Below are 57,671 nucleotides of genomic sequence, written 5' to 3'. Positions count from 1 at the left end.
AAGGGCGAACCCTTAGTGAAAGGTAAACAGGTGACTGGTTTCACGAACGGCGAGGAGGAAGAGGTTCAGCTGACCAAGGTCGTCGCATTCCTCGCCGAAGATGAGTTGCTAAGGCTTGGTGCGATCTTCGAAAAGAAGAAGAACTGGGAGCCCTTCACAATCGCCGATGGCCGACTGATCACTGGTCAAAATCCCGCTTCATCGACACTGACAGCTTAAGCATTGTTCAAACTCGATACCACAAATAGCTCATGGAACATCATTGGCATTGCTCGCGATACGCGCACCTTTGAACTTCGCGGTACAATGACCGAACCGATGATTTACCTTCCCGTGGCCCAGCTCACAGAGGACAGGGGACACGGGATAGTTTTGCCGCCACAATCCTCGTCCGCACTGCGGGTGATCCGGCAATGACCACGCAGGCCGTACGCGGCGCATCGCACTCAATCGACCCTAACCTGCCTATCCTGAACGTCTACACCATGCAGGAACACCTGAATTCGTTCACCAGCAGCGAGACACTCATCTCTCGCCTGACTTACACCTTTGCAATGCTTGCCGTATTGCTCTGCGATCGGTCTTTATGATGTGATGAGCTTCAGCGTGGCTCGCCGCACTAACGAGATTGGCATTAGTATGGCCCTGGGCGCCAGAAATGGCGGTGTGCAGTGGTTGGTACTACGTGAATCGTTATCTCTGTTGGTGATTGGCCTGGCGATAGGCCTGCCTGCCACGCTGGTGGCGACACGACTGTTACGGTCTCAGCTCTATCAGATGAGCCCGTCCGATCCAATCGTGTTTATTGCGGCAACGTTGGGCATCGCCATCATCACCTTACTTTCGGCATGGATTCCGTCACGTCGCGCCGCATCCATCGATCCCATGGTAGCTCTGCGTTACGACTGAGCGCTTTCGGACGGTGTGGCGGGCTGTGCTGGCTGTCTTCTTGGGCAACTTGATGACGGCGTTGTTGGCCAATCGTGTTGGCGTTTGTTAAAGGATGATGCTCTCTCGCGCCCCTCGCGAGCTACCAGTAGGCGGTCCGAGCTTAGGAACGCTTACTGATGCGCAGGCTCTGCCAGCTTCCGTCGGCAGTCCAGCCACCATCAATTGCCAACGCCTGACCGTTGATGAAGCCGCTTTGTGCCGGGTCGCCAAGGAAAAGGATGGTGCGAGCGATGTCGTCCGGGCTGGCGAAACGACCCATGGGGACGCGGCCTGTGATGTCGTCGTCCGTATAGCCACCGCCGGCTTGGTCTGCAACATCCATCTCTGTTTTCACCCAGCCAGGGCACACAGCGTTGACTCGAATGCCGCGACCTCCCCATTCTGCAGCAAGAGTACGCGTCAGCCCGATCAGGCCGTGCTTCGAAGCGTTATAGGCGGTGCGGTCGCTGATACCGACCAAACCGGCGATGGATGCAACATTGACAATACTGCCTTCTCGCTGCTCGAGCATGATGGAGCCGAAGGCACGCGAGAGAAGAAAAGGTGCGACGAGATTTACCTCAAGCACGCGTCGAAAGGCAGAGGCTTCAATCGTCTCAGCAGGAGCGATGAAGCTAATACCTGCATTGTTGACGAGGACGTCGACCCTGCCCCAACGTTCCATAACAACCGAGACGGCCGATGCGATGAACGCTTCGTCGGTTATGTCACCGACGAGTGCTTCAACCTCAGAGCCCGCCGCGCGCAGTGCGGCTAGCAGGCCTTCGCAGGGCTGCAGATCGAGCAGCAAAAGGGCATAACCAGACTGCGCTAGAAACTCGGAAGTCCTGCGCCCTATTCCTTGCGCCGCTCCGGTGACGATGGCAACTCGCACACTTTTACTTTACCCGAGTGGACCGCCAGCGTGTTCTCTTGCGGCCCGCTTTGTTGAGGCGAGACGGATTACCGGTTCGGACCACATAGCTAGGCGAACGCAGAGAACACGACTCCGGGTCCGAACAGCACGAGCGTGAGATTCGCAGGGCTTGAGGACAGCAGCCCTGTGGTTGCTGTTTCCGCCTCTCGATGCAACCCAGCAGCACCAACGTGAGCGTCGTTGTCTCAATTGGGTACGTGACGTAAGCATCGGAGCTGCGCGTGGAAACGGGGCGCTCTCCACGGTGAGAAGAATGATTGCGACCGTCTCCATGGATGGATCTTACGGAGTACCGCTGTGACTTCGACTCCGTCCATGTTCAGCATATGGAGATCCAGCAGCAGGGCGTCCGGGTGAATAGACCGTGCGCAAGCAATGCCTTCCGTTCCGCCGAATTCCGTGTAAATTTCAAAGCCTTGACGTGTAAGCAACTCTGTCAGTCCCTGGCAACGGTTACGGTTGTCGTCGAAAACAAGGACGCTGGAGGCCTCATGAGACCTCGAGTTTACAAAATCGTTTTCCGGGTTCCTATCCCACCTGTGGAGCCCTGTGAGAGTAAGACCGAGATCGTTCGCGCATATGATGAACGGTGCAATGACTATGACGAGAGTTTGGATTGCGTTTGTTGTGGCAGTAATCGCGACGGCCGGCGGCGCGCGGGGACAGTCCTGCGAGGCGCTGTCGACCACAGGTTCGTCCACAACCAGAATTTCAACCGCGAAACTCGTTCCAGCGGGATCCACTCTCCCGGAACTTCATGCGGCTGCAGCAACGACGTTGCCAGCGTTCTGTCGAGTGATTGCATCGCTTCATCCCACTGCTGACTCGGACATCGGGGTTGAGGTCTGGTTGCCAATCGTCGGCTGGAACGGAAAGTTCATGGCGGTTGGCTCCGGCGGGTGGGGCGGATCAATTGCGTATGACGCGCTTGCGGAAGGTATTCGACGTGGGTACGCTGTGAGCGCGACAGACGATGGGCATCGAGGTTCAAGTGCGCAGTTCTTGTTGGGTCATCCTCAAAAGTTCATCGACTTTGCATATCGCTCAGAACACGAAATGACGGTGGTCGCAAAGTCGCTAGTGCGTGCCTTTTATGGCGAGGCTCCAAAGTATTCGTATTGGAACGGGTGTTCCGGTGGTGGTCGCGAAGGACTTATTCAGGCAGCGCGCTACCCGGAGGAATTTGATGGCATCATCGCAGGTGATCCTGCGGATATGCGCCGCAATGCTTGGGCACTTTGGATTGCCAATGAGACGTTCAAGGATCCACAGGCATACATCCCGGCGACCAAATACGCCATGCTACATCAAGCCGTGCTGAACGCCTGCGATACGAATGACGGCTTGAAGGACGGGCTCATCGAGAGTCCCGAGACATGCAAAGTGGATTTCAAGAAGCTCGAATGCAAGGGTGAGGATCGTCTTGATTGCTTGACTGCAAAGCAGGTTCACAGTGCCGAGATCATGATCAGTCCCGTTAAGGATAGAAAGGGTGCAATCTACTTTCCACGCCTCGAACCTGGAACGGAAATGCGATGGTCACGGTTGTCAGATGGCAAAGAACCTGCGGAATTGTTTTGGGACCAGTTTCGGTATGTGGTCTACCAGGACCCGTCGTGGGATTGGAAGAGCTTCAATCTCACACGTGATGCAGCAAAAGCAAACATGGCCAACAAAGGGATAGACGCATTGGACCCTGATCTGCGCGCGTTCGCGAAACGTAACGGCAAACTCCTGCTGTATCACGGCTGGGCGGACCAGCAAGTGGCCCCTATGTCGACGGTCGAGTTCTATCAAGCGACGCTGGCCGCAAATGGAGATGACGGCAAACATCAGGACTGGGCCAGGTTGTTTATGGCGCCCGGTATGGCTCACTGTTCCGGGGGAGAGGGGCCGGATCGTTTCGACAAGATTGAATTGATGGAGCTTTGGGTCGAGAAAGGAAAGGTTCCGTCAGAAGTTCTCTCTTCTCACCAAACGAACGGGCAAGTCGATCGAACTCGGCCCCTCTGCGTTTATCCGCTGATCGCGAAATACAAAGGCCACGGAAGCATAGATGCCGCATCGAACTTTGCTTGCATGCCGTAATAGGGTAGCGACAAACTCGAGGTTGAGTGGCGAAGAGAATCGAACAAACGCCTCTATAAGACCACATCAGGCGTGTGTTGCCGATTCGGCTAAGACTTTCCTAAAGTCGTGATCCGCGACGGATAAATGTCCGTCAAACAGTGGTAGCGAGCCCAGCCTGCGATGCGAGAACGCCTTCATCCTCTCACGGAAACATGATGACGGGCAGCGAGTAGAAACGAGCTTGGCCAAACTCAGGGGCGATTTCGAGATTGTTTTAGGGGGACTTCGTGAATTTCTTGCCGGTATCGATTCCTATCCCAATAAAGGGAGAGGAGGTATCGTTTGTCGCGGCGAGGACGATAGACCAAAGCTGGCCGGAAGCATACTAGGCAACGGCCACCTTTTTTTCTCACGCTGGGATAGAGGATCCCGTTGGATTTCTCCTTCATTAGTGCTTGAGCGAGCTTCTGTGGCTCCGCATAGCATGCAGGAACAGGTTCCGGTACCAGGCAAGTGGCATAGTTCGTCGCGGGTTCTAACGAATGGAACTCGCCGTGAAAGTCCGCGAGCCAGTCGTCGTAGGTCGATGATTCGGATTCTGGGACGCCAGCTACGGATTCGGGAACAATGATGTCGGCGAGTCGTTTGGCCTTGTGATAGCTGACTTCAGCGAAGGATGTTTCCAATTTGTCACCGGCATACCACGCACCCCGAGTTGGACCACTGAAACGCGCTCCCGTTGGGCTGGGGTGAAGAAAAGCTGCGCGAACAATGTGAGCGTTGGCTATGCCATAGATCAGTTCATACGTGCTGATACCCGGGAGTCCAAATTGTTCACCCTGAATACGATCATTCGTTGCCCCGTCCAGACGAATCAATTTCTCAAGCATCTCTTCGTCCTCAGCGAGATCATCGAGAACCGTTCCTGTTTCGCTATAACGAGACGGAAGCAAACGGTGCATGCCGCTCCGCTCTACCTTGCGAAGAGGCGGCGTCACTGCCCACCTCGCCAGGCATCCAGCATGCGTCGCACTTCAATCATGCCGGGCTGTCCCCGTTGAATCATGTAAGCCAACGGAGTGCGCCCCATGAAGACCGGCCCGCGATTCGCAAGACTAATCCAACGGTCTGCCCAGGGCTTCCCAAAATAGATGTTCAAAGCCTTATAGATGCCGATGAGGAGCGAGATACGTGTGAGGGTGTCCTGGTCGAGCGAGCGTTTGGGGTTCGTCTTCCACGCATGGAATGTTGACGAAGCCACTCCCCCGAGAAGCGAGCGGGACTCCTCTTCGTTCAAATCCCACTTCTTCTTGAGATTCAGAAACGCTTTGATGGCTGCAGAGGAGAGCACTGCGCGCTCGGCAGGATTGCCGAGATCAGCACCAGTCTCGAAGTCGTATCCGGCGATTCTGGGCAGGGCGAGGGGGGAAGCGGTGGCCATGAGCGTATCTCGCTTTCGAGATTAATTATTCTCGGAATCGTGGTCCGCTGCAAGTGGGAAGTGTACTCTGTCAATGACCTGTTGGTTGCCGCGTGCCGAATTGCCCGCAGCATTGGTCTCTACGGCCTCTCAACAACGGTGGCAGCAGCACTGGAATTACATCTATGTCGGATCCCGTCCCAGCTTCATCGAAGACCGCCCGTCTCGTGTTGGTTGCGACCATTCTCGGTTCGAGCATGGCATTTCTCGATGGAACCGTCGTCAATCTCGCGCTTCCAACTCTGCAGGACTTCTTTCGCGCAAATGTTCTGGATGCGCAATGGGTTGTTGAAAGTTATGCCCTTACACTCGCGTCGCTATTGCTTGTGGGGGGCTCGATGGGAGATCGCTATGGCCGCCGAAGGATCTATGTCTATGGCGTGGTCCTGTTTGCACTATCCTCCGTGGCTTGCGGTGTAGCCACCAACATTGGCTGGCTGATTGGCGCGAGAGCGCTACAAGGTGTTGGAGCGGCACTCCTGGTTCCAGGCAGCCTTGCCTTGATTACAGCTACGTTTCCAGAGAACGAACGCGGTCGGGCAATCGGAACTTGGTCGGGATTCTCTGCCATCACGGCGGCTATCGGTCCTGTAGTTGGCGGATGGCTGATCCAACACTTGAGCTGGCGCTGGGTATTTTTTCTGAATATCCCTTTTGCGATCGCGGTCGTTGCTCTCTGCGTGAATATCCCGGAATCGCGTGACCAGAAAGTTGACGGTCATCTTGACTGGTTCGGCGCACTCTTAACGACGTTCGGACTCGGCGCTGTTGTTTACGCCTTGATTGAATGGCCATCGGGAGGACACCGGGCCAGGCTCATTACGCTTGCGGTCGCTGGAGTGTTGGCATTGATTGCGTTTGTCTATGTCGAAGAACGTGCTCACGCGCCGATGCTTCCATTTCGGCTCTTCCGTTCGCGCAATTTTGCCGGCGCCAACCTTCTAACTCTCTTTGTCTATGCACCACTCGGAACGCTCCTCTTTTTCACGCCTCTGGATCTCATCCAGATCCAGCATTACTCGACAACACAGGCAGGTGGAGCGTTCTCGCCCTTCATTGTCACAATGTTGGTGCTTTCGCGCTGGGCGGGGCGTCTTGTGGATCGTTACGGGCCTCGACTCCCACTTACGGTCGGGCCATTCATTACGTGCATCGGTTTCATGCTGTTTGCGTTAGTGCCACAAAATGGATCTTATTGGACATCGTTTTTACCCGCTGTGTTGGTGATGTCGTTGGGGATGGTGATTACCGTCGCTCCACTGACTACGACGGTAATGAATGCTGTCCCGAAATCAAATGCAGGAGTCGCCTCAGGTATCAATAACGCTGTCTCCCGGTTGGCTTCGCTTATCTCCATCGCCGCGTTCGGGGCCCTTGTGGTGGCACTCTTTACTGTCACGCTCGATCGCGAGCTTGCATCGCTCTCATTGCCGGACCACATCCTGGCTCAGATCGAGGCGAATCGTCTGCAGTTGGCTGCCATCCATGTGTCCGACAGTCGCGCGATGCACGCCGTCGCAGTTGCTTTCATTCATGCCTATCGAAGTGTGCTTTGGGTCGGTGCAGCATCCCTTTTCCTTGGTGCTTGCGTTGGTTGGCTGGTGATCGTGCCGGACAAAAATAAGTGAGGTGGCATGCAGTCTCTCACCTGTCACCTAATGGCCCGCGAGCGTTGCCACATTCCCATTGAGAAAAGTAATAGCAGATATCGACATTTTCGACTTTCCTCAATCGCTTCTGCCTGCGTAGAATCCGCCTGCCTTCTGATGCAGGCGTTTTCAGGGACTGAACAAGAGATGATGGGGATTGTGGAACGATGACGCTTCGAACGATTTCATGTGCCTTACTGCTACTTTGCGCGGCGCATACAGCAACTGCTCAGTCAATCAACACGCTGAGTCCTGAGGAAAAGAAGGACGGTTGGACGCTCCTGTTTGACGGCAGGGATTTGTCTCAATGGCGCGGTGCGTATATGGAAAACCTTCCCACCCACGGTTGGGCGATCCACGAGGGAGAGTTACGTGGCGAGTTTACTCAAGGCATGGAAGCGGGCGATGGTGGAGACATTGTCACGCGGAAGACCTATAGAAACTTTGAGATGGTCTTTGACTGGAAACTTGGCAAGGATGGCAACAGTGGCGTGAAGTACTTTGTGGAAGAGCGTCAGCCCAAGCCGGTAGGATCGCAGCCCGGCTATGAATATCAGATCATCGACGATGCCAACTATATCTACATGGGCAAACCGCTGGATGCGAAGAAGAAAACTGCAGCAATCTATGACGTTGTTGCGCCTAACAAGGGTGATACGGCAGTTGGGATGTGGCACAGTTCCAGAATCCGCGTGCGTGGCAATCATATTGAGCACTGGCTGGATGGGAAGAAGGTTATCGATGTGGAACGCACATCCGCTCTCTTCCAGCAGGGTGTGAAAGATAGCAAATTTCACGCCTATCCCAACTTCGGATCCATCTCTACAGGTCACATCCTTCTGCAGGATCACGGGCACAACGTGGCCTTCCGTAACTTGAAACTAAAGCAGCTGCCTTAGGAGAGCGGAATGGATCGTCGAGAGTTTCTCATTCGGTCGGCTGCATGCGCGGCCTCTGCAGCAATTGTTCCTTCACGAGTGCTTGGTGCGAATGCGCCCAGCGGCCGTATCAATGTGGGTTTCATTGGTACGGGCAGGCAGGCGTTTGGCTCCAACTTGCCCCAGATGCTGGCCGTACCGGGCGTACAAGTTGTTACGGTATGTGACACCGACCGCTGGCGAATGGCTGAGGCGCAGAAGTTCGTTAACGAGTTCTACGCCAAACGCGATGGGAAAAGTGGTTACAACGGATGCACTCAGACCGCAGATTTTCGTGATGTTATCCACCACCGCGATATCGATGCGCTGATGATCTCAGTGCCCGACCACTGGCACACAACCATGGGTACGATGGCGGCGAAGGCAAAGAAGCATTTCGCACTGGAAAAGCCACTTAGTCTTAGTGTGAAGCAGGGGCGTGCACTTGCGGATGTCGTGAAGGCTTCTGGTGTTACCGCACGTACCGATAGCGAATTCCGAAGTGTGCGTAAGCAAAACCACGCTGTGGAGCTGATCCGCAATGGACACATCGGTAGGCTGCAACGGGTGGAAATTACATTTCCATCCGATCCAACTCCAGTAGTGGATGCTCCGGATATGTCGGTTCCAGAGGAGCTTGACTACCAGATGTGGCTCGGTCCAGCTCCGGTTGTTCCTTACACAGAAAAGCGGGTGCACGATCGGAAGCAGACGAAGATGCGTCCCAACTGGATGCGCGTCAGCACCTATGCGCAAGGCATGATCAGCAATTGGGGAGCGCACTACTTCGATATGGTGCAGTGGGCCAATCGCTCAGAGAACTCCGGCCCGGTCGAGATCGAAGGGCACGGAGAGTTTCCGAATGCTTTATGGGACACCATGATCAATTTCAAAGTGACGTATCGCTACGAGAACGGCCTTGAGATGACATGTGAGCAAACGCCAACCAGCATCCCGACGATTACCTATCACGGCAGCGAGGCATGGCTGAAGATTGAGAACTATCCCGGTGTAATGACGAGCAGCAAGCCGGAGCTGGTGACGCTGGAACCAGAAAAGGGTGAGGAAGACTTCTCTCATAATCTCTGGGACAAGAACGATTTCATCGCCGCAATCCAGGAGCGGAGGCCCACCATGATTCCAATCGAGACCGGCCATCGCGATATCAGCATTTCGCAGATCGGCCTGATTGCCTGCCAAACGGGAGAGAAATTGCGTTGGGATCCGAAGGCGGAGCTATTCCTGGATAGCAATCGTGCCAACAGTCTTTTAGCTGCACCGATTCCACGCGGGGAGTGGGCAAATGTCTAGAATCAATCGTCGTGACGCTCTGAAGCTGGGCTGCCTCGCGGCAGGCGGCATGCTGACCTCGCAGATGGTCGCGGCTCCAGCAACGCCCACTATACGTCTCGGTGTGTGCAGTTATGGCTTCCGTAAATTTGGACCAGATCAGGTGATTGGTTTCATGCATCAGCTGAAGTGTCCTTCACTGAATGTGAAGGACATTCATCTGCCCATGACACCGCTGGCAGATGTGCCACGGCTTGCAAAAGCGTATCGAGATGCGGGCGTGCAGCTTACCTGCGCAGGAGCCATCTACTTTCGTACCGATAGCGACGAGGATGTGCGCGCGAAGTTTGAGTATCTGAAAGCAGCGGGTGTCAGGCGTTTTGTCGGCGCACCAACGCATGCCGTCCTTCCTCGCGTCGAGCGATTCGTGAAGGAATACGACATTTGCATGGGGTTGCATAATCACGGTCCGCATGACACGGAGTGGCCTTCGCCGTTTGATGTTCAGAAGGCGATCGAGCCGCTCGATCACCGTATTGGATATTGCATTGATGTCGGACATACGTTACGCATTGGTGTCGATCCGGTAGCGGCAATCCGTATGGCCGGAAGCCGTCTCTATGATTTGCATGTTCGCGATCTGGCTGCGGCAAACGAAACTGCAGAAGCGCTCCCGATGGGCGACGGGGTCATGCCTACACGTGAAATATTTCGCGTTCTGGCTGCGATCAACTATCCCTACTACGTTGATCTGGAGTTGGAGACCCACGAAAACGATCCGATGCCAGACACGCTGAAAAGCTTCGCCTACATGCGTAAGTTGATCGCGGAACTTGGATACCGTGAAGGCTGATGGTCACACTGGACCCGCGAGCACAACGAGAGAGTCGTACTGTGATTGAAATCGCGGCTCCCAGGGAGTCACAGAAGAGCCGTTATCGTTGGCTCGTTGTCGCCCTGTTGTTTCTGGCCACCGGCATTAACTATATGGACCGCTCCGCGCTTGGCATCCTGGCGCATACGCTTGATCTTGAGTTCAAGTGGAGCGAAGACAGCTACGGAAACATCGTCATCGGGTTTACGCTTGCCTATGGTGTTGGCTACATCATCGCTGGGCGCATCGTGGACTGGCTCGGCACGCGTATTGGCTATGCTGTGTTCGTGTTCTTGTGGACGCTGGCTGCAATATCCCATGCGTTTGCCAGCAGCGTGATGGGTTTTTTCTTCGCACGCCTTTGTCTTGGCTTTGCAGAGAGTGGCAATTTTCCTGCGGCAATCCGAGCAATCTCCGAATGGTTTGCACCCGAGGAGCGAGCCTTTGCAACGGGCATCTTCAACTCGGGCTCCAACCTCGCTGCACTGGTTGCTCCTGGCTTTATCGCGTTTATATTGGCGCGTTATCATTCCTGGCGAGCTGCGTTTGTTGGTGTCGGTGTACTCGGGTTCGTGTGGTTGATTCTGTGGCTGTTCTTCCCTTATCAACGCTTGCTTTCCGGAGAAGCGAAGCGCCGAGTTCAGCCTGTAGCTACCGGAGCCACACAAGGCACGCGTTGGATTGACTTGTTGCGTCTTCGCGTTATGTGGGCATTTGTTTTCGTCAAGGCCATGACGGATCCGGTTTGGTGGCTATATCTCTTCTGGTTGCCGAAGTTCCTGCAACAGCGGTTCCATCTCTCCGTGGCACAAATTGGTATTCCCCTTGCAATCATCTATTGTGCCTCGTCGCTCGGCGCAGTAGTTGGCGGTTGGAGTGCGGGTTATCTCATTCGACGTGGATGGAAGATATTGAGTGCGCGCAAAGCTGTACTTGCGGTCAGCGCAGCGTGCGCTTTGCTTTTGATGCTGGCAACAAGGCTTGACTCTCTGACAGAGATGATTGCGTTATTCAGCGTCCTTACAGCTGCACACCAAGCGTGGGCCGCCAATTTATTCGCGGCCAATGCGGATTGCTTCCCCGCCGCAACTCTGTCCTCGTCTGTAGGAATTGCAGGTGCTGCAGGAGCATTTGGGGGAGTTGTCTTTCAGAAATTCACTGGCTTGGTGCTTCAGGTGTCGCATGGCGACTATACCCTGGTCTTTCTCGTCGCGGGTGTGGCCTACGCCGCTGCGCTGATCGTGTTCCACATTCTCACCAAAAACGCGATAGAGTATCCCGCGTGACCGATCTACATCATCTCCGAGTATTCCAGGCAGTTGCCGTTACCGGCTCGTTTACTGAAGCGGGACGATCGCTTTTTCTGTCACAATCCACGATTTCGCTGCATGTGAAGCAATTGGAGAGTGAACTCGGATGCGTCTTATTCGTCCGCGGCCCACGCCGAGTTGCCTTGTCGCCCGCAGGCAAAACCTTGCTGGCATACGCTGAGCGCATTCTTGCCGACGTGAAGAATGCTGAACTCGCGGTGCGCGAGTACTCCACAACGCAGCGAGGAACAATTCGCTTTGGAGTTGGTGCATCAACACTGATCTATCTTTTGCCAAAGGTGTTGCGCGACTATCGTGCGAAATATAACCAGATTGAGATTCAGGTGAGTACCGCAACAACGGAGGTGTTGTTGCAAGGGCTACTGGACCAGACGCTTGATCTTGCAATTGTCATGAGCCCCTCCGCTGCACTCGCACAAGTAGAAACGGTTCCGCTTGTACAGGAACGATTGCTTGTTGTCCTTCCCGAGACACATCCACTGAGCACGAAACGGATACTGGTGCCACAAGATCTGGATGGTCTACCGTTGATCTCCCACCTGCCAGGTACTGCAATGCGCACGGTCCAACGAAACTACTTCGAGCAACTGGGAATCACCCCACGCATCGCCATGGAAATGGAGAACATGGAGGCGATCAAGAGTGTTGTGCTTGCGGGGATGGGGATGGCACTACTCCCGGACTGCTCAGTCACTGGTGCTGCGGGGAAGGGACTGTCCGCAAAGCAAGTGAGAGGATTTCCGCTGCATCGCGAACTTCTGATCGCGTGTCTTCGATGGGAGGCGCAGCCACCAGCGACGAGGCGATTGGCACAGCGTATTCAACGCGCATGTTCCGTGAGCACCAACCCCTAGGCCTTTCCATCGTTTTTCTCAATGTCAAATATCGAAATTATCTGGTTTTCTCGATAGCGCTATCTATCTAGGCTAACTACGTGACCCACTCTCGTTACATCTTTCGCGACTCTTCCAATACTGCTGGACCAAGGCTTGCGCTGGCCCAATCGTATTGGGCCTTGCAGAACCGCGAAATCTCGATAGAGGATGCGTTGGCTCGCTCGTGTGAGGAAGGCTTCGAGTATCTCGAAGCGGGACTCCGAGAGGACAGAATGATGCCGCTAAAAGCAATCCTGCGGACACTCCCTCTCAAGTTCATCGCGCAGGGGTGGGCTTCCACGATTGGCGAAGCGATCCCTTTTTTCGAACGTGCTATCGAATTGAACGCGACTGCGATGAATCTTCATCTTGGACATGCCTACCTTCACGATGTCGATAAAGAGCGCCTTGTGGATGAGGCATACGCGTTGGCTGAGAAATATGATCTACCCCTGATGTTAGAAACGCATCGTGGAAGGATCACGCAGGACCTCCATGCGACATGCGCGTTGGTACGACGGCGTCCCGAGACGCGCATCGCGCTGGACGTATCTCACTATCTGGTCGCGGGGGAAGGCGTTGGAGGAGACATAACAAGATTCAACGTGTCGCTTGGGCCTTTGTTCGAGGCAACGGAGCTGATTCATGGGCGCATATCGAACGGCCAACAGATCCAGGTCTCTGTTGCGGATACGCAGTCTGTCGCGCTGACACAGTCTATTTGGGAAAGCGCGATGGAGATATGGCTAGCCAATGCTCCAAGCAACGCCGTGTTTGTGTTTGAGCCGGAACTGGGGCCACCGCCATACGCCTATCTTGTCCGCGGAGTGGAGACATATTCGCGCACGGCGGAAACTGACAGTCTTGTGAGTCTTGCGCGTGAGGCGTGGGATAGAGCAGGGAAGAGTGTGGCAGTATGAGCTCTACGATCTCGTCGCCGAAACTGCATCTCGATTACAGTCTCACGGGCGTGAACTCAAAGCTGGCGATTGAGAAAGGGTTGGCGGAGGCCGATTGGTATCAAAGCCCGGTATCGCGCGAGGCGATGCGACAACTGCTGGAGCGGCGTGACGGCCCTGCAATACGCGACACCCTGCTGTGGTTTGCATTGATCGGTTTTTGTGCGTATCTCACGTGGCGTTTGTGGGGTTCATGGTGGGCCATTCTCCCGTACCTTGCATATGCCGCCTTGTATGGAGGTTCTTCAGACTCACGATGGCATGAATCTGGGCATGGCACGGCGTTCCGCACGGATTGGATGAATACTGTCTTGTATGAAGTGTCATCTTTCATGGTGCTTCGCGAAGCTACGGTATGGCGCTGGAGCCATACGCGTCACCACAGTGACACGATTATTGTTGGCCGCGATCCGGAGATCAGTATTCCGAGGCCCCCTGACCTGGTTGCCATCGTCAAGAAATTTGTCTCACTTGGTGCGTACCCGAAATATGTGGTGTCGATTGTGCGGCACTCATTCGGGATCATGTCCAGCGATGAGAAAACGTTCATCCCGCAATTCGCGTTTTCAACCGTGTACTGGAAAGCCAGGGTTCATCTTGCGGCCTACATCGCGGTGTTGACACTCGCTGTGGTTGAACATTCATTCCTGCCAATTCTCATGGTTGGTCTGGCTAACCTTTTTGGTGCATGGCTGATGGTGATCTACAGCGTCACACAGCACGCTGGACTAGCAGAAAATGTGTTGGATCACCGTTTGAACTGCAGAACGGTATACATGAATCCAATCAATCGCTTTCTGTACTGGAACATGAATTACCACATTGAGCACCACATGTATCCGCTGGTGCCGTTCCACAATCTTCCACGTCTGCATGCGCTCATCAAAGACGATTGCCCTGCGCCCTACCCCAGTCTCTATGCGGCGTGGAAAGAGATTGTCCCGGCAGTGTGGAAGCAGATTGGCGACCCCACATTCCATGTAAAACGTGTGCTGCCGCAAGCGGCCTCGCGCAGTGTACTGGCGGGCGCATGTCCTGAACCTGAGACAACGAGTGACGGATGGGTCATCGCGTGTACGTCCGCGGATGTTCTACCCAATGATGTCGTTCGCTTTGATCACGGTCGAAAGACATTCGCGGTGTGTCGCGATGAATCGGGCGCAGTACATGTTCTTGACGGCATCTGCTCGCATGGGAATGTCCATCTCTCCGGTGGCTTGGTTAAAGGAAACATCCTTGAATGTCCCAAACATAATGGGCGGTTTTATCTTGCAGACGGTTCACCTGCTCGCACACCCGTCTGCCGTGGAGTCGCTACATATGAAGCGGAAGAGCGCGAGGGGTTAGTTCATATCAACCTTCACGCGAATAAAGTCGTTGGAACGCATAATTCCAAGACGTTCCGCCTGCGCGTGGTAAGCAACGACAATGTCGCGACGTTTATCAAGGAGCTTGTCCTTGAGCCCGATGCACCTTGGAGACCAGCAGAATTTTCTCCCGGCGACTATCTGCAAATTGAAATTCCGGGGTATGACGAAGTACGGTTTTCTGACTTCACCATACCGGAGCCTTTTGCGGCCGTCTGGCATGCGCAACACGTGTTTGACCACGTTGTGTCAAACCGTGATGGAGAGTCGCGTTGGAATAACTATTCGATTGCCAGCAATCTTGCGATGGACAAATTCCTACGATTCAACGTGCGCATTGCTACTCCACCTCCCGGGCAGGCGTGCCCTCCAGGAGTCGGATCCAGCTACCTCTTTCACCTCAAGCCAGGCGATCACGTGACGGCGTCAGGGCCGTTCGGAGATTTCCATATCAGGCCGACGTTGCGTGAGATGGTGTACATCGGTGGTGGAGCAGGAATGGCTCCGATTCATGCTCACATCTCGCATCTTCTGGAGACAGAACAATCATCGCGTCGCGTTAGCTTTTGGTACGGCGCGCGATCCGGCCAGGAATTGTTTTACGACGACTATTTCCGGAAGCTCGAAGAGGAACACCCGAACTTCACCTTCCAGCCCGCGCTCTCGGCCTTGATGGAAGGGGAGCAATGGGACGGGCATCGCGGCTTTATCCATGACGTTGTTCGAGAACAGCTTTTGCAGTCTCATGTGAACCCGGCAGCCGCTGAGTATTATCTTTGTGGCCCTCCCATGATGATGAAGGCGACCACACGGATGTTGTCTGAGTTCGGAGTTCCCGCCACGCAGATTACCTTTGACGAATTCTGATTCTCACTCTCGCTGAGAGGTCGGGCCCTTTGGAACCGCTGCGATCGAACCCGTTCGTTCGATGGCGGTAAGCGCTCCGTAGCGGGCTTAGGCATCAGGTAACGGGCTTCGTCTGCTGACAAATCGCCGATGAGTTGAGTCTCCGAAGGCTTGAATTTCCGAAACGATCTTGCGAACTCGCATTCTTCCGTTATCTGGTTAACCCCTTTATCATCAGAAGAATGGAGTGCGGTTGCCTCTAAGGCATGGATTCACGATTGACGTTTCGTACAAAACTGTTCAATATCATCAGGTTCGGGCATAGGCTTTCTTCGTGACACGAAAGTTTTACCTATTTGCCCGTAGGTAACCACCTGTAGAATAAGCACTAATGGCTAGTAGACTTCGGAAGACAATCCCGCGTCCTCGAACGGAGCGCAACTGGTTTACGACCGTCCACCCGCTAAGGGGTTCTATGCTTCAACGCAGTGCATCGCTTAAGAACACAACTTATTCAAATATGCGTGAACTGGCTCTCGGTCCCGATAACCACTCGACTGAGTCCTTTGAGTATGACCATGTAGTCCCGTTAAACCTCATTCGTTCTGCGAACGTCAAAACTTCCTCTTTTGCATACAGAGTTGTGAAGCGGGCTTTCGACATTTGCGGTTGTCTCCTGCTCATGCCGGTAGTCCTGCCTGTCTTTCTGGCAGTAGCTCTCTTAGTTCGACTGAGCTCCCCCGGACCGTTGTTTTATCGCGAAGTCAGGCGCGGGAGAAACGGGCGCGAGTTTACAATTTTCAAATTTCGCTCGATGCATACCAAGGAACATCTTCGCGAGGTGCTTCTTTATAACGAATGCGAGATGGCGCAAATGAAGCGCCGACAGGAAGAGAAGCACACTGGGGATCCACGCGTAACACCTGTAGGTCGGTATCTTCGTAAGTTCAGCCTCGATGAATTGCCGCAACTGATTAATGTGCTGCGTGGAGAGATGTCACTTGTGGGCCCCCGCCCGGTGGTATCGGCTGAACTTGAGCGCTATGGTGTCAACGCTCATTTTTACAAGCTGCTGGTTCCTGGAATCACCGGTCTGTGGCAAGTTTCAGGGCGAAATGACGTGAGCTATGACCAGCGAGTACAGTTCGATGTCCAGTACTGCAGCGAGTGGAGCGCATGGCTCGACATATCGATCGTTCTTCGTACAATCCCGGCTGTCCTCAAAGGTAAGGGCGCTTACTAAATCTAGAGTCGAATTGGCCGGTGATGATGGCTGTGATATCACAGAATTCAAGGTGCAGCTCGCGGTGCAGTTGATCGCAAGAAAAATGTGAGGGGGCGGCTATCAAAGCCGCCCCTTTGCTTTCGGAAGAATTTAGAAAAGTATCTTTGCCCCCAGTTGCACAATGCGTGCGGACAACGCAGAAGTGATGGTGCCAAAGGTCGCGCTGGTGTTGGCGCCCCCTTCCGCCGTTGGATTGTTTGGATCAGCTGGTGCACCGGCTACAAACGTGGTGTTTGGCTGGCCAAGCTGTGTGTGATTCAGAGCGTTATAGGCTTCAATGCGAAACTCAAGACGCGCGCCGTGTGTGATGGGCGTCGTTTTGAAGATGGACATGTCAAAGTTTGTCTGCGAAGGCCCACGCGCGTGTGAATAGGCACGCGACATATTGCCGAAGCTGTAGTCTGCCGGATTGACGAATGCCGCTGTGTTGAACCACTTGGCGATGGTGGGATGATCCAGCTTCACCTTTGCACCAGGGAGCAGATTGGGACGCGTTGCAATGCCCTGATTGTTTGCTCCAGAGATCACCAGCGGTCGTCCACCTTCAAAGGTAAAGATGGTGTTGAATTGCCATCCGCCCACAAAATAATTGAGCGGTCCACCGCCGGAAAGAAACTTCCGTCCTTTGCCGAAGGGCAGGTCGTACAAGCCTGAGATTGTTCCGCGATGCGTAACGTCTTGCACGTCCACGCTGTAGTCGCCGGATGGGTCTCGCCAGTTCTGTGGACCGTTCACGGAATTGGTTCCTGCTCCCGGTGAGTTCAACAGCAGATCGAAGATAGGGACGTCCAGGAGTTTGCCGTAGGTATAAGAACCGATGATCTGCAGACCGTTTGTGGCACGGCGCGTTGCGGTGAGATATAGAAAGTTGCCATTGTAGGACTGTGTGCGTGCATAGCTCTGATAAACGCCACTGTAATACGGGAATGGCTTGAGCAGGTTTGCCCGCGTGATGGTGGATGCGCCGAGCGCTCCCGGCACCATGCCAGCATATGGATTCGTTACGCTGGTGTTCAGGTAGCTCGTCCCCAGGCTGAAATACTTCGGATCAAGCGTGTTCTGGTTAATGGTGTAACTGTATGGAAAGTGCCGTCCCGCATTGCCCAGGTAGGTCGCTTCGAGAACGGTGTCAAATGGAAGCTCACGCGATACGGAAAGCGTGTACTGCTGCGACGAGGGGTCTTTTGCAGTGGGCTGCACCACGTACACTGCATTGCCCAGGAACGCTGTCTGGCCACCGGCCGCACCGAGCACCTGGTTTGGTGCGTAGGGTAGACCACCAGAAAGCTGGAACGCAGGCCCCGTCTTCGTCGCGGCGCTGTACGAAGTGGCCTGGCTGGCGAATCCATTGATGTTACCTGCTGCTTCTGTGTAGTCCAGACCCGCATTCGGCGTGTAGTAGATGGCAGCACCACCCCGCAGCACTGTCTTGTTATCGTTCGTCAGCAGCAGCACGAAGCCAAGACGCGGTCCCCAGTCGTTGAAGTTTTCATTCGCGAAATTCGTGCCGTAACCGTGGCCCGCATATTCCACCAATCCCATAAGCGCAGAGTTGGAACCATTTGGCTTAGTGATGTCCACATTGCTCAGGCCGTTCTTTTTTTCCTTTGCCTGCGGTCCAAAGTCATAACGAAGACCAGCGTTGATGGTGAGTCTGCGGCCTGCTTTCCAATCGTCCTGCACATAGCCCGCATAGTTGATCTTGCGCATCGCAATACCCGCGGCTGAATTGTCTGAAGCTGTGGATACAGCGCCCGCAAGAAAGCTGGCGAAGGCACTGCCGGTGCCAGTGGTTGTTGTGGTGTTATTGCCTGCAGCGGTTTGCGTGGCGGTGAATGTGAATGAATCCCCACCGTTCAACTGATAGTTGAATGCCTCTGTCCAGCGGAAGCTCACGCCCAGATGGAACACGTGGTTTCCGCGAATCAACGTAACGTCATCCACTAAATCCAGTCCCGTATTCGTTCGGAATCCGTACGTGGTGTTGAATGTTGCCAGGCCATTGCTCATCACAGGCCCAATCAGTGGGGTGGGGTCTGGCAAGCCAATCTTGCCTGAGATGTTCTGTCCCGCCGTTGCAGATTGGAAAGGAAATCCATTGCGGATAATGCCGATCCGCGCTTCATTGATCAGATTCGAAGAAAACACATGTGTTTCTGTCAGCAACGCATTCTGTGTTTGCGATTCGTCATTGCGATTGAAGTAAGAGCTGTAGCCCCCGGGATTATTGCCAGTGTTGTCATACAGGGCATAGCGAGCGACCATATTGTCTTTGTCGCTTATCTGGTAGTCCAGACGACCCAGGATCAGTTTTTCGGTGCTCACACCGCGCGGCCTGTTGATGTAGTTGTTCGCGTGCGTGCAGGAGTCGTAGGTGCCGCTTGTATTGTTTGCCTGCGGGTAAAACATTTTGGAGAACGCAACGGCAACAGGATCAAGGTTAGTGACTTTGTTACCGGGGTACTGTCTGCGCGACCCTGTCGTGGTTGCCGTGTTCGGATCGTAAATCGGCACCGTGGTGCATGCGCTGCTGGAGTTACGCACTCCCAAATCGCTGAAGTCGCCGTTGTATTCCTGCGCTGTCGGTACTGATGTGTACGCAGGTGTTTCGCTTATGTAGTGGTAGGCTTCCAGGTTTGTGAAGAAGAACAGTTTTTGTTTGATGATAGGTCCGCCTACGGTACCGCCGTAGTTGTTGAACCGTACCTTAGGCTTGCCGAAGGGGGAACGGGGGAATGCAACGTTTGCATCGAGTGCATCGTTGCGGAAGAACTCATACAGGCTGCCGTGAAACTGGTTACCACCGGAGCGTGTCACTACGTTGATCACACCGCCGGACGTGTAGCCAAACTGGGCGGGAATCACGCCAGCCATAATGCGGAATTCCTGAATCGCGTCAGACTTCACATTCACGCCAATCTCGCTGGTGTGTGAGTTGACGTTGTTAATGCCATCCAACAGGTTGCTGTTCTGCCCCGTGACTCCGCCAGAAATGCGAATAGCTGAGACTGACGTTCCACGATTTGCAAAGCCTTCGCTCACTGCGCCCAAATTAGAGACGACGCCGGGCACCAGCGTGGCCAATGCTAGAGCGCTGCGTCCGTTCACTGGTAACTGTTGTGACGCACGGCTGTCGATCGTATTGCCGATCGTTGCATCTGTCGTATTCAGAGCAGGTGGCAATGCGGAGACGGTGACGGTTTCAGTGGTTGCTCCAACCGTCAAAGCTGCATCCTGCGTGACATGTGCTGCAGCATCCAGAACAATATCGCTGCTTATGAGTGTGGAGAAGCCATCCTTGGAAACTTCCACCTTGTAGTGCCCTGCCTCCAGAGGGCTAGAGGTGTAAGACCCGTTATCGCTTGTGATTATGTCCTGTCCAATGCCATTGCTCTGGTTGGTGATGTGAACCTTTGCCCCTGCAATGCGTGATCCGGCAGAATCGGTGACGGTGCCAGCGATGGTCCCGCGTACCAACTGTGCGTCTGCGGCATACGGCATACTTACGGCGGCTAACGCCAGAAGCGACATAGCGGTCTTATGCGACCTGAAAGTGTTCATTGCGTCTGTTCTCCTTTTGCCCATGTCTGTGGGCCAAATATGTATCGCGTCGTGCGTCCTCTTACGGGCGCTACGACTGCTTCGGTGTGCCGGCATCCATCGCAGTCAGTGCAGTCTGCAGCGCCTTACCCATGACCGCTTGCTTTGCATGCACGGTGTCCAACACGGAGAGTGCTTTGCGGCGGGCTGCTACGGGATTCGCAAGGATGCCCTGCAACACGCGCCACAGCTCGTCAGCGCTTGTCTTGTCCGCTTCGAACTGCCATGCTCCCGCACCAAGATCGGGATACATCTGCCCCTTACATGTGTCTGTTGGCTGCCGGATGTAGAACGCCGGTGTGCCCTGAACCAACGCGATGATGGGTGAGTGGCATTCAAATCCAACGACGGCTGATGCCTGCGCATAGATAGCAGCGGCCTCGTCCGGCATCCAGAACGTGTCCCGAAATACCAACTTGTCTTTTAGCTCTGCTGGAAACCGGTCAACTAGATATTCCTTGCCCAAGGCAATCTGATAGGTCATCTCCGCGCATACCAGCACCTTGTTTCCGGTGGCCCGAACGTAACGAACGATGACATCCAGCAACATCTCCATGTCGTGCTGAACATGCTCAGAATTGATCTTTGCTCTTACTTCGTTGGGTGCCTGTCCTGTTTTGGGGTTGATGGTGTAACGGAGCCGTGGGATGGCGCATATGAACTTATGTGGCTGCAGTCCATTTGCCTTCATATATGCGTCGCCACGGGCGGTATCTTTCAATGTCATGCCGAACTGCGTGTCCGGGCCCATCTCCAGTAGGGGCGGATGGACTCCCTGCGCTCTCAGGTATCCGAGCGAGATGGTGTCGCGTGTGAACATGAACTTGCTCTGTTCAATCACCTGGCGGAAGTCCTGGGCGATAGACCCAGGTGGATAGGAGAGGCTGGCGGCGCGTGACTCGGACAATGTGCCGCCCTCAAGCCATGGCCCGGGAACACCCTGTGGGCTTGGGTCCGTGCTCACCGGAAACACGCCATATGGCTTGCCGGTGCCCCTGCTCCAGGCCTGTACGTCACGCCACGCCGGGAAACCTGATCCTGAACTGTGCAGCAGGAATCCAGACTCCTGCCACGCTGCCGCTAGTTCAGGAGTATCTGGCTTACCGTCGTGGACGGAGCCTTCAACGATGCGCAGGGAAGGAAAGTTACGCCTCAAGAAATCGCCCGCTCCAAGGTCCAGACCTCCCCGACTCGGCCACAGAATGATGGGCCGTCCCGGACAGTAACGTTGCACGATCTCAATGGCGCCCGGCGTGTGGCCAATGTCGCCTATGTTTACCGCCTGCCATCCGCTGCGCAGCAGTAAAGGGCGCATTGTGGAGGCTTGCGCCATCAAGTTTGCAGCACGCATGGCCACGGCAGCAGCAGCGGCAGTTTTCAAGAATTTTCTTCGTTGCATCCGGGGTCGGTCCTCGTTGGTTCCACTCTTGGTGGGTGGAATGAGAGACAGTCTTCCGGTGTGTCGCTTGCATGAACAAGACAATTAACCGTATAAAGTTGTCCATTCACGTGAACGATTTGCGTAGGGCGTGGAAAATCGGCGGTTTTTAAAGATGCAGACGGAAGCTATCGACGTCGAGGAGGAAGCGGCACGCCGTCTGGCAGACGATGCCCGGTGGCAACTGGTGCAACGCATCGTGCGCAGCCGCACCATGCGGCGTGCCACGCATCTGCAAAAAATCCTTCTCTTCGTCACAGAAACCAGTCTGCTGGACCCTGATTCTGTCATCCGCGAGCAGGATATTGCGCAGCGAGTGTTGGGCCGCAAAGATGACTTTGATCCCGCGTACGACACTATCGTCCGTGTGCAGATGGGGCATCTTCGGCAAAAGCTGCAGAGCTACTTTGAGGGGGAGGGTGCCTCCGAACCTCTACGGCTGACCCTGCCGCGCGGCAGTTACCGGACGGTTTTTGAAGAAGCCGCCACAGCCGAAGAAGAGCTTCTACCTTCTTTGGTCACACCACCCCTTGCGGAATCGGTACTTGCCGAAGCGCCTTCAGCGACTCCTGAACGCCGTCGTGTTTCATGGCGTTGGGGTACCGTTATCGCACTTGTGTTGTGTGTCGTTGCTACGTCTTTATTCTGGTTGCGATCACGACGAACTATGGCGGCTGCGGACTCCTCGATTGTGGTCAGGATGTTTCCGTATCTTGCCAAGGGAGGCAAAGTATCGGTCGTCCTGCCTGATACGTCGCTCTTGCTGATTCAAAAAACGTTCTACACAGAAATTCCAGTGGAGACCTACACCCAAAGCACGAGCCGTGACGACCTGGCATTGCAAGCCGGGGATGATCAGTTCCGTCAGCTTCTTACGCTTCTGGGGCGTGTCCGCACCACCACACTTGATGAGGCGTCGGTCGGTAGCGACTTTCTGCAAGCATTGACCCGCGCTGGTTTGCAGGGAGAACTGCGTTATGCTCGCGACCTCCACATCCGCGACTTTGGGCAGGGAAGCTACATCCTTATCGGTAATCAGCGCAGCGATCCATGGGTCTCACTCTTCGCCGCCAGGAGCAACTTTCAATACACAGGTAGGCCCGCCGGGAAAAACTATGCATTCCACAACGTAAATCCGGCGAAGGGTGAACTGACGGACTATGCACCGGTGGAAGGAGAGGTCGAGAGCACCAACTATGCGGACGTGACGCTGACCCCAAACTTCACTGATAGTGGTTATGTACTTACTATCGTTGGTTCTGACGTCCCGGCGAATGAGGCAGCGGCACGTTTTCTAATGGGGGACGAACTGCCTCAGGAATTGCAGGTCATCGTGAAGAAACAAAACCTTCGTAGCTTTGAACTGCTGCTCCGTGGCCACCATCTCCACGGTGAATCCAACGACAAGTTGGCAATTGTTGCATACCGCGTTACCAATCGCTGAAGGGCGAGTTGAACGATCTCTTTGGACGACAGAGCTGCACTGGCTTCCGCTTCTATACGGAAGCCAGTTGCTTGTTGACGGCCTATGCGTGTTTTGCTGAGTCCGCGCGTCCATAGGCCAGATAAAAACCAGCAGGCACCAGGAAAATCGTTAGCAATACGGAGAGTGTCAATCCTCCGATGAGCGCCTGAGCGAGCGGTGCATAGGATTCGCTGCCTTCGCCCAGCTTCAGCGCCATGGGTAGAAGTCCAATAAGCGTGGCGAGAGACGTCATCAGAATGGGACGAAGACGCACCCGGCAGGAGAGCGTGATGGCTTTTTTGACTTGCATCCCCTGCGAACGTAAGTGATGTGCAAATTCCACGATCAGAATGCTGTTCGAGAGTGCGATACCAGCAAGCATAACGACGCCCATCAACGACATGACATTCAGCGTGGTACCCCAGAGCAGCAGAGCCAGAATGACACCCGTGATTCCCGGAGGCAATGCTAGCAGGATGATGAAGGGATCAAGGAACGACCGGAACTGCGCAACGAGAATCAGATAGAGCAGAATAACAGAAAGCGTTAGACCGATGGCAAAGCTGCGGAAGGACGCATTCATCGATGTCACGCTACCTGCAAGCGTCACGTTAATTCCGCGAGGAGGATTCGCCTCGTCAACGATCTTCTGAATTGCGGCCGTGATCTTCCCAAGGTCTTCTTCTTGCGGGCGTACATAGATGTCCAGATTGCGACGAATCTGTGTGTGATCCATCTCTGTGGGAGCGTTGAACTGCTCAATTTTGGCGACCATATCAAGGCGCGTGGGTTGAGTGATGTTGGTGCCATGTAGAGGAATGGCTTTCAGATCTTCCAGCGATTTGATCTGGCCTTCCTTGTACATGACGGTTAGGAAGTAGTTGTTGCCGCTGTTGGGATCAATCCAGATAGAGGGTGCGATCATCTGGTTCGACGTGAGCGCAGTAATGATGTTGGAGACAACCTCCTTCTCCGTCAGGCCAAGCTGGCTGGCTCGTGTGCGATCCACAGAGATACGGAGTGAGGGATAGTCGATGTCCTGCGGGATATATACGTCGGCAACGCCGTGCACCCGACGAATCTGTGATGCGAGTTTCTGCGCGACTCCAAAATCTGCGGTTACATCGTTACCGGTAATGCGGACGTCGATGGGCGCAGGAGATCCCATATTCAGCACACCATCCACCAGGCTTCCCGAAGAATAGAACGTCTGAACTTCGGGGATTTCCTTGGCAACGGCTGCCTTCACTTCGTCGATATAGCGGAAGCTGCTGACTTTGTGGCTGTCAGCAAGAGCGACTTGCGTGAAGCCCGTATGCATGGCCGCGTTGGGAGAGAAGAGAGCAGAAAAGCCAGGGTCGACACCTATGTTGGTGACGACCATACCGAGATCATGTTTCGACACAATACGTCGAACGATTGCCTCGATTCGCGCCGCTTCTTCTTCAGTCGCTTCCAGTTTCGTGCCGGAAGGTGCCTTAAAGCTAATGACGAACTGGCCTGCATCCGTGCGCGGGAAGAATGAGAGTCCCATGAGCGGGAAGAGGCAGAGAGATACAACCAGCAAGAGGCCGGCAGCTCCCATGATTTGCCATGGACGTTGCAGAACACGTTCGACAAGCCGATCATATCCATGCAAAAGGGAATCGAATCCACGCGCAAAAGCAGCATTGAAGCGTGCCCACAGACCGTGATGCGTGCTCTTTTCATCGGGGGTAATTTCCGCTTCGAACTCTGATGATTCGTGAACAACCTCACCATGCGGGCTCTTGATGAAGCGTGCACAAAAGAGAGGAACCACGGTCAACGCTACGAAATAGGAAGCAAAAAGTGAGATGACAACTGCAAGAGCCAGCGCAGAGAAGAGAAACCTGCTGACACCGTACAGCATGGTGACAGGGAAGAAGACGACGACCGTGGTGAGCGTTCCGGCTAGCACGGGAAGAGCAACTTCCTTGCCGCCATTCTCCGCAGCAACTTCAGGTAATTCACCTTCTTCAAGATGGCGGAAGATATTTTCCAGAACGACAACAGAGTTATCAATCAGCCGTGAGAGAGCAAGCGCAAGGCCGCCAAGCACCATGCTATTGATGGAGCTTCCAGTCATCTTCAACACAAAGAAGGTTGTCAGCAATGACAGTGGAATTGAGAAGAAGACGGCGATGGTTGCCCGAAGACTTCCAAGAAAGATGAGAATCATCAAGCAGGTAAGGAACAGTCCGACCCCGCCTTCGTGAACCAGCGTTTCGATCGCCGTTTTCACAAAGCGAGACTGATCAAACTCAACATCTGTCTTCAGAGAAGCAGGAACATCGACGAGCTTCTTCAGCGTGTCGTTCACGCCGTTGACGATGGCAATCGTGTTGGAGTCGCCACCTTGCTTGAAGATGGGAAGATAGACGCCGCGCTGCCCATTTACGCGAACGATGTTGTATTGCAAGCCGAAGGAATCCTGTGGCGTTGCCACATCGCCTACGCGAACAGGTGCTTGCCCCACCATCTTCAGCGGAACCTGGGCGATGTCTGATGCGCCCTTCAGCATGGAGTTGGTGTAGATGTTGTAGTCGTAGCGTCCGATTTGTACATCGCCAGCGGGGAGAATGACGTTGGATTCGTTAACAGACCGAACTACATCCATTGGGCTGAGCTGATTTGCTTCCAATTTGTATGGATCGGCATACAGCATGATCTGCCGCCAACGTCCGCCAAATGGCTGCGTAACAGACGCGCCGGCAACGCTCGCCAACTGGTTACGGACAAAGTTCTGTCCGACGTCTTTGAGCTTGCTCTCATTCAGTCCGGAGCCGCTGAGCGTAACCAACGCAACAGGTGTGCTGGCGGCATCCTGCTTTAACACGATAGGGGGATATGTGCCCGGAGGCATGTCACGAAGATCGCTGCTGGCAAGTGAGGAGATGCTGGCTGCGTCAGCGTCGGGATCTGTGCCTGCACGGAAGTACACCTTAATGAGAGACACGCCGGGAAGGGAACGCGACTCCATGTGGTCGATGCCTGAAGCAAGTGTGAACTGACGTTCAAGGTGATAGGTAATGTTCGCTTCAATCTGCTGCGGTGGCATGCCGGAATAAAAGGTAGCCACAGCCACTACTGGCAGATTGACAGCTGGAAACATGTCCACAGGCATGTCGCCAATGCTGACGGCGCCAAGGATCATCATCACAAGACACAGCACTACGATGAGGTACGGATTGCGAATGGAAAAGGATGACATCGGCTTTCGTTCGCCTCTCTTTTAGCTGCCCTTGGTTTCGTAAGCAGCGGGCTGTGCGTCCACGCGCTGACCATCGGAAATGCCTGTGTGCCGTCCTACGATGACTTTGTCGCCTTTATCGAGTCCGGAAAGGATCTCCACACGATTGGCCGTCTGCAATCCAACTTGAACCACGACGAGATGCACGATACCGTCGCGAACAACGTAAGCCTGTTGCACGCTGGTTCCTAATCCATCCACCGCATCCAGTGGCACACTTAATGCAGCCGGACGGTTTGCCAGATGAAGATGAACCTCTGCATACATGCCTGGAACTAAGGAACCATCGGCGTTGGGTACATCCACTTCGGTATCCATGGTTCGTGTGGCTGTCTGTACCGAGTCCGCGTAGCGAGTGACTTTCCCTTGCAACTTGCGGCCCGTGCTTGTGACTTCGACGTCTACCGTCTGCCCGTTCCGAATCTCTGAAACGGCATTGACAGGAACGGGAAGAACGAGCCGCAGCAGATTGTTTTGTGCAAGCCGAACAACAGGCATGGCCTGCGTCTGTGAAGAGATACCGGCCTGAATCATGGAGCCAGTATTGGCGTAGCGCTTGGTAACAACTCCCGCGAAGGGGGCACGAATGGTCGCGTATTGCAGCATGGCTTGCGCTCGCGAATATTCTGAGTGCGCTTGTGCCTTGCTTTGTTCTGCTGCTTTCAAGCTGGAGTTTGCGCTGGCAAGTTGCGCCGCGGCCTCAAGCTGTTTCGCCTGCGCTACGTCGATCTCCTGCCTCGGTACCAAGCCTTGGTCGCGCTTGGCAACATCACTGATGCGTTTGAAGGACAACGTTGCGAGATTTGAGTTTGCCTCCGCGCGTTGCACCGCTGCTTGCGCAGTGATGATGTTTGCGTCGGCTGCAGATACACCTGCCTTTGCCTTAGCAACGTCATCCTGAATTTCAGGCACTTCCAGCGTGGCAAGGACGGCGTTCTGCGCAACATGGCTTCCTATATCAACGTTGATCGCTCTTACGTAACCCGCGATCTTGGCCATCACATCCACTTCCTGAAACGGGCGAAACTCTGCGGAGAGGACGAGGTTGTTTTCCAGGCTGGCGGGAGCAGCGATGGCCACCGGAACTGTTGGCGTTACTGCTGCCGGTGCAGGTGCCGATTTACAACCCTGCACTGTTGCGAGCGTGGTTAAGGCAGCCACAATCAAGCCAGTTTTGTTTCTCACGATAGTCGCCCTCTTAGTTCAGGAGTCCCGCTGCGAAATCAAGTTCGGCATGCCGCGACAGATAGGTATAGGTCGCATCGGCGGCACTGATTTCAGCGGAAGTCTCATTCAGTTGTGCTTCGTTCAACTCGACGATGCTGCCCAGTCCCGCGTCATATCGGTCCTGCGCCAGCCGCAATGCTTCCTTGCTCTGCTGAACAAGGCGGGCTGTTACATCGAGGCTGCGATAGGCTTCGTCGGCGCGATACCACGCATCCTGCACCTGTTCATTCACCTGTAGTCGCAATGCCTCTGCATCACGAGCACGAGCGGTGGCTTCTAGTTGAGCTTCGGCATGTCGAGCTGCGAAGAGACCACCATTGAAGACAGGAATATTGAGGTTGAAGCCAGCTGCAGCATAACTGTCATGCAATGTGTGGTCGTGATAGGGAACTTGTCCTGCGGCTCCCAGGACATTCAGAGTTGGATAGCTGAGCCGCTTTTCTGATTGCGCGAATTGCTCCGCCGCGAGCTGCTCCGCGTGTGCCGCGCTCAGATCTGCGCGTTGTGCTGTGGCCTGTTGCAGCAAGTCTTCTGGTGCTCCGGGGAGAGCATCTGGAGCAGTTGGTTCGCTTAGCGAAGCACTAACTGTCTGAGGTTCTCCCATGGCAGTCGCCAGGCGGGAACGTTCTTGAGAAACCGTGCTTTGGGCACGAACTACAGCCAGTTCTGCTTCGCTCTCCAATACCTTCGCAAAGTTCACGTCCAGTGTGGAACGAAGTTCACTCTGTGCGAGTGCTTCTAGTTGCCGAGAGATAAGGTGCCGGTTCTGCTGTGCGGCCTGAGCGGCTCGAAGCACAGCCTCCGCACCGAGCACGCCATAGTAAGCCTCGCGAACGTTGAGTCGGACCTGTGCACGCGTCAAGGTTGCCAGGTCACCCTGCGCCGCAGATTGATAGCGCGTCGAACGGACCAATGCGCTCGTCCGGCCAAAATCGGTGACGAGTTGAGAAAGACTTCCGCCGTATGCAAAGCGGTCTGATACCGCGGACGTGGTGATATTGCCAACCGCAATGGAACTCCCAGTGTCTGCAACCAGTGCTCCGGTCGCACTGAAAGCAACCGTAGGCAGAAGCCCGGAGTGGGCCTCACGGATGCGCTGCGAGGCAGCCCGTGCGCGGAGTTGCGCGGCAAGCAGGCGAGGCTGATTGGCTACCGCGATGCTTTCTGCCTTCGCGAGGCTCAACGTGCTCTGTGAGGAGGGCGTAGCTGTAGTTTGTGCCCATATGGGGATTGGCAGAAAAATGAGGCAACTCGTTGCGAGTAAATTTCGGAAGGACATCTGTCGTTACCAGCCTCCGCGAGATGCAAATAGGACGGCGACCACTCCGGGCGGGTGGAGAACCAAAGTCGTGGAGATTTGGCGCATGGACGCGTACGCTCCGGAGCAGATGTGCTCAACCGGAGTGGACCACTATCTACCCTTACAAAGCCTGACAACTTTCTGACATTTCAAAATGGCACTTGTGTCCCTGTTCCCCGTTGCGAAATGATGTGGGAGTGGGGGCTGGGAATGACGCAGACATCTTCAAAAATCCTGATTATTGAAGACGATCGGAAGATGTCAGACGCCCTTGTAACGGGTATTCAAGCGGCTGGCTATGAGGTCATTGCAGCTGGGTCTGCAGAGGAAGGGTTTTTCCTTGTCCATAGCGAGCATCCGGATTTGCTTCTTCTGGACCTGACGCTACCGCAACGTAACGGCTTGGACATCTTGCGTCAACTACGCAAAGATGGAATCGACCTGCGAGTCTTAATCCTGACATCGCATAATACCGTTGAGGATCGCGTAGCTGGTTTGAATACTGGCGCAGACGATTATCTTGGAAAGCCATTTTCTTTTCCAGAACTACTCGCGCGTATTGATGCTTTACTGCGACGGTTTCTTCCATCTAAAGAGACCTCTACTCTTTCCGTAGGAGATCTTTGCCTGGATCGCAAAGCTAGGACTGCATCGCGTGGCGGAGACGTGCTTGATCTCACTGCGCGAGAATTCGATCTATTGCTATATCTCGCGGAGAACCGAGGACGCACGGTGTCGCGGGAAATGCTCGCCCGGGATGTATGGAGAGAGATGTCACGCTTTACACCAATCGATAACGTGATCGATGTGCAGATTGCGCGGTTGCGCCGTAAAGTGGACGATCCATTTTCCATTAAGCTTCTGCAGACAATTCGTGGACTGGGATTCAGCCTTCGGGAGCCGTTGCCCTGATGCGATGGTCGCCATCTAACCTTCGAACCAGGCTGACGTTCTGGTATGTCGGTGTTCTGGCAGTGCTCCTCGTTGTATACGCAGCGCTTGTCTTTGCCTTTCAATACGCTGTTCTCACCAAGCAAATTGTCCATGATGAAATTCAGGACGTTGTAACTGCCGAAGGTCTTCTCTACTTCGATCAAGCTGGTGCGTTACAACTCCGTCAGGATTACTATTCGCGGCCTCAGTCGCGCTTACTGGTGGATCGACTGATGGAGGTCCGCGATAGTAGCGGAAAGGTGCTGTATCGCAGCCCCACGCTTGGAAGCATGAGCCTGGGAGGGGCTGCTCGTCCTGGAGAAGGCGATACTGATTTCAATGAACGTCTGCTTCGTCTTGAAGATGGTACGCACGTACTTTTGATCAGCCATATCCACGGCATGAATGGTCAACAGCTTCTGATCCGTCTGGCATACAGTCTGGCTCCTCTTCGAGCGCGCATGGTTCAGTTCCTCGTAGTTCTGCTGATTGCGGTTCCGATTGCCCTATTGATAGCGGGAGCGGCAGGGCAGGTTATTGCGAGACGCGCCCTGCGACCAGTGGAACAGATGGCTGCACGCGCAGAAGGCATTACAGCGAAGAACTTGCATGACCGTCTGGAAGTTGCGAATCCACAAGACGAATTGGGACAGCTCGCCCTCGTTTTTAATCATCTTCTGGATCGTCTGGAGCAATCGTTTGAACAGTTGCAGCGATTCACTGCTGACGCGGCCCACGAGTTGCGAACGCCCATTGCCGCATTGCGAACTATCGGTGAGGTAGCGCTTGAAGATGAGTCAGGAGATACAGCGTGCAAAGAAGCGTTGAGCAGCATTCTGGAAGAGACCTCGCGGCTGAGTGAGACGGTCGACGCCCTTCTCCTTCTTGCTCGTGCCGAGACCACACGAGGTGGGCAAGAGCCGGAAGCATGGCCATTGAAATCCCTAGTAGATGAGGTTGTGAATCTACTCGAGGTTCTTATTGAAGAAAAAGGCCTTGCTGTTCTTCAGGACAACGAGGCTATTGGCATGAGACGCGTAAGAGCGGATCGTGGCTTGCTTCGGATTGCATTGATGAATGTGATCCACAATGCAATCAAGTTTTCACCGCGTGATCAATTGCTTTGTATTGGCTATACCCTGAACGACGTCGGTCCTCAAGCCATTCAAATCTCTATCGAAGACAGAGGGCCTGGTATTGCCGATGGAGAATACGAACGCGTGTTTGATCGTTTCTTCACCAGTAACGCAAGAAATAGTGTTGCGCACACAGGCACAGGGCTAGGACTTTCGGTGTCGAAGCTAGTAATTGAACGCATCGGGGGAACGATCTGCTTTGACGATCACGTAAAGGTAGGAGCTAGATGTGTGATCTGTCTTCCAGAAGCTTCATCCGAGGCGTGATGCGCCAGATTGCGTCGGGCTGTTGAGCTTGGGCTATTCTGAACACTATGGCGACAGAGATTCGCGGTGATAGTGTGATTGGACGCGCTGAGGGATGGCTTAGTGCATGGGTTGGGGAAGAACTCGTGATGATGGGCGCCGATACAGGAACATGTATCAGCCTTTCGCCTACCGGTGGTCGCACATGGGAGTTATTGGAAAGACCGCAGCAGTTAGATTCCTTGGTGAATGAGCTGGCCCGAGAATATGATGCAACGGAAGATGAGGTTCGTACGGATGTTTTACATTCCTTGAGCGATTGCAAAGAGAAGGTGGTATCACCGTTCATGAGTCGACCTCAGCCTGAATTGAATGCAGAGGGTAAGAAGCCGATGGCGTCCTTTTAGCCATCGGCCTTTTTTGCTTAGAAGCTGATACGCATGGCAAGCTGCACGCTGCGAGGATCTCCCACGGCCGTTGCCTTTCCGAAGCCAGTATTTGGAAGTGTGGGATAAGTCTCTGTGCCCCAGGTTGCGTTGGGGATCATATCGTTGCGATGGTTCAATACATTAAAGGCTTCGGCGATTGTCTCCAACCTCCACCTATCTGTCAGCGCGAAAGTGCGGCTGAGGCGGGTGTTCAGATTGAAGAAGTCAAAGCCAATACCTGTATTGCGGCCAATCATGGCGCCCCTGAGTGCCTCCGTGCAAGGATTGGTTCCATCATTCATTCTTAGGCCGTAACCGGCTGAGCAAGGGCGTTGTGTTGTTTGTTGCTTTGTCTGCCCGCCGGTCACAATGTTGAACGGCAAGCGCGAGTAATACTGCAGAATCCCACCTAACTTCCAACCGTGTGTCACGCGATCCCATGTGCCGTGTGCAGGAGACATCGGCGAATTGAGCGTAGCGTCGAATACCACGCGATGGCGTTGGTCGTCGTCTGAGCGGCCGCGATCTACGTTGAAGTCGAAGTTATTGCTGGGAGAACTAAAGAAGAACTCGCCGACATTGTCCATCGCCTTGGACCATGTATACGAAATGCGTACGCTGCCCCAAGTGACGGGGCGTTCGACGAACGATACGGCAAGGCCGTCGTACGTTGAATCAAAGCGCCCATCATAAGGTTTGATATTGCCCCGTGTGCTGTCCGGGCGGCTTCCATCAAGGTTGATATTTGTGTTGTAGGACGACAAGAGATGCAACCCGCGCGCATGTTGATAGCTAATGCCAAGCGACCCTGTCCGAAATAATTGCTGCTCTAGGCCAACGCCTACCTGCTCCGAATAGGCATTGGAGATGTTTTGATTCATTAGTGCATAGCTGATTTTTGATCCCGGATTCGGCGTGTTGGACACATCCGGAAATGCTGGTGCGCCGGTGTCGCTGGGAACGTAGCTGTATTGCAAGAGCCTCCCCTGCGAGGCATCGGTAGTGTTATTCGCAGACAGAAGTGCATTCGCTAGCGCGCGCAAAGGAACACGGTCATAGAACAAACCATAGCTTCCGCGAATCACTGTCGTGCGACTCCTGAAGGGAGACCATGCAAAGCCGAATCGAGGAGATATGTTGTTCGTGTCGGTTCGAATGGTTTTCAGGAACTGTAAATCGTAGCGAATGCCCAGATTCACCGTTAGCGAAGGCGTTGCCTTCCATTCATCCTGGACGTAGAAACCGATGTTGGGATTATTTTGCTGCACGAAGGGTGTCCCAAAATTCTGCGCATACGACGAGTAGGTTGTTACGCCAGATTGAAACGCGCCCAGCGACGCGAAGGTATAGGAACCTGCGATCGACATCGGAAACGTAATCGTGTCGTCGTTAAACAGAAAGTCGGCGCCCGTCTTGAAGGTGTGTTCACCTCGCTGCAGCACAAGGTTGTCCACAACTTCATAAAGAAGATTCTTTCTCGCTGTTGGTGAGGATGAAAAGTGCCCGAATGTTGCCACGCCGCTGATGACGACTGCAGGACTATTCTGCGTATTGGGTGGAGCGTTCAAACTATCCCATGTGAACTGACCGCGGGTTTCATTGAATGTGCGGGGCGAAAGCATGGCCACGTTATTGATAGCGATTGTGTGGTTCGTATCCATTACGGCTGTGCCATAACTCACATCGGCAAGCGCACCCGCACCGCGCGCGTTCGTCGCATTTAAGCGGTAGTAGCTATAACGTGCGATGAACTGATCCGCGTCGCTAAAACGATGATCGAAACGGACGAACGCGTTATCGGTATGAACTGTCGTGGGATACAACGTTGTCGGTGCGGCGCTCACGGTGAGATGTGGACCAGTGAAGCCGATTGCATTCAAACGGGCATTTACAGCGGCGGCCTGTGTCGGATTGATCGTCACGACTCCATCCGTATTCAGTCGTCGCCCTTCATAGTTGCCAAAGAAGAAGCTACGATCTCTTTTGACGGGACCTGAAAGGCTTGCACCATATTGGCCCTGTGTTAGGGGAAGCTTGCCTTGCGAGAGTGCATTGGAAGCGTTCAGACGCTGATTACGAAGAAATCCGTACAGTGTTCCATGTAGATCATTGCTCCCACTGCGAGTAACGATATTGAAATAGCCACCCATGGCACGGCCAAATTCTGCCTGTCCACCAGATGTGACTACCTGAAATTCGTGCACGACGTCCATGCTGTAGGAGTTGCCTGCGAGACCAGCAGCATCGTCGTTCGCCGAGAGTCCATCAACGACGAAACTGTTTGAGAAGTTGCGTTGACTATTGATCGAATAGCCCTGCCCGATCACCGGAGATGTTTCTGCGAAGGTTTGTACACTTGCGGTGTTTGTCGTACTTACTCCTGGTGTCAATAGAGCGAGATCAAGATAATTGCGACCGCTATAGGGAAGCTGATCGACTTCTGCCTGGCTGACAGTCTCTGAAATCTGGCTGCGATTCTGTTCCAGAATCGGTGATTCTGCAATGACAGATAAGGTTGTGCTAGCGGTCCCAACTGTCATCTGCAATGTCACATCGAAGGAGGCTCCCACTGTGAGTTGTGCAGAGGCCGAAGTAGCGTTGAAACCCGGGGCGTGCGCCGTGATGGTGTAGCTTCCAGGCGCGAGATAGGGGATTCGAAATCGGCCGCGGACGTCCGCTGTCGCGTTGAATGTCAGCTGCGTTGAAGAAGCTACAGCGGATACCTGGGCCGAAGGAATAAGCGCGCCGGTGCTATCAACGACGCGGCCAGTGAGGGAACTGCTAGTAAGACTCTCTTGGCAAAATGCAGGATGCGAAACTACTGCTGTCGCCAAAGGAACAAGCACAGCAAGCACGGATATACGTGCGGACCGAAACATGAAAATCTCCACGGCAAAAAGGAAACGTGCCTTACACACGCCCTTCTACTCATGAAGTCAGAACGTGTGCGAATTAGGCGAGGAGATGGGAAGGGGGGCCACGTTTTCCATGGCTATAGGTCGCATCAGCAAGCGAATAGATGTTGCTCTGCGGGAACAAACCCGAACGTGTGGACCGGGGTGTGGCATTGCCCAAAAATGCGGCGGAAGCAAGGGCGTCCACATGAACGGCGGTTGACCCCAGCACACCGCAGCACGGGCAGTGGTCCATACGCGAGCGAAACTCTACGTGGGAAGCGTGATCCGTGACGCCGGAATCATCCTGCATCGCCATGCAATGATGCTTGGCAGCTTTGCGGCAGCAGGCAGGCAAAGTTGACTCGCTACCGGTCGCAGCCAGAAGCGGCGAAACAAAGCTGAATCCGAAGATGATCAGCAACGCCAATGCAAGGAGCTTACGCAATGGCCTCAGTAGAGCATGATCCTGAAGGAGATGCAATTATTCCGTTGCGTTTGACTGGTATTCAGGCACGAATATCGCGCACTGGATCGGCTTCCTGTCCCGGAGCCAAACCATGTTTCTCCATGCGATAAATCAGTGTACGGCGACTGATATCGAGGTATCGCGCGGCGTGCGTCTGGTTGCCGTGAAACTTCTCAAGCGCGCGGCTGATCAAATCTTTCTCCACTGCTTCCAGGCTAATACCTTCCTCTGGAAGATCAGGCCACAAGGAGGGCGCCTGTTGCGACGGTCGCGCAATCTCTTCCGGTAAGTCATCTTCGGTGATCAGGCTATGCGTCGCCAGGACGATCAAACGCTCCAGAACGTTTTCCATCTCGCGAACATTCCCAGGCCACCGATACGCGACAAGCCTCTTAAGTGAACCTTGAGAAAGGCTGATGTCCTGAAGCCCATGACGTTGACGCGAGCGCTCAAACAGCTCCGCAAGTAGGAGAGGAATATCTTCGCGCCGCTCCCGGATAGGTGGGATAAAGAGCGGAACGACAGCAAGGCGATAGTAAAGATCTTCGCGGAAGGTGCCGTCTTCCACCATGGCCTGCAGGTTCCGATGTGTTGCGGCAATCACGCGCACATTCACGTGAGTGGGCTTATTCGCACCGATCTTGGAAATCTCCCCTTCCTGCAGTAAACGCAGAAGTTTCACCTGTGCATCCAGTGGGAGTTCTCCGATTTCATCCAGGAAGAGTGTTCCGCCATCGGCCGCTTCCACGCGTCCAAGACGATCACTGACTGCGCCTGTAAACGCGCCACGCCGATATCCGAAGAGTTCTGATTCCACCAGATCGCGGGGAATCGCTCCGCAATTGATTGCAACGAACGGACGGCTATGTCTGCGACTGTTGTGATGAATCGCGCGCGCGATCAGCTCTTTGCCGGTCCCTGTTTCGCCCTGGATCAGGACAGTGGCATCGCGTTCCGCAACACGTGCTGCCTGGTCGAGTACGCGGAGAAAGCTTTTCGATTGAGCAATGATGCCGCTGAATTCATAGCGCTGGTCCAGCGCGGAGCGCAACGTCCGTACTTCCTCCAGAAGGTTCTGCCGCTCCATGGCACGATGCACAACCAGCAACAGTGCATCAAAATCCAGTGGCTTAGTGACATAGTCGTACGCGCCGTTTCGCATTGCCTCAACGGCGCTTTCGACTGTTCCAAAGGCGGTGACGACAATTACCGTGGTCAGCAAATTCTCGCGTTGAATGAAACTGAGAAGCTCCATCCCGCTGGTGGGCATCCGAAGATCGGTGATAACTAGCGGAGGTTTCTCAGAGGCCAGCAGTTTGCAGGCTTCGTCGCCGTCACTTGCGAGTGTGACTTCATAGCCAGCTTCTTCGAGCTGCATCTGCATAACGCGGCGAAGACTGCTGTCGTCATCCACTACGAGAATATGATTTGGCCTCATTATGCGGCTCCCACGAGGTTGGACGGAACGGCCGTCGCGGTCAACGGAAGTTGAAGAAGGAAACAAGCGCCCCGTGGCGAATTCGATCTGTATGTGAGGGTCCCAGCGTGTTGTGACGCGATTGTGGCTGCAATTGCCAGCCCTAAGCCAGTGCCGTTTGTCTTCGTTGTGAAGAAGGGATCAAAAATTCGCTCTGCGACTTGTCCCGTAATTCCTTCACCTTCGTCACTCACTTCGATTACAAGATCGTTTGCGGTGAGCGATGTCGTCATCTTCACGATGCCATGTTCTGGCGATGCTTGGATGGCATTCAAAAGCAAATTCAGTAGGAGTTGTCGAATCTGTTCCGGATCGCAGGTAATCTTTTGCGGTATCGCGATCAAAGCTAGTTGCAGTGTGATGTTTCGTTCCGCAGTCGCGTGTTGCGCAAGGGTGACCACAGATCGCAGAAGGTCATTCGCCTCCACTTCCTGAAGCCGGGGAAGCCGTGGTCTCGCAAAGATAAGAAAGTTCGTCAGTAGCTTATTTAGCCTTTGCGACTCTTTCGTAAGAATTTCCAAGCACTCTCTCTGGCTACCTTCGGAGGCTTGTCCACGGTAAAGAATTCCAGCGGCACCACTAATGCTTGCGAGAGGGTTACGGATCTCATGGGCCAGGCTCGCTGACAGTTGTCCTGCAGCTGTCAGTCTCTCCGTTTTTCGCAGATGCTCAATATTCTGCTGTAACTCGATATGCAAGGTCTCCAACTCATGTTTGGTGGTTTCGACTCGCATGCGAAGCATCCGTTCGCGATCTGACAAAACACCCGCGATGATACCCGCGGCCCCGAATGTACTCAATTCCACAATCTGATCCTGCGCATCCGTCGGTGCCGCATGCCAGTGGCGATAGATAGAGGGGGTTTGCAGAACGATGGCAAAAAGGATTGTCTTGAGCGTCCCGCGCCAACCGAAGAACAATCCGGCAAGCATGAAGGGAAGGATGTTGAGATGGTGGAGAATATTATGAAGCCACTCTGCACGCGGCGGTATAACCCAGGTGAAAACAGCCAGCAGGGTAACCAGACAGACGATGAGCGACGCCTTCATCTTACTGGTTCGCATGCTCTCCATGGGCCTCATAGGCCTATTGTCCCACGCGTTGCGCAGGTCGCCTGGCTCTATGCCCCTGAGTCGAGGCAACGGGAACGAGGGAGCGTGGTATACGAAGTGGTCTGCGTGAAACACCGGCCTATCAACAGCAATTTGATAGCCAAGGCTACGCACTCAATTTCATAGAAAAGCAGAGCGATCACGACGTATCCCTGCGCCTTACGGGACACCTGCTGTCCTATATGGAACAGCGAAACCGTTCCGGACGGATAGAAACGTCACTGTTTTCGGTGATATCGCTTTGGCAGTTGAATTGCGACCACTTCGCTTGTGAAGCGTATTTGCATAGCTATAACAGCGACGCTCGTGTCAGTCTGTCCTTTGCTGTCGGCACAGTCCCCATCGTCTACCGCTGCCTCTGTAGATTCGGAGTCCAAGAGCAGTCTCACTCTCACGTTGGATCAAGCTCTCGCAATGTCACATGCACATAGTCCTCGCCTCAAGGAGGCAGAGGCTGTTGTGGCGGCAGCGAAAGCCGGAATCAAAACTGCACGTGCGTACAGTAATCCGAACGTAGAAGTGTTTGCAGGGCGTCAGTATGCGCGTCCGATTGCGACCCCGGGTGTCCCGGGACTGCTCCAGCACTATGCGGGATCACAGGTTATTGAGATTCCGTCAGAGCGCGGTGCTCGCAAGCGAACGGCTGAGCATACGAGTGAGGCGAGTCGCTGGGCAGCTCAAGGAATGTTGCGATCTGTAGACGCCGATACAAGACATGCGTTTTACGAAGCTCTCCATCGGAGAGAAGAGATCGCGCATGCAACAGAGAATCTGCAGCTGGTTAAAGACCTGCATCGTCGCGTGACCGTGGAGGTCAATGCCGGCGAGAAGGGAAGATTGGAATTAACACGTGCGACAGCCGAACTTGCCCGAGCTCAATTCGCGGTCAGCAGCGCGCAACTGGAATATGCGCAAGCCATCGCGCATCTCCGAGCTACGATTGCTGCGCCCGCCGGAGTCGAACTGAACCCGCAAGGTGATGTGGAACCCCGGATGTCTCTGCCGCACTTTTCCGATCTTCGTGCCAAAGTCTTCCAATCGCATCCCGCGCTTCTGCAATCTTCTCAGGAACGGGAAGCAGCCGAGGCTTCGCTCGATCGACAGAAGGCTTTGCGCATCCCCCAACCTACGGCATTCGCGGAATTCGAAAATCAACCCGATCTTCGATATTGGCGCGCTGGTGTCACCGTGCCACTGCCGATCTTTGATCGCCGACGTGGCGCAATCGAAGAAGCAAAGGCTATCGTGACGCGCACAGATGCCGTGTTGGAACAGCGCCAACTTGAAATCACCGCAGCTTTAGAGCGTTCGTATGAACAATATCAATTGGCTGACGAACAGGTAGGGTCACTCGAAGCGGGACCCCTGCACGCCGCGGAAAGTGCAGTACAAGCCGCGGAGTCTGCGTATCGCTTCGGAGAGCGCGGAATTGTGGAAGTGCTTGATGCTCAGCGCGTCCTTCAAAGTGTTCGTGGTGATTTGCTGGATGCGCAATACGCGCGGCAATCAGCGCTGGTCGATCTGGAAGAACTTGGCGCGGTCGCGCCTTCGGGAGTTACACCGTGAAAGCAAGATTTTTGAAATATCAGATGATGTGCCTGTGTTCTCTCGTACTGCTTGCAGGATGCAAACAGAAGGTTGAAGAGAAAAGCTCCGCGCAACAGCAGGATCCCAACATCGTCACGGTGGGTCCAGGGCTGGCAAATAACCTGAAGGTGGGTACGGCCCAAATCGCAGATTTGAAGGGAACGCTTCAAGTGGCGGCGCACGTGGAAACGGATGCGCGACGTATTGCCCGCGTCGGATCGCCGGTTGCCGGAAGGATTCTCCGACTGATTGTCTTTGAAGGACAGAAAGTGAATGCAGGCGCAACGCTTGCCACGCTTCACAGTACTGAGCTATCCGATGCACAAATGCAATTGATTAAGGCAGAGTCACAGCAAGGATTAGCGGCAGCGGGAGTTGCGCGAGCGGAACAACTTGTGGCAGCGGATGTCATCGGTCGCGCAGAACTGGAACGCAGGCGTGCGGAGCAATTGCAGGCCGCGACGGAAGTTGCTGCATACGGCACACAGTTGCGCGGGCTTGGTATGACCGAGGGACAGATTCATCAGTTGGAGACGAATCGCAGGCTGAGTGCCGATTATCCGATAGTCTCTCCGCGTTCCGGAACTGTGTTGAAGCGTGATGTGACGGTGGGACAGGTGGTGCAGCCCGCAGACCCAGCCTTCACGATTGCTGATCTTTCCAGCGTTTGGATCGTGGCCAATGTCCCCGAAGAAGAGGGCGCTGCTCTTCAGCAGGGATTGGAAGTAACCGTTCGCATCCCCGCGTCGCCGACAGACGAGATTCACGGCCGACTGAGCTATGTATCGCCGATTGTGGATCCGAATACCAGGACCATTGCAGTGCGAATGGACGTTGCAAACACTGGTGGCGCTCTGAAGCCGGATCAGCTTGCCAGTATGAGCTTTGTTGGGAAGAGTCAAAGACAATTGACGGTCCCGAACACGGCCGTAGTGCGTGAAGAAGACAAGGATCATGTCTTCGTGCGGATTGGAAAAGGACGTTACATCCTGCGTGAGGTGGTTCTGGGCGTGGAGGAAAATGATCGCCGCGCTGTTGTGAGCGGTATCACTGAAGCAGATTCGTTGGTTCTTGATGGTGCCTTCCATCTCAACAATCAACGTAAACAGGCGGCCATCAAAGGGGGCGAATAACTATGCTGCAACGCCTAATCGCAGGCGCTCTGCGGCAGCGTCTGATCCTTGTTGTCGTCTCGCTTGTTCTGGTTGGCTTCGGTGTGAATGCAGCGAAGCACCTATCGGTAGATGCGTTCCCCGATGTTGCAAATGTACAGGTTCAGATTGCAACGGAAGCAACCGGGAAAAGCCCTGAGGAAGTGGAGCGCTTCGTCACGGTACCCATTGAGATTGCGATGACGGGGCTTCCCGGCATGACGGACATGCGTTCGTTGAATAAACCGGGATTGTCTCTCATCACACTTGTCTTCACTGATGAGAGTGATCTCTTCCGTGAGCGTCAGATGATCTCTGAACGTCTCGCGGAATTACGAGATCGTATGCCGGAGGGAGTAACTCCGGTACTGGGGCCGATTACAAACGCGTTAGGCGAGGTCTATCAATACACGCTTGAAGTGCCCGGTGAGGCAGAAGCCAAGCATGTGCTTACACAAGAGGAACTCATTCAAAGGCGCACTCTAGAGGATTGGGTTGTTCGGCCGCTTCTGCGTTCCATCTCCGGTGTTGCGGAAATCAACTCCACCGGAGGGTTCGTCAAGCAATATGAGACGCTTGTCGATCCACAGAAATTGCACTATTACAACCTGACCATTCACGATGTCAGCACAGCTCTTTCGCACAACAATGCGAACGAAGGCGGCGGCGTTCTGCCGCAGCACGCGGAACAATATCTAATTCGCAGTGTGGGACTCATTCGCGATCTCGACGATATCCGCAATATTGTTTTGAAGGAGTCAGGCGGAACACCGGTTTACATTCGCGATGTAGCGGATGTCCGTATCGGAACCGAGGTCCGTTATGGCGCCATGATCAAGAACGGTTATTCCGAAGCCGTTGGCGGCGTTGTACTCATGACAAGTGGTGGCAACGCGAAGGAAATTGTCAGTCGAGTTAAAGAGCGCGTAGCAGAAATCAACGCGCGGCATATGATTCCTGATGGTCTTCAGATTGTTCCGTACTATGACCGTTCGCAACTCGTAGACGCGGCGATACACACCGTGACAGAGGTCTTGGGCGAAGGAATTGTCTTAGTCGTTGTTATCCTCTTTCTCTTTCTCGGTGATCTACGCTCGAGCCTGATCGTCAGCGCCAACCTTGTGTTGACGCCGCTGTTGACGTTCATGGTCATGAACTATCTCCACATCTCGGCAAACCTTATGTCGCTTGGCGGTCTTGCGATCGCCATTGGTCTCATGGTGGATGGTTCCGTTGTGGTCGTGGAAAATGTGTTTGCGACATTGAGTCACGCATCACATGACGGCCATTCGATGAGTCGTCGCGGAAAATGTGATGTGGTTCTGCGAGCAGTGGGAGAGGTTGCGACGCCTACACTCTTCGGCGTGACTATCATCATTCTCGTGTTCCTCCCTTTGATGACGCTCGAAGGGATGGAAGGGAAGATGTTTGCGCCGCTGGCGTATACCATCGCCATCGCACTTGCTATTTCCCTGGTGCTTTCGCTCACTCTATCGCCCGTACTGTGCACCTATCTGCTGAAGGGCGGAACAGAAAACGATACATGGTTAGTTCGCATCTTGCGACGGCCGTATCAGGCTGTACTTCATTGGGCGACGCGGCACCGCATGTGGATGATTGCCGGCGTTGTGGTGTTGTTTTTAGCATCATTGTGTCTGTTCCCATTCCTGGGTACATCGTTCATTCCGGAAATGCAGGAGGGAACGCTCTCACCCAACGCGGATCGTGTTCCAAATATCTCGTTGGATGAATCCCTGCGCATGGAAAAGCAGATGCAGTCCCTCATGCTCAAAGTTCCGGGTGTCGAGAATGTTGTCAGCCGTGTCGGACGAGGTGAATCGCCTGCTGATCCTGCGGGTCCAAATGAAGCGGATGTACTCGCATCGTTGACGCCGTTTGATGAAAGACCTCGTGGCATGACGCAGGATGGAATCGCGGAGCAGATTCGCGAGAAGCTTGCCACGCTTCCGGGCATCAACCTGGTAATGTCGCAGCCCATCAGTGATCGTGTGGACGAGATGGTTTCCGGCGTTCGTGCGGACGTCGCGGTGATGCTATACGGTGACGATCTCAGCCTACTGGTAAAAAAGGCCGGTGATATTGCGCGCGTAGCGAGCGGTATTGCGGGTACCCAGGATACGCGTGTGGATCGTGTTGGTGGGCAGCAGTACCTGACGATTCAGATCAATCGCGGGGCGATCGCACGCTACGGACTCAACGCATCCGACGTGAACGAGGTGATTGAGACGGCGATTGCGGGCAAGGCTGCAACTCAGATTTACGAAGGAGAACGGCGCTTTTCCGGCGTTGTAAGATTGCCATCTCGTTTGAGGGATAGTGTGGAAGATGTCCGGGAGCTGCTGATCAGTTCGCCGGACGGGCCTCGCATTCCTTTGAAGGAACTCGCGGATGTAAAGGTGGTCGAAGGTCCCGCACTCATCAACCGAAGCATGGGGAAGCGCCGCATTGTGGTGGGTGTTAACGTGCAGGGTCGCGACCTTGGCGGTTACGTGAAGGAGTTGCAGCAGAAGGTAGATCAAAAGGTGCCATTGCCCTCAGGCTATTTCATTGAGTGGGGAGGACAGTTTCATAACATGGAACGTGCTCTGCATCACCTGATGATTATTGTCCCGATCACCATTGCAGCTATTTTCTTCTTACTATTTGTTCTCTTTAAATCGGTGCGGTACGCGGCGCTGATCATCACCGTGCTGCCTCTCGCATCCATTGGAGGTATCATCGGTTTGTTCGTTACTGGTGAATATCTATCCGTGCCCGCATCCGTAGGTTTTATTGCACTGTGGGGTATTGCCGTACTGAATGGAGTTGTTCTTGTCAGTTACATAAAGAAGCTTCGCTACGAAGGGCGATCTCAGACCGAGGCGATTCGAGAAGGTACGGCTTTGCGTTTCCGGCCTGTGATGATGACGGCGACGGTGGCAGCGCTGGGACTTGTGCCATTCCTGTTTGCGACAGGTCCAGGATCAGAGATTCAGCGGCCTCTTGCCATCGTTGTCATTGGAGGACTGGTTACATCCACAGCTCTCACGCTTCTATTGGTGCCTGTTGTGTACCCGCTGTTCGAAGGAAAGGATATCCCTCTCTTGGCTGAAGATGAGGATGACGTACAGAACCCGGCGCCTTATGTCTCATAACTTAAGTACGCTGAGTGATCGCGCCTTTCTAAGGGAGAAATGCAAAGAGGCACAGCGTGCGCTGTGCCTCTTGCCGTTATCTCCGAAATGATTAGGAATAGATACGTCGCGCCAGCAGATTTTCAATCTGTTCCTGGCGTCCGGAACGCGGTTGCGGCTGAATGCTGTTCTTCAATGCATCCTCTGCAATCTCATCCAGTGTTTTCTTGCCGGTAAGAATGGCCTGCGCTTCCGGGGCCTGCCAGCCCGCATAGCGATCGGTAATTACCTTATCGTAGGTACCTTCCTCGATGATGCTGGCTGCCTTCAGGAAGGCGCGGGCACACAGATCCACTCCACCAACGTGAGCGTAAACCAGGTCTTCCGGCGTGAAGCTCTGACGACGCACTTTCGCATCGAAATTCATGCCGCCCATGCCCAGACCACCTGCCTTGATGACCTGATACATGGCCATCGTCATGGTCCACAGGTCGTTGGGGAACTGGTCAGTATCCCAGCCAAGCAGGGCATCGCCACGGTTGATATCGAGCGAACCGAGAATGCCAAGCGCACCGGCCGTTGCAATCTCATGCTCAAAGCTGTGGCCAGCCAGCGTGGCGTGGTTTGCTTCCAGGTTGACACGCACTTCGTTTTCCAGGCCAAACTTCTTCAGGAAGCCGTAGACCGTGGCGGCATCGAAATCGTACTGATGCGATGTTGGTTCCTTCGGCTTCGGCTCAATGAGAATCTGTCCCTTGAAACCAATCTTGTGTTTGTAGTCCACCACTAGCGACAGGAAGCGGCCCATCTGCTCCAGTTCCTGCTTCATGTCCGTGTTCAGCAGCGTTTCATAACCTTCGCGGCCGCCCCACAAAACATAGTTTGAACCGCCCAACTGCTGCGTAACATCCATGCAGTTCTTCACCGTGGCTGCGCACCATGCAAAGACTTCCGGATCGGGATTGGTAGAAGCGCCCGCCATGAAGCGCGGATGTGAGAAGAGATTCGCCGTGCCCCACAGCAGCTTCGTATTCGACTTGCTGATCTTTTCACCAAGATAATCTGCAATGGTGTGCAGATTCTTCAACGTTCCAGCCAGCGTCTCCTCTGCAGGAGCAATGTCTGCATCGTGGAAGCAGAAGAAGGGAAGATCAAGCACGCGGAAAAGTTCAAACGCTGCATCTGCCTTCACCTTTGCTTGCGCAATTGGATCGCCCTCTCCCATCCAGGGACGATGAATGGTCGCGCCACCGAACGGATCCGTGCCCGTCATTGCAAAGGAATGCCAGTACGCGACGGCAAAGCGGAGATGATCTTTCAGAGGCTTGCCCAGCACGACGCGTTCCGCGTCGTAAAACTGATAGGCAAGCTGGTTCGTGCTGGTGGCACCTTCATACTTCACGGTGGGCAGATCATGAAACAGCGTGTCGGACAAGGAATTCTCCAATCGTGAAGTGGTTAATGGGATGAGTCGGATTGCAATTCAGGATAGGCCGCAAAGAGGCATGTGTTGTAGCGATATCTTGCGGCACGGTACAAAGAAAGATGTCCTTCGCGGGCTTGCGCGGTCTTGGATTCATCAACCTTCACCATGCGATCGCACAGTTCAACAAAGGAAGCTGGAGCGCCGTCCTGAACGGATTTCGCGAACATGGCCTGAATCGCAGCGCCCAGGCATCCTGCTTCATCTTCCAGCGGAACCTGAATCGTGGCACCTGTTGCATCTGCCAGCATCTGTCGCCATTGCCTGGATCGTGCTCCGCCGCCGATTACCAGGATCTTGGTTGCGGGCTTGCCGTCGAGGATCAGATCGAGGCCGTTAAGGATCCCAAAGGTCACGCCTTCAATTGCACTGCGTAGCAAATTGGCTGGTGAATAATTTACCGCAGAAATGCCGTGCAAACTGCCCTGTGCATTCGGGAGATCGGGAGTGCGTTCGCCGTTGAGAAAGGGAAGGAAGGTGAGTCCGCTCGCACCGGGGGCAGTGTCTCCCAGAACCGGGTCGATATCTTCTACGGTGAGTCCCAGAAGATGTAGCGTTTGCGTCACAACGTTGGTCGCGTTCATTGTGCAGACAAGCGGCAACCATCCACCGGACGAGGAACAGAACGGAGCCACGCTGCCGTTAGTGGCAACTAGCGGAGTATCGCGATACGAATAGACCGTGGATGAAGTGCCAAGGCTCAGTGTGACCACGCCTTCACGAACATTGCCTGTGCCAATGGCGCCCATCATGTTGTCGCCGCCACCACTTGCCACAACGCACTTAGGCGAAATTCCAAGCTCTGCGGCAACCTCAGAACGAACAGTTCCCACGATAGCGTCGGCTCCGACCAATGGCGGGAGTGCCGCATGTAGAAGGCCCGATCCATCGTCGATTGCATCGAGAATCTCTGCGATCCATACGCGTGTTCGCACGTCGAAGAATGCTGTGCCGGAAGCATCCCCGTATTCTGCAACGATGTTTCCTGTCAGCCAGAAATTCAAATATTCATGCGGCAACAGAATGTGGCGGATGCGTGTGAAGTTCTCCGGCTCGTTTTCTTTGATCCAGAGCAGCTTCGATACGGTATATCCCGTAAGTGGAAGAATGCCGTAGCGCTCTAGAACAGCCGAGGCACCGCCGAGCTTCTCAATCAACGCAGCATTTTGTGCGGCAGTTTCTGTATCGTTCCAAAGCTTTGCAGGGCGAATTACATTCTTCTGTTCATCAAGAATGACGAGTCCATGTTGCTGACCAGATACAGAGAGTGCAACGACTCCCTTTCCGTCGCCGGAAACGGCCTGCTGCACAGAGGCGATTAGCGCATCCACCCACCAGCGCGGTTCCTGCTCGCGCGCTCCGTTGTCCCGTTCGATCAACGCATGCTTCGCATAGCCGCGACCGTGAGCTTTGCCATCGGTGTCGATGAGGAGAGCTTTTGTGCCCTGGGTACCGCAGTCAATTCCAAGGTACATTTTGCTACTTCCTCTCATGGATCGCGCTAGCTATCCGCGGGTTCCAGTAAAGGTGGAAGCATTCGCGAAAGGCGATTTTGTTTATACCAGAAAATATATGTACCAACATAGGTGATGTCAACGCGCAACACCGCATTCTGCCGAAGGAGATATTACTCCCGGAGAAGAAGTAATACCGGTGCCATGGCTCTGTTGGACTAGGCCGGGATGGGGAGGGCTCGTTCATGGGTCGAACGGTGATAGCCAGCATGCCGCTGCATGAGCATGGCTGCGCCGCCGCTCAGACGCGCTAGTTCTGCATCACCCGCTGCACGGAGCTGCGGTGGATCTCCGGCCAGCATCGACGAGGACATTTCCCGTTCTATGATTGGGCCGCAGAGATCCCATGCTGCGGTAATGTCACCTACAACAAGAATCAGCTCCGGTGAGAGGGTGGCAGTCACCATGCGAAGACCACGGCCAAGCGCGCGCGCCTGTTCTGTGATGGCTTCTCGAGCCAGTGCATCGCCATCTTCCATCTGCCGCAGCAGTTCGTAGATGTTCTGCACCTTCTTGCGACCGCCAGCGTTGTAATAACGGATCGCAGCACGCGAGGAGGAGACCATCTCCCAGCATCCGTTTTGCCCGCACTGACACTGCGGTCCGGCAGGATCAACAGACACATGGCCAAACTCACCGGCCAACCCGTTGTATCCGGATTGCATATGTCCACCAGCAAGGATTGCGGCTCCCACGCCTTCTGCCACGGCAACAAGGACGACGTTCTTAACGCCCTCGAGCCGTCCGTACCAGAGCTCGGAGATCAAGCAGACATTCGCATCGTTATCAATCTCCACCTGCAGGCCGGATTCGATCTCAAGCGCAGATTTCAGATCGAAGTCGTGCCACTTCATGTTTGGTGCCAGCACTACGCGCTGCGTCGCCGGATGCATGCGGCCGGGTACGCTAACACCAACGCCCTCGAAGGACTTGGTGGAATGTTCTTCACGCAAAGCGCGCATGCGTTTGCCGATCTGAGCAACGGTGCGAGCCAGATCGGAGTACGTGGGAATGGTTTCGCGTGAAAGAAAGCGCCCACTCAGATCGACTACAGCAAGAATGGCTCGATCCGGGCGCAGGTCGAGTGCGAACGTGACCATGGCACTGTTCACTGAAAGCATGGTGGATGGACGCCCACGCGCTGCCTTGATGACAGCGCCCTCCTGCACCCAGTTCTCTTGCACCAGCTGTTCGACGATTTTGGAAACGGTACTGGGACGTAACCCGGACAGGCGCGACAGGTCTGCCCGGGCCAGCGGTTGTTTGAAGCGGATCAGTTCCAGGATGATGTCGCGATTGATGTCGCGTGCTATCTCGCTGGAAGCTGGCTGCACCGAGGCAAGATCGATCCTGCGAATGCCACGCATGGGACGAGTACCGTTTTGCCTGGGTGCAGAAGACTTCATGAGTGTATTTCCAACATGCTACGCCATTTGGCCGATTGTTCCGGCGTTGTTACTACAGCTTTGTCCAGGCCGACCCGTTTTCAGAGGAGGCAAGTACGGCATCAATGAAACGCATACCGCGAACGCCGTCCTGTACGTCCGGCAAGAGCTTCGATATGGGATTCGGTTCACGATCTTCCAGCTTGGCTGCCAGCAGTTCGGCTAGATCCTTGTAAAGCTGGCCGAATGCCTCCAGATAGCCTTCCGGATGACCGGAGGGAACACGCGTGCTGTAAACGGCCCACGGTCCGGCTGTCGGACCGCCGCGCGTAATGGTGCGTGGCGCGTCGTTCAGCGGCGAGTGAATGAGGTAGTTCGGATTCTCCTGATGCCACTCAAAGCTGCCGAGCTCGCCATGGATGCGAAGCGTAAGGTCGTTCTCAATGCCTGCGGCGATCTGCGATGCGATCAGAGAAGCTTTGGCTCCGCCTTCAAAACGGATCATCGCCTGAACGTTGTCATCGAGGCGGCGACCCGGGACGAAGGTGGTCACATCAGCAGCGATGGACTCCGCCTTGAGGCCCGTGGTGAAGAGAGCAATGTGGTAAGCATGTGTTGCAATGTCGCCAAGTGCTCCGCCTTTACCGCTCTTGGTGGGATCGGTACGCCATTCAGCCTGCTTTGCACCGGTCTGCTCTACCGGAGTGGAGAGCCAGCCCTGTACGTAGGCGACATTGATCATGCGAATCTTGCCCAGTGCACCGTCCAGAATCATTTCGCGCATCTGGCGAACCATGGGATAGCCGGAGTACGTATGCGTCAGGCCGAAGGTAAGGCCAGACTTGTGCACGATCGCAGCCAAATCTTCGGCTTCATCCACGGTCATCGTCATAGGCTTGTCGCACATGACGGGGATGCCTGCATTGAGGAATGCCTTGGCAACGGGATAATGCGTGCTGTTCGGTGTAACAATGGCTACTACGTCGATGGGTTCCGGGTGCTTTGCTTCCGCCTCGGCCATCTCCTGATAGCTTCCATAGGCGCGTGGCACGTGGATCTCTTTCGCGAAACTCTTTGACTTTTCCGGATCAGAGGAGAGAGCCGCAGCCACCAGTTCAAAGCGGTCGTCCAAGCGTGCGGCCATACGGTGAACCGCGCCGATGAAGGCTCCGGGCCCACCGCCCACCATACCCAGACGAAGACGTCGTTGCAGCTTTGCCATGATTCTTTCGATCTCCTCTTACAGTCCCAGCAGCTTACGCAGCATGTTGTCGTCCGTTTCAGCACCAGCGAAATCGTCGAATGCTCTATCCACGGCCTGAATGATGTGCTTTGCAATAAACGGAGCACCTTCACGAGCACCCTGTGAGGAGTCCTTAATGCAGCACTCCCACTCCAGCACTGCCCAACCATCGAAGCCATACTGTGTCAGTTTGGAGAAAATGGCGCCGAAATCCACCTGCCCATCGCCCAGTGAACGGAAGCGTCCTGCGCGGTTTGCCCACGACTGGAAGCCACCATAAACGCCCTGGCGTCCCGACGGACGAAACTCCGCATCCTTCACATGGAACATGCGAATACGTTCGTGATACAGGTCGATGTATTCCAGATAGTCCAACTGCTGCAGTACAAAGTGGCTCGGGTCAAACAGCAGGTTGCAACGCGGATGATTCTTGACCGCTTCCAGGAACATCTCGAACGAAGCGCCATCATGCAGATCTTCGCCGGGATGAATCTCGTAGCAGAGGTCGATACCGTTTTCGTCGAAGGTGTTCAGGATCGGCGTCCAGCGCTTGGCCAGTTCACCAAATGCTGTTTCCACCAGGCCCGCAGGACGCTGCGGCCATGGATATAGATACGGCCATGCCAGTGCACCAGAGAAGGTCGCATGCGCCTGCAAACCGAGATTCGCCGAAGCCTTCGCCGCATACTTGAGCTGCTGAACAGCCCATTCTGTGCGTGCCTTCGAATTGTTATGAACTTCGGCCGGGGCAAAGCTGTCGAAGAGGGCATCGTACGCGGGATGTACGGCGACAAGCTGACCTTGAAGATGAGTCGAAAGCTCGGTAAGCGCAACACCATGCGATGCGAGTGTGCCGAGCACCTCGTCGCAGTAGGTCTTGCTCTCTGCTGCCTTCTTCAGGTCAAACAGGCGTCCATCCCAGCTTGGGATCTGCACGCCCTTATAGCCGAGTGATGCGGCCCACTGTGCAATCTCGTTCAGGTTGTTGAAGGGCGATTCGTCGCCCGCAAACTGCGCCAGAAAGATGGCTGGCCCCTTGATCGTCTTCATGAAATCTCCTGCGGCGTTCCCGACAATATTACCGTTGCGGAGGTGCCTGTGTCGGCGTGCCGGGTGCCGCAGCACCGGTAGCACCTGCCGGACGAGGTCCCATGGGACGTGCAGGCATCGTCATATCCAGCGGATTTGCGCCCTTTGCAGCGTTCGGATCCATCGCGGCCAGGTCGGCTCGGAAGCTCACCGTATTTGCCGTGGGGAACGTCGCTGGCACAGCCTGTGTCACCTTGCCGGTGGCCGCCCACTCCACGCCGCGCTGGAAGAGCACGACAGAATCCGTGGAGCTTTGCGCATACACGTCGTGTCCCCACGCTGTGTGGAAGGTGCGTCCTTTGCCGAAGGTCGAGGTCATTACCATAGGCTCATTCTCGCCAGTGCCATGATTCGCGGGATCAGAATAGGCCGTGGCCAGCACGGTCATACCGCCGGGACCGCGCAGGTATCCGTAGAGTTCATCGCCCATGTGCATCCAGGTTGTCGGCAAGCCGCGCATAACGGGGTTCTTTGTATCGCGAACCGTTACGAGAAACGGCTTGCGCAAGCCATGCATCGCATTGTGGCCAGTGTCTTCTAGAGGCACCACTTTGCCGTCCTTCCATACCCAATGCGGACCAGCATCTTCCTTACGTCCGCGCCAACCACCTATGCCAACCATCTGGTTGTAGGCCTTCCAATGAGGAAAGGCATTGTCCGCTGCGTGAATGATGACCAGACCTCCGCCGCCCTTCATGTACTGCTCGAAGCTGGTCTTCACGTCATCTGGCCAACGCTCGTCTGGCGCGTCGTAGTTCAGCACAATGACGCCATACTTCTTCCAATCCGGATGGAATGTGCTAAAGTCGGCGCCCTTTGGCGGTGCAGTGAGCACTTCCGTATCGAAGATGCCAACCTCGTCCAGTTCCTTCTTCAGAACCGGCGTAATAGCGGCCCAGTTATGGTACGGAGCGGCGCTTTCACCATCCACAATCAAAACGCGGATGTGCTGTGCTGCCCATGCCTGCCCAGCGCACAATACGCCAGCCATGATTGCCATTCCGAACTTCTTCATGGAACCGCTCCTCGCAGTTATTTCGCTGCTTTTTTCGTGCCTGTGCCTTTGGCTGTTGGATAACCAGGCAGTGTCCATGCATACATCACGCCGCCGCTGCTCATCAGAACTACCTGCTTGCCATCCAGTTCATAAGTAATGGGCGTGGATGAAATGTTGCCGCCGGTGCCGGAGTGCCACAACGTTTTTCCTGTGGCGGTATCAAGACCCAGGAAGTTACCGTCCGCGTCTCCGCTGAAGGTCAGCCCACCATCGGTTGTCATCACGCCAGAACCTGCGCGACGGCCAAGCTCATGCGACCAACGAATCTTGCCGGTCCGATAGTCAATGGCCTCCAGGACACCCTTGCTCCACACGCCGTAGTCAGCGCCTGCCCAGCCGTAGGCTCCATCCGCCGGTTTGCTGAAATACACGCTGTAGCTGGGCGATGCGCTCACAATGAACAAGCCAGTTTTTGGATCGAAGCTTGGCGAACGGAAGTTCGTCATACCGCCTTCATCCGGGGCAATCAGACGACCATCTGGAGCAGGTTCTTTCTCGGGATCGGGAATTGGCTCACCGCGTTCATCCACGCCCTTGGACCAGTTCACAGGACCAAACGGAGCAGTCACTAGCGACTTGCCATTCGTGCGGTCAATCACAAAGAAGTAGCCGTTGCGCGATGCCTGCATCAGCACCTTGCGCTTCTGGCCTTTGAAATCCACATCCGCCAAAACCGGAATCTCAACGGCGTCCCAATCATGCGTGTCATGCGGCGAAGGCTGGAAAGCCCACTTCAGTGTTCCGGTATCCGGATCCAGCGCAACGATGCTGCATGTGTAGAGGTTGTCGCCAGGGCGTGGTTTGCCGTTCAGTACGGGCGTTGGATTGCCTGTGCCCCAGTACATCAGGTGCAGATCGGGATCGTACGTGCCGGTCATCCACACGTTGCCGCCAGTGGTCTTACCCTTGGTCCCAACCGGATCGGTTGCAACCCAGTTCCACTGCGTGGCACCGGTGTCTGGATCGAGCGAACGAATGAATCCTTGCAGATTGTCGAAGTCGCCTGACGCACCCACGATCACATGGTTGCCGACGATCAGCGGCGACATTGTCGACCACTGTCCCTTGTTTGAATCGGCGACCACAACATCCCACAGCACTTTGCCGGTCTTTGCGTCGAGCGCCATCGCGTGCGCGTCGCTGGACATGTAGTAGATCTTGTCCTTCAGGATGCTTACGCCGCGCTGACCAATATGAAAAGCTTTATTCGGTGGGGCGGTGAAGTGCCAGATGGTATGACCGGTGCGCGCATCAATGGCCCAGATGTTGTCGGGCATCGTGAAGTAAAGAATGCCATCAACAAGAATTGGAGTCGCCTTAATGGGCTGTGTCTGGCCAGTCTGAAAAGTCCACGCCGGCGTCATGTTTTGTACGTTCCCGGTGTTGATCTGAGTCAGCGCGCTGTGGCGGCGACCGCTGTAATCGCCATGAAAGCCAGGCCAGCTATCCTTCGGCGGATTCTTCAGCATGTTGAAATCGACGGACTGTGCGGATGCTCCCAGCGCACACACCGCAACCAGCGATAGGACTCGAACGCTCTTAAACCAATGCTTCACGGGAACCCCTGAATTACTTCAATGTCTGAATGTAGGCGAGGACGTCGTGCATGTCCTTGTCGGTGTATCGGCTCATGATCTCCACATGCTGTTCCGCAGGATTGTTCACCTTGAACGTCACCGCAGAGACAGGCCAGGAGTGATACACGCCGAAGCTGTCCTTCATGCCGATATGAAATTCATCCTGATACTCCAGCGGGCCGTCGTAGCTTTGGCCGCCGGCTGTCTTTACGGATACCGTGGGCTTCGCCTGCCGTGGATACAGCATCTGTTCCAGCAACTGCAGGCCGCTATAACGCGTGGCCACCTTGGCAAGATCGCCGGTCGCTGAATGGCACTTCACGCACCCGCCAGTGCTCTCAAAGTACTTCTTGCCCGCCTCGGCATTGCCGGTGTGCAGGTCGCTCTCTTCCACGCCTTTGCGGTTGCCGGTCTGCGACATCGCCTTGTCCTGCTGCGAATGGATGAAAGCGACCAGGCTGAGGATCTCGGAGTCGCCAAGGTTAAAGCGCGGCATGCCTTTATCGAGCCGACCATTGCGCACTACTTGACCAATGCCTTCACCTTCCTTGTCGCCCGACACGACTTTCGAGCGCGTCAGATCCGGACCACTCTCGCCGCCACTGGCATCCTTGCCGTGGCAAAACGCGCAGTTCTGCAGAAACAGCGTTCCACCGTTTTCAATCTGTTGTTCGGTGAACTTTGCATGCACGGGCATGGGGCCCTGCGATCCTACAGTGACCTGTGGCCGTGCGCCCTGAGGACGTGGAGCATTCGCGTTTTGTGCGTTGAGGTTTGGAAGGGAAGCAAATGCCATCGTCAGCAGTGCGGCTGGAACAGCACATTTCGTCAACAGATTCATCACAAGGTTTCCGTTCTTGCGTATCCCGTACAGCAGTGACATCGACCGCCAACGTGTTCCCAGGCAATCGCAGATGAAAAGAGGGCAGAAAGATTTATTTCTTGTCTGGAAATATAGGGTTGCGTTGTTGCGCGTGTCAAGCAGTATGGTTCACAAAATTCCCAGTAAATAAAGGCAATAATGCGCCTCGGGTTTATTGAGTAGGAAGAAAAGAAAAGGCCCCGGATGTCCCGGGGCCTCCTGGAGGGAATGATTGTTAGAAGTTGATGCGAAGTACGAACTCCATCGTACGAGGATCAGCCGTTGAGGTGATCTGTCCGAATGAGTTCTGGTACGTTCCGGTGGAGCTGTAGTTGGGTTGATAGGTCCCGTTCGGTTGCACCGAGCCCAAAGTTCCACCCACGGCGAACGGGGAGAGATGGTTTGGCGCATTGAACATCTCGGCGCGGAACTCTGCACCGATCGATTCGTGAATGGGAATGTTTTTCTGCAGAGCCACATCCCAGTTGTTGAACAGCGGTCCCTTGATGGCGGCATAACCGACATTGCCGTATGTGCCGGCGGCAGGTTGAACGAACGCGTTGTAGTTCAGATATTGCTTGCCGTTGTGCGCGTAGGGGCTTACACCCGGTACAAGATTCGGACGCTGCGCAACGTTGGCTGTGGTGACCAGGTTGCCGGCAACCGAGAGACCTGAGGGTTGGATGATGTTAATTGGAAGGCCATTGGCGATACGTGTAATACCCGAAACCTGCCAGCCTCCCAAGGCCTTCTTGTACCACTCCTGTGAGTGTTGCCAGAAGGGAAGGGGGTACACATAGCTGGCCACGAAGATCTTCGGCTGATTAAAAGTGCATGGGCCGTAATCCGCTGCCAGATTCGTGCTGTCCTGCGGCTGATAGTCGAACGAAGATCCCATGGCAAGGCATTTCGACCATGTAAACGCCAGACTTACCAGACCACCTTGATTGAAGCGTGTTTGCCAGCGCGCCTGCAGAGAGTTGTAGTTTGAATGCGACCCGTTGGAATACTGGTAGATCTCACCGTAGCCCTTGTAGGGTCGCAGCGCATTTCGCGCTACGCTTGGATTCGCCTGTTCGATGCCTGCTGCACCCTGGTTCAGGTTCTTGCGATACGTCAGGTTGGATGCGTGCGAACCGACGTAGTTCATTTCTACCGAGGTATTGTTGAACAGCTTGTGCTGAACGCCAATACTGTAGTTGTGAATACGGGGTGGATTCAGGTTACGATCGCCTGAGTTTCCTATGTTCTGCGGCGCAGCCGAGGTGCCAACTGAACCAAGTGCATCTGCGTTGCCCGCGCTTGCGAGGTTGGCGACCGCCACGAAGGGCAACTGTGAAGCTGCACCGTAGATATAGTTACCTTCCACACGTTCGTAAGACATGCCGTAGCCGCCCCGGACCACGGTGTCTTGTTTCCCGGTCAAGTCATATGCAAAGCCTGCGCGCGGAGCAAACGTGTTGTAGACACTGTTGATAATGCCGCCGGGCAGATTGTGGAACAAAGCTGTCACTTGCGGGTTGTTGTAAACGTTCGGAGCCACTACCTGCTTCGCCTTGTCTGAGAACCCGGTTCCGGGAAGAATCAAACCGTTGTAGGGCGCCGGATTCGAAGTGATCAAGCCGGTCGTTCCACTAACCGTAGCAGCCTTTGTAGGGTCGTAGAAGTTCGGATCGAAGAAGGCGGTATTGTTCGGCCAGCTTGCGATTGGTGGCATGTACTGCCAGCGCAAACCCATGTTGAGAGTAAGACGTCGGCTGAGGGTCCAGTCATCCTGGAAGTATGTTTCAAATTGCGTGAAACGGGCCTGGATTTGAGGAATGTTGCTGCCTTCGGTGTAGCTGGCAAAATTGCCGGCAACAAGGCCCGCCAGGTTGGAGAACGTGAATGCGCCGTTCAACTGCGGCGGTGCGGTCTGGTTCTTGCGGGCGCGCCAGAAGTAAGCACCTGTCTTCATCGAATGATTTCCTACGACAATCGATAGGTCATCTTTCAAGGCGTAAATGCGCTGATAGTTGTCGAACTGACGTGGGGTCGTGCCGGGATTGCCATAACCCGAGATGGTGGTCTGCGGGATGTATGTGGACGCGTTGTACAGAGTGGCATATGTCATGCCATAGTCCGCGCGTTGGACAGATTTCCCAAACTGCGGATTGGGGCGGATGTTCACGCCTTCGTTGATGATGTTGCCAGAGAAGGAGCCGACCGCCGTATTCACCATTCTCGAATTGAATGTGTGAATCCAGCGTGCATTGGATGTAAGGCCAGGGATCAGGCGATCATAGATGACAAAGTTTGTCGGATTACCCACTACCTTTACGTTGTCGTGAACATAAGAACCGCTGAATTGGTTCTTCTCATTCATGTGGTAATCAATTTTGATTAGCCATTCCGACTGATCGTTGTTGCCAAGGCTCAGATATCGGAAGTTACCGCTTGGGTCTTGTAGAATGCTCGCCGCAATGGCGCGCCCCGTAGCGGTGCTTGGCCCTGTTGCGATCGCAGCTGCAATCGCGGCTGGAGTGGGGACGGTTACATTCTGTACGGTGGACGTGCGCAGCCGCTTGTACTCTTGTCCGGCAAAGAAGAACAGCTTTTCCTTGCTGGCGTTAAAGTGACCAGGGATATAAATGGGACCGCCGAGAGTCCATCCGAAATCGTTGTAGCGAAGCGGTGCCTTTACCGGCGCAACGCTGTATGAACTCAACGCGCGGAAGGGATAGGCCTGAATGGCATCGTTACGGATGTATTCGTACGCGTTGCCGTGGAAGCTCTGGCCGCCGCTCTTGATAGCCACTGATACCGTCGCACCCGACGAGCCACCATAGCTGGCGTCATAGGCGGATGCTACATTGCGGAACTGCTGCAGGGAATCAGGCGAGATGTTGACGAAATTGTTGCCGCCACCACCGTTGTCCTTGTTGTCTACACCGTCGATGAAGAAATTCATCGAGTCGGTACGGATACCGTTAACGGATTGCGAGTTGCCGTTGACGCCATAAGTTCCGGAGATGGCAAAACCACTGGCCACCGTCTGCGAAACACCGGGCTGCAGGGTGATCAGTTGGATGTAGTTGCGACCGTTGAGCTGAATCTGTGTGGCTTCCGTGCTGGTGACAACGCCGCCGATTTCCGCAGTGGTGGTCTGGATCATCACGCTTTCGGCTTTGACCTCAACCGATTCGCCCACGGCGCCGACCTGAAGCTGTACGGGCACAGCGGGTTTCGCACCCACGTCTAGAGCGACGCCGGTAACGACGGACTTCTTGAAGCCATCCATCGTGGTGGAAATGGTGTAGGTGCCCACGGGAAGGTTTAGGGCGTTATACAGACCGTCCCCATTCGTCTTCACCGTGACAGAGATTTTTGTCGCTTCGTTTGTGACCGTTACGGACGCACCAGGAACGGACGCGCCGGTTGCATCTGTCACGGTTCCTGAGATGGATTGGCTATCGGTTACTTGGCCCCTTGCCACACCTGCTGCTGAAACGCAGGCGAGAACGATCGGGATGATGATTCCACGCTTCATGTGACCCCCTCTAAATCTTTCCGCGTACTACATGCGCACCGCGAAAAGTGGAACCAGCGCGCAAATGAGATCTCCAGCTTTCTGGAGCGATACAAGCGCTGGTTTTGTACGCGGCGCAAACTATATAGGAACCACAAATGCGACTGTCAAGATGAAAATGAGGATTTTGTTATTTCCACAGAGGAAGAATCGGGGCTTAATGGGGAGAAATCGAAGTAGTGAGCGGAATTCAATGCCAGAATCATGCTGCTACA

The 57,671-nt window shown here is 54.6% G+C and carries 42 protein-coding genes (1 of these 42 cut by a window edge); 20 read left to right on the top strand and 22 right to left on the bottom strand.

The window, feature by feature from the left end:
- The 3 genes from M504_RS18995 to M504_RS18990 form a co-directional block, all read left to right on the top strand.
- Positions 1-219, top strand: the 3' portion of a protein-coding gene (locus M504_RS18995; RefSeq protein ID WP_198137704.1) for a hypothetical protein. It extends 42 nt beyond the left edge of the window; the window shows 219 of its 261 coding nt (coding positions 43-261); its start codon lies off the left edge, out of view; it ends in the stop codon at positions 217-219.
- A gap of 194 nt (positions 220-413) precedes the next feature.
- Positions 414-590, top strand: a complete 177-nt coding sequence (locus M504_RS22165; RefSeq protein ID WP_156994022.1) for a hypothetical protein — start codon at positions 414-416, stop codon at positions 588-590.
- A 16-nt stretch (positions 591-606) separates the two neighbouring features.
- Positions 607-909 (top strand): FtsX-like permease family protein, encoded by a 303-nt coding sequence (locus M504_RS18990; RefSeq protein ID WP_198137703.1) that lies wholly within the window; start codon positions 607-609, stop codon positions 907-909.
- Positions 910-1,051: 142 nt separating this feature from the next.
- Here M504_RS18990 and M504_RS18985 read toward each other — a convergent pair whose 3' ends face one another.
- Together M504_RS18985 and M504_RS22815 are read right to left on the bottom strand one after the other, a co-directional pair.
- Positions 1,052-1,825 (bottom strand): SDR family NAD(P)-dependent oxidoreductase, encoded by a 774-nt coding sequence (locus M504_RS18985; RefSeq protein WP_047497229.1) that lies wholly within the window; start codon positions 1,823-1,825, stop codon positions 1,052-1,054.
- Between the two features lie 227 nt (positions 1,826-2,052).
- On the bottom strand, positions 2,053-2,556 hold the full coding sequence (locus M504_RS22815; RefSeq protein WP_198137702.1) for a response regulator: 504 nt from the start codon (positions 2,554-2,556) through the stop codon (positions 2,053-2,055).
- On the opposite strand from M504_RS22815, the gene M504_RS18980 reads away from it, so the two are divergent.
- Positions 2,462-3,955, top strand: coding sequence for a tannase/feruloyl esterase family alpha/beta hydrolase (locus M504_RS18980; protein WP_232296366.1), 1,494 nt, complete (start codon positions 2,462-2,464; stop codon positions 3,953-3,955). The genes M504_RS22815 and M504_RS18980 overlap by 95 nt on opposite strands.
- A 233-nt stretch (positions 3,956-4,188) precedes the next feature.
- Here the strand turns inward: M504_RS18980 and M504_RS18975 are convergent, their stop codons facing one another.
- The gene (locus tag M504_RS18975; RefSeq protein WP_084214560.1) at positions 4,189-4,899 is read right to left on the bottom strand and encodes an RES family NAD+ phosphorylase; all 711 of its coding nucleotides are present in this window, start codon (positions 4,897-4,899) and stop codon (positions 4,189-4,191) included.
- A gap of 32 nt (positions 4,900-4,931) precedes the next feature.
- The gene (locus tag M504_RS18970; RefSeq protein WP_047497227.1) at positions 4,932-5,378 is read right to left on the bottom strand and encodes an antitoxin Xre-like helix-turn-helix domain-containing protein; all 447 of its coding nucleotides are present in this window, start codon (positions 5,376-5,378) and stop codon (positions 4,932-4,934) included.
- A gap of 164 nt (positions 5,379-5,542) precedes the next feature.
- Here M504_RS18970 and M504_RS18965 point away from each other — a divergent pair, with 164 nt between their 5' ends.
- The 9 genes from M504_RS18965 to M504_RS18925 all read left to right on the top strand — a co-directional run bounded on the left by M504_RS18965 (position 5,543) and on the right by M504_RS18925 (position 16,768).
- Positions 5,543-7,045 carry an MFS transporter gene (locus M504_RS18965; protein ID WP_052201058.1) on the top strand — a complete coding sequence of 501 codons (1,503 nt, stop codon included), beginning with the start codon at positions 5,543-5,545 and terminating at the stop codon, positions 7,043-7,045.
- A gap of 188 nt (positions 7,046-7,233) precedes the next feature.
- Complete coding sequence (locus M504_RS18960) at positions 7,234-7,965, top strand: DUF1080 domain-containing protein (RefSeq protein ID WP_047497225.1); 732 nt, start codon at positions 7,234-7,236, stop codon at positions 7,963-7,965.
- Between the two features lie 9 nt (positions 7,966-7,974).
- Complete coding sequence (locus M504_RS18955; RefSeq protein WP_047497223.1) at positions 7,975-9,294, top strand: Gfo/Idh/MocA family protein; 1,320 nt, start codon at positions 7,975-7,977, stop codon at positions 9,292-9,294.
- Entirely contained in the window at positions 9,287-10,126 is an 840-nt protein-coding gene (locus tag M504_RS18950; RefSeq protein ID WP_047497221.1) for a sugar phosphate isomerase/epimerase, read from the top strand. Before M504_RS18955 ends, M504_RS18950 begins: the two co-directional genes overlap by 8 nt.
- On the top strand, positions 10,126-11,433 hold the full coding sequence (locus M504_RS18945; RefSeq protein ID WP_052201057.1) for an MFS transporter: 1,308 nt from the start codon (positions 10,126-10,128) through the stop codon (positions 11,431-11,433). Before M504_RS18950 ends, M504_RS18945 begins: the two co-directional genes overlap by 1 nt.
- Complete coding sequence (locus M504_RS18940) at positions 11,430-12,332, top strand: LysR family transcriptional regulator (protein WP_047497219.1); 903 nt, start codon at positions 11,430-11,432, stop codon at positions 12,330-12,332. Before M504_RS18945 ends, M504_RS18940 begins: the two co-directional genes overlap by 4 nt.
- Positions 12,333-12,586: 254 nt before the next feature.
- Positions 12,587-13,273, top strand: coding sequence for a hypothetical protein (locus tag M504_RS21565; protein ID WP_198137701.1), 687 nt, complete (start codon positions 12,587-12,589; stop codon positions 13,271-13,273).
- Positions 13,270-15,546, top strand: coding sequence for an NADH:ubiquinone reductase (Na(+)-transporting) subunit F (gene nqrF, locus M504_RS18930; RefSeq protein WP_047497217.1), 2,277 nt, complete (start codon positions 13,270-13,272; stop codon positions 15,544-15,546). The genes M504_RS21565 and nqrF overlap by 4 nt, the downstream gene beginning before the upstream one ends.
- 370 nt (positions 15,547-15,916) lie before the next feature.
- Positions 15,917-16,768, top strand: coding sequence for a sugar transferase (locus M504_RS18925; RefSeq protein ID WP_084214546.1), 852 nt, complete (start codon positions 15,917-15,919; stop codon positions 16,766-16,768).
- 132 nt (positions 16,769-16,900) lie between these two features.
- Here M504_RS18925 and M504_RS18920 read toward each other — a convergent pair whose 3' ends face one another.
- Positions 16,901-20,371: a carboxypeptidase-like regulatory domain-containing protein gene (locus M504_RS18920; RefSeq protein ID WP_198137699.1), complete on the bottom strand. Its 3,471-nt coding sequence runs from the start codon at positions 20,369-20,371 to the stop codon at positions 16,901-16,903.
- A gap of 70 nt (positions 20,372-20,441) precedes the next feature.
- Positions 20,442-21,791, bottom strand: coding sequence for a polysaccharide pyruvyl transferase family protein (locus tag M504_RS18915; protein WP_052201055.1), 1,350 nt, complete (start codon positions 21,789-21,791; stop codon positions 20,442-20,444).
- A 172-nt stretch (positions 21,792-21,963) separates the two neighbouring features.
- Between M504_RS18915 and M504_RS18910 the strand changes: the two genes are divergently transcribed.
- Entirely contained in the window at positions 21,964-23,292 is a 1,329-nt protein-coding gene (locus M504_RS18910; protein ID WP_047497214.1) for a hypothetical protein, read from the top strand.
- A gap of 82 nt (positions 23,293-23,374) precedes the next feature.
- Here the strand turns inward: M504_RS18910 and M504_RS18905 are convergent, their stop codons facing one another.
- The 3 genes from M504_RS18905 to M504_RS18895 are packed head-to-tail and all read right to left on the bottom strand — an operon-like array spanning position 23,375 to position 28,994.
- Positions 23,375-26,545 (bottom strand): efflux RND transporter permease subunit, encoded by a 3,171-nt coding sequence (locus M504_RS18905; RefSeq protein ID WP_047497212.1) that lies wholly within the window; start codon positions 26,543-26,545, stop codon positions 23,375-23,377.
- Positions 26,546-26,566: 21 nt separating this feature from the next.
- Positions 26,567-27,769: an efflux RND transporter periplasmic adaptor subunit gene (locus tag M504_RS18900; protein ID WP_232296365.1), complete on the bottom strand. Its 1,203-nt coding sequence runs from the start codon at positions 27,767-27,769 to the stop codon at positions 26,567-26,569.
- A gap of 13 nt (positions 27,770-27,782) precedes the next feature.
- Positions 27,783-28,994: a TolC family protein gene (locus tag M504_RS18895; protein ID WP_232296364.1), complete on the bottom strand. Its 1,212-nt coding sequence runs from the start codon at positions 28,992-28,994 to the stop codon at positions 27,783-27,785.
- A gap of 327 nt (positions 28,995-29,321) precedes the next feature.
- On the opposite strand from M504_RS18895, the gene M504_RS18890 reads away from it, so the two are divergent.
- The 3 genes from M504_RS18890 to M504_RS18880 are packed head-to-tail and all read left to right on the top strand — an operon-like array spanning position 29,322 to position 31,833.
- Complete coding sequence (locus M504_RS18890) at positions 29,322-30,023, top strand: response regulator transcription factor (RefSeq protein ID WP_047497443.1); 702 nt, start codon at positions 29,322-29,324, stop codon at positions 30,021-30,023.
- On the top strand, positions 30,023-31,447 hold the full coding sequence (locus M504_RS18885; RefSeq protein ID WP_047497206.1) for an ATP-binding protein: 1,425 nt from the start codon (positions 30,023-30,025) through the stop codon (positions 31,445-31,447). Before M504_RS18890 ends, M504_RS18885 begins: the two co-directional genes overlap by 1 nt.
- Before the next feature lie 47 nt (positions 31,448-31,494).
- On the top strand, positions 31,495-31,833 hold the full coding sequence (locus tag M504_RS18880) for a PqqD family protein (protein WP_047497204.1): 339 nt from the start codon (positions 31,495-31,497) through the stop codon (positions 31,831-31,833).
- Positions 31,834-31,850: 17 nt separating this feature from the next.
- Here the strand turns inward: M504_RS18880 and M504_RS18875 are convergent, their stop codons facing one another.
- The 4 genes from M504_RS18875 to M504_RS18860 form a co-directional block, all read right to left on the bottom strand.
- Positions 31,851-34,733, bottom strand: coding sequence for a TonB-dependent receptor domain-containing protein (locus M504_RS18875; protein WP_047497203.1), 2,883 nt, complete (start codon positions 34,731-34,733; stop codon positions 31,851-31,853).
- A gap of 73 nt (positions 34,734-34,806) precedes the next feature.
- On the bottom strand, positions 34,807-35,196 hold the full coding sequence (locus tag M504_RS18870; protein WP_156994016.1) for a DUF2946 family protein: 390 nt from the start codon (positions 35,194-35,196) through the stop codon (positions 34,807-34,809).
- Between the two features lie 61 nt (positions 35,197-35,257).
- The gene (locus M504_RS18865) at positions 35,258-36,655 is read right to left on the bottom strand and encodes a sigma-54 dependent transcriptional regulator (protein WP_047497198.1); all 1,398 of its coding nucleotides are present in this window, start codon (positions 36,653-36,655) and stop codon (positions 35,258-35,260) included.
- Positions 36,655-37,758, bottom strand: coding sequence for a PAS domain-containing sensor histidine kinase (locus M504_RS18860; RefSeq protein WP_232296363.1), 1,104 nt, complete (start codon positions 37,756-37,758; stop codon positions 36,655-36,657). The genes M504_RS18865 and M504_RS18860 overlap by 1 nt, the downstream gene beginning before the upstream one ends.
- A 318-nt stretch (positions 37,759-38,076) precedes the next feature.
- Between M504_RS18860 and M504_RS18855 the strand changes: the two genes are divergently transcribed.
- The 3 genes from M504_RS18855 to M504_RS18845 are packed head-to-tail and all read left to right on the top strand — an operon-like array spanning position 38,077 to position 43,699.
- A complete protein-coding gene (locus M504_RS18855; RefSeq protein ID WP_369792921.1) occupies positions 38,077-39,372 on the top strand; it encodes a TolC family protein in 1,296 nt (431 codons plus the stop codon).
- Positions 39,369-40,526: an efflux RND transporter periplasmic adaptor subunit gene (locus M504_RS18850; RefSeq protein ID WP_047497197.1), complete on the top strand. Its 1,158-nt coding sequence runs from the start codon at positions 39,369-39,371 to the stop codon at positions 40,524-40,526. Before M504_RS18855 ends, M504_RS18850 begins: the two co-directional genes overlap by 4 nt.
- Positions 40,527-40,528: 2 nt before the next feature.
- Positions 40,529-43,699, top strand: a complete 3,171-nt coding sequence (locus M504_RS18845; RefSeq protein WP_047497196.1) for an efflux RND transporter permease subunit — start codon at positions 40,529-40,531, stop codon at positions 43,697-43,699.
- 91 nt (positions 43,700-43,790) lie between these two features.
- Here M504_RS18845 and xylA read toward each other — a convergent pair whose 3' ends face one another.
- The 9 genes from xylA to M504_RS18800 all read right to left on the bottom strand — a co-directional run bounded on the left by xylA (position 43,791) and on the right by M504_RS18800 (position 57,417).
- The gene (gene xylA / locus M504_RS18840) at positions 43,791-45,113 is read right to left on the bottom strand and encodes a xylose isomerase (RefSeq protein ID WP_047497194.1); all 1,323 of its coding nucleotides are present in this window, start codon (positions 45,111-45,113) and stop codon (positions 43,791-43,793) included.
- Between the two features lie 23 nt (positions 45,114-45,136).
- Positions 45,137-46,636, bottom strand: coding sequence for a xylulokinase (gene xylB / locus M504_RS18835; protein ID WP_047497192.1), 1,500 nt, complete (start codon positions 46,634-46,636; stop codon positions 45,137-45,139).
- A 197-nt stretch (positions 46,637-46,833) separates the two neighbouring features.
- Positions 46,834-48,081: an ROK family protein gene (locus M504_RS18830; RefSeq protein ID WP_047497190.1), complete on the bottom strand. Its 1,248-nt coding sequence runs from the start codon at positions 48,079-48,081 to the stop codon at positions 46,834-46,836.
- 52 nt (positions 48,082-48,133) lie between these two features.
- Positions 48,134-49,282, bottom strand: a complete 1,149-nt coding sequence (locus tag M504_RS18825) for a Gfo/Idh/MocA family protein (RefSeq protein ID WP_047497188.1) — start codon at positions 49,280-49,282, stop codon at positions 48,134-48,136.
- 18 nt (positions 49,283-49,300) lie between these two features.
- A complete protein-coding gene (locus tag M504_RS18820; RefSeq protein WP_047497187.1) occupies positions 49,301-50,353 on the bottom strand; it encodes a sugar phosphate isomerase/epimerase in 1,053 nt (350 codons plus the stop codon).
- A 28-nt stretch (positions 50,354-50,381) separates the two neighbouring features.
- The gene (locus tag M504_RS18815) at positions 50,382-51,407 is read right to left on the bottom strand and encodes a ThuA domain-containing protein (protein WP_047497185.1); all 1,026 of its coding nucleotides are present in this window, start codon (positions 51,405-51,407) and stop codon (positions 50,382-50,384) included.
- A gap of 17 nt (positions 51,408-51,424) precedes the next feature.
- A complete protein-coding gene (locus M504_RS18810; protein ID WP_052201052.1) occupies positions 51,425-53,005 on the bottom strand; it encodes an acido-empty-quinoprotein group A in 1,581 nt (526 codons plus the stop codon).
- Positions 53,006-53,018: 13 nt separating this feature from the next.
- Positions 53,019-53,867 (bottom strand): cytochrome c, encoded by an 849-nt coding sequence (locus tag M504_RS18805; protein ID WP_047497433.1) that lies wholly within the window; start codon positions 53,865-53,867, stop codon positions 53,019-53,021.
- Positions 53,868-54,123: 256 nt separating this feature from the next.
- On the bottom strand, positions 54,124-57,417 hold the full coding sequence (locus tag M504_RS18800; protein WP_047497183.1) for a carboxypeptidase regulatory-like domain-containing protein: 3,294 nt from the start codon (positions 57,415-57,417) through the stop codon (positions 54,124-54,126).
- Between the last annotated feature and the right edge of the window lie 254 nt (positions 57,418-57,671).

This window comes from Terriglobus sp. TAA 43, from assembly GCF_000800015.1.
Taxonomy (GTDB): Bacteria; Acidobacteriota; Terriglobia; order Terriglobales; family Acidobacteriaceae; genus Terriglobus.
The sequence above is the reverse complement of the archived record's forward strand: the minus strand, read 5'-3'. Positions and strand labels throughout refer to the sequence as shown.

Bases quoted from the DNA above. Each gene is read 5' to 3' on its own strand.
- M504_RS22165 (WP_156994022.1), top strand. From the start codon at position 414: ATGACCACGCAGGCCGTACGCGGCGCATCGCACTCAATCGACCCTAAC.
- M504_RS18980 (WP_232296366.1), top strand. From the start codon at position 2,462: ATGACTATGACGAGAGTTTGGATTGCGTTTGTTGTGGCAGTAATCGCG.
- M504_RS18975 (WP_084214560.1), bottom strand. From the start codon at position 4,899: ATGCACCGTTTGCTTCCGTCTCGTTATAGCGAAACAGGAACGGTTCTC.
- M504_RS18970 (WP_047497227.1), bottom strand. From the start codon at position 5,378: ATGGCCACCGCTTCCCCCCTCGCCCTGCCCAGAATCGCCGGATACGAC.
- M504_RS18965 (WP_052201058.1), top strand. From the start codon at position 5,543: ATGTCGGATCCCGTCCCAGCTTCATCGAAGACCGCCCGTCTCGTGTTG.
- M504_RS18960 (WP_047497225.1), top strand. From the start codon at position 7,234: ATGACGCTTCGAACGATTTCATGTGCCTTACTGCTACTTTGCGCGGCG.
- M504_RS18955 (WP_047497223.1), top strand. From the start codon at position 7,975: ATGGATCGTCGAGAGTTTCTCATTCGGTCGGCTGCATGCGCGGCCTCT.
- M504_RS18950 (WP_047497221.1), top strand. From the start codon at position 9,287: ATGTCTAGAATCAATCGTCGTGACGCTCTGAAGCTGGGCTGCCTCGCG.
- M504_RS18945 (WP_052201057.1), top strand. From the start codon at position 10,126: ATGGTCACACTGGACCCGCGAGCACAACGAGAGAGTCGTACTGTGATT.
- M504_RS21565 (WP_198137701.1), top strand. From the start codon at position 12,587: ATGATGCCGCTAAAAGCAATCCTGCGGACACTCCCTCTCAAGTTCATC.
- nqrF (WP_047497217.1), top strand. From the start codon at position 13,270: ATGAGCTCTACGATCTCGTCGCCGAAACTGCATCTCGATTACAGTCTC.
- M504_RS18925 (WP_084214546.1), top strand. From the start codon at position 15,917: ATGGCTAGTAGACTTCGGAAGACAATCCCGCGTCCTCGAACGGAGCGC.
- M504_RS18920 (WP_198137699.1), bottom strand. From the start codon at position 20,371: ATGAACACTTTCAGGTCGCATAAGACCGCTATGTCGCTTCTGGCGTTA.
- M504_RS18910 (WP_047497214.1), top strand. From the start codon at position 21,964: ATGCAGACGGAAGCTATCGACGTCGAGGAGGAAGCGGCACGCCGTCTG.
- M504_RS18905 (WP_047497212.1), bottom strand. From the start codon at position 26,545: ATGTCATCCTTTTCCATTCGCAATCCGTACCTCATCGTAGTGCTGTGT.
- M504_RS18890 (WP_047497443.1), top strand. From the start codon at position 29,322: ATGACGCAGACATCTTCAAAAATCCTGATTATTGAAGACGATCGGAAG.
- M504_RS18885 (WP_047497206.1), top strand. From the start codon at position 30,023: ATGCGATGGTCGCCATCTAACCTTCGAACCAGGCTGACGTTCTGGTAT.
- M504_RS18880 (WP_047497204.1), top strand. From the start codon at position 31,495: ATGGCGACAGAGATTCGCGGTGATAGTGTGATTGGACGCGCTGAGGGA.
- M504_RS18875 (WP_047497203.1), bottom strand. From the start codon at position 34,733: ATGTTTCGGTCCGCACGTATATCCGTGCTTGCTGTGCTTGTTCCTTTG.
- M504_RS18865 (WP_047497198.1), bottom strand. From the start codon at position 36,655: ATGAGGCCAAATCATATTCTCGTAGTGGATGACGACAGCAGTCTTCGC.
- M504_RS18860 (WP_232296363.1), bottom strand. From the start codon at position 37,758: ATGCGAACCAGTAAGATGAAGGCGTCGCTCATCGTCTGTCTGGTTACC.
- M504_RS18845 (WP_047497196.1), top strand. From the start codon at position 40,529: ATGCTGCAACGCCTAATCGCAGGCGCTCTGCGGCAGCGTCTGATCCTT.
- xylB (WP_047497192.1), bottom strand. From the start codon at position 46,636: ATGTACCTTGGAATTGACTGCGGTACCCAGGGCACAAAAGCTCTCCTC.
- M504_RS18830 (WP_047497190.1), bottom strand. From the start codon at position 48,081: ATGAAGTCTTCTGCACCCAGGCAAAACGGTACTCGTCCCATGCGTGGC.
- M504_RS18825 (WP_047497188.1), bottom strand. From the start codon at position 49,282: ATGGCAAAGCTGCAACGACGTCTTCGTCTGGGTATGGTGGGCGGTGGG.
- M504_RS18820 (WP_047497187.1), bottom strand. From the start codon at position 50,353: ATGAAGACGATCAAGGGGCCAGCCATCTTTCTGGCGCAGTTTGCGGGC.
- M504_RS18815 (WP_047497185.1), bottom strand. From the start codon at position 51,407: ATGAAGAAGTTCGGAATGGCAATCATGGCTGGCGTATTGTGCGCTGGG.
- M504_RS18805 (WP_047497433.1), bottom strand. From the start codon at position 53,867: ATGAATCTGTTGACGAAATGTGCTGTTCCAGCCGCACTGCTGACGATG.
- M504_RS18800 (WP_047497183.1), bottom strand. From the start codon at position 57,417: ATGAAGCGTGGAATCATCATCCCGATCGTTCTCGCCTGCGTTTCAGCA.